Source organism: Paraliomyxa miuraensis, assembly GCF_026337845.1.
Lineage (GTDB): Bacteria > Myxococcota_A > Polyangia > Nannocystales > Nannocystaceae > Paraliomyxa > Paraliomyxa miuraensis.
This window is the reverse complement of the sequence record NZ_JAOVZF010000146.1, coordinates 113,795-171,465: the sequence shown is the minus strand read 5'-3', so window position 1 is coordinate 171,465 and position 57,671 is coordinate 113,795. Positions and strand designations below refer to the sequence as shown.

The window sequence follows — 57,671 nt, the reverse complement described above, 5'->3', positions numbered from 1 at the left end:
TCGTGGCCGCCGGGTCGGCGGTATCGGGGATCTCCACTGGATCACAGGCGTCGGCCGGAGCGCCGCCGGGCATGTCTTCGAAGTCGAGGATCGAGTGCGGCCCCGGGTCGTTGCGGCGGTAGACCACCCCGGGGATCGCGGCCAGGCCGGTCGTGTCGCCGACCTTCGAGCCGTCGACGGCCCGTTGCGACGAGATCTGGTGGTGCCACCCGATCATCGTGTCGAACGTCCACTTCTTGTCATCGGTGGTCGCCGACCACTTGAAGTTCACGTCGGCCGAGTCGTCGCGGTAGGTGTTGCCGAGCGCCTCGTAGTGGCCCAGCGGAGTGTTGCCGACCTCGGGCTGCCCGCTGCGGGCGTCGACGCCGTAGGTGCCGTTGCCGCCCGCGAGCACGGGGCTGTAGATCCCGAGCAGGTCGAAGGTGTGGTTGTCGTTGGCGCGGAACGTCAGCTTGCCCAGCACCTGGAACGTGGTGGCCTGGGCCTTGCGACGCAGGGTGGTGCCGGGGATCCGCTCGGTGACCGAGTAGCCGGTGGCCTCGTCCACCTCCACCTCGGCCGTGTCGGGATCGACCACCAGGCGGTGCCACGAGGTGTCGATGTTGGTGACCGCGCGAGCGGCCTGGAAGCCGCCGTAGAACCACAGCCGGTCCTCGATGATCGGCCCGCCGATGTCGAAGCCGGCGTCGCCGATCCAGCCGAGCGTGGGCTCGCCCACGATCGCCGAGCCCTCGCGCTGGACGACCTTGCGCTGCCCCTCCAGCCGGCCCGGCGTGTAGAAGCCCCACACGCTGCCGTGGAGCTCGTTGCCGCCGCTCTGGGTGACCGCGTTGACGATGCCGCCCGTGGAGCGCCCGAACTCCGGCATGTAGCCGCCGCTCTCGACGTTGACCTCCTGCAGGAACTCCACCGACAGCGAGCTGCCGTTGATGCCGTAAGCCGGGTTGTTGACCGAGATTCCGTCGATGACGTAATTGTTCTCGGGCGAGGTGGTGCCCGCGATCGACGTGCCGTAGAGGTCGTTGCGCGCGCCCGGGGTGGCCTCGGCCACCGCCTCGAAGCTACGGGTGGCACCGCCCTTGGCGCCCGGAGTGGCCACCGGCACGCGCTTGGAGAACTCGCTCGAGATGTTCATCCCGGTGGCGGCGCTGCCCACGTCGATGGTGGGCGCGGGCACCACGAGGGTCCGCGTGGTCTCGGTGTCCACCCTTCGCAGCCGGGTGTCGATGCGGACGGTGGCATTGGCCTGCAGCACCACCCCGGTGCGGGACACCAGCTCGTAGCCGTCGCGGGCGACCTCGATCGTGTACTCGCCGGGTGGGAGGTTCGGCAGCCGGAAGATGCCGCTGTCGTCGGTGACCACGGCCTGCTCACCGATCAAGTTGTCGCCGGTCACCGAGACCGAGGCCTCGACGATGGGATCGTCGGTGTCGGCGTCCTTGACGACGCCGACGATCACCGCATCTCCCTGGTCCGCCTTGGCGGATCGAACCACCGCCGCTTGTGCGGCGAGGGCACCGATGGCCCAGATCCAAGCCTTCGTTCGCATGATGGGGTTTCGCGCTCAGCATGTGGGATCGAACGCGGGTGGCCACTCTGAATTCGGCACATTTCTCCCAATCCGCCGGGCATGTGGACCGGCCAACCGCGACGCCGTCCACCCCTTGCTACCGTGCGCCTCGTGGACGAGTTCCTTCGCGCAATCCGACAGGCCTGCTCCCCCCGCACCTGGTCGCGAGGCGTGGAGCTGGCGCGAAGCGGCGCCGTGGTGGGCGTGGACGATCGCGGCGACGAGGTGGAGCTGCGGGTCACCATGGGCAGCGGCGTGGTCTCACCGCTGGTGAGCCTCTATCCCGACGAGCACGAGTGGGATTGCGAGTGCAACGGTCGCGAGGACGCGTGCATGCACGTGGCGGCCGGAGCCATCGCGATCAAGCAGCTGCGCGAGCACGGCGAGCAGGCGCCCACGGCCTCGGCCCGAGCGGCGGCACCGATGGCGGTGACGCCCGCGATGGTGGCCTACCGCCTGTTCTCCCACGAGCGCAGCCTCGCCCTGCGCCGCGTGATCGCGCGCGAGGGCGAGCCCGATCGACCGATCCGCGGCTCGCTCAAGCAAGCCGCCCAGGGACTGCCGTGCCCGCTGGTCACCACCGAGGCCGACCTCGCGTTCGAGAAGCGCTTTGGCACGGTGGGCGGGGGACTCATCGCGGCCGACCAAGTGCCCGACGTGCTGCATGCGCTCTCCAAGGTGGAGCAGCTCACCCTCGACGGTGATCCGGTGACGATCGGCCCCAAGAGCGCAGGCCTTTGCGTGCGCATCTGGGACGTGGGCAACGAGCTCCAGGTCCAGCTCGAGCAGGATCCGGCGATCGAGAAGACCTTCAAGAACGGAGCGCTGCTGCGGTCGGGCAAGCTGGCGCCGCTCTCGGGGCATGGGCTGTCCGAGCCGCACTTCCGTCGCCTGCGCAAGGGCTGGGTGTTCGAGTCCGACGAGCGCGGCACCCTGGCGGGCGACCTGTTGCCGCGCTGGCGACGGCGGCTGCCCGTGATCGTGGAGACCGATCGCCTCCCGCAGGCCCGCACCCTGCGACCGCGGCTGCACCTGGCCACGGCGCGGATGGGCGACGAGCTCGAGGTGCTGGCCACGGTGGTCTATGGCGATCCGCCCGTGGCACGGGTCGATGGCGATCGGCTCACGCTGCTGTCGCAGGGCGAGGGCGAGGCGGCGCCGATCCGCAACTTCGGCCTGGAGAAGGAGGTACTGCGGCAGCTTCGAGCTCTCGAGCTCGAGCCGGGGGTGCGGCGGCGGCTGTCGGCGAGCGAGGCGGTCACGTGGCGCTCGCGGGCCGAGCGGCTCGAGGATCAGGCACCAACGGGTGCCGGGTTCGGCTGGGAAGGAGGAGCTCATCGCGCCTTCTTCGAGGTGGGGGTGCTGCAGCCGCGGGTACGGATGGACGAGGGATCGCTCGACGTGTGGTTCCAGGCCGCCGACGAGGGCGGTCGGCCACGAGGCGAGGGCCGCGGCACGGCGCGGGCCGACGCGACCGCGGTGCTGCGGGCCTGGGACGAGGGCGCCGAGCTGGTCCCGCTGCTCGACGGCGGCTTCGGCCGGGTGCCCGTGGCGTGGCTGTCCGAGCACGGACCGCGCGTGCTGGCGATCCTCCGCGCCAAGGAGCAACGCGACGACGAGCTGCCGCCATGGGCGTTGCCCGACGTGGCCGCGCTGTGCGAGGCGCTCGAGCAGCCCCCTCCCCCCGCGTTCGAACAGCTGCGTGCCCTGGTCGAGGGCCTCGACGGCAAGGGCCTGCCCCCCGCGACGCTGCCCGACGACCTTCGGGCCACCCTGCGCGACTATCAAGCCGATGGCGTGCGCTGGCTGAGCTTCTTGCGGCGCGCGGGCCTGGGCGGAATCCTGGCCGACGACATGGGCCTGGGCAAGACGCTACAGGCCCTGTGTGCGGTGGAAGGTCGAACGCTGGTGGTGGCCCCCACCAGCGTGCTTCCCAACTGGGCCGCCGAGGCGCGCCGCTTTCGACCGAGCCTGCGCGTGTGCACGTATCACGGGCCGGGCCGGGCGCTCGATCCGAAGGCCGAGCTCACGCTCACCACCTATGCCCTCTTGCGGCTCGATCTCGACGCGCTCGCGGAGGTGGAGTGGCACACGGTGGTGCTCGACGAGGCGCAGGCGATCAAGAACCCCGACAGCCAGGTGGCGCGCGCGGCCTTCCGCATGCCCGGACGCTTTCGCGTGGCGATGACCGGCACCCCGGTGGAGAACCGCCTCGAGGATCTGTGGAGCCAGATGCAGTTCGCCAACCCGGGGCTCCTGGGTGGTCGCAGCGAATTCCACGAGCGCTACGTCAAGCCGATCGCCGCCGGTGACGACGCCGCGGCCGCCTCGCGGGCGGCGCTGCTGCGCCAGCGCATTCGCCCGTTCCTGCTGCGTCGCCGCAAGCAAGCGGTCGCGCGCGAGCTGCCGCCGCGCACCGACGTGGTGCTCCACTGCGAGCTCTCCAAGCCCGAGCGCGAGCTCTACGACGCCGTGCGGGCGGCCACCCAGGACGACGTGGCCAGGCGCCTGGGTGCCGGCGACAACATGCTGGCCGTGCTCGAGGCGCTCCTGCGCCTGCGTCAGGCCGCCTGCCACCCCGCGCTCGTGCCGGGCCACCGCGCCCCGACGGACGCGACGGTGGAGGAGAGCACCTCGTCCAAGCTGGCGCTGCTGCGCGAGACCCTCGAGGAGTGCGTGGCCGAGGAGCACAAGGCGCTGGTGTTCTCGCAGTGGACCAGCCTGCTCGATCTGTGCGAGCCCGTGCTCGAGGACGCGGGCCTGCCATACGTGCGGCTCGACGGCAGCACCCGCGATCGCGGTGCCGTGGTCGAGCGCTTCCAGGACGAGGCGGGTCCCCCGGTGATGCTGATCTCGCTGCGGGCGGGCGGCACGGGCCTGAACCTCACCGCGGCCGACCACGTGTTCCTGCTCGACCCGTGGTGGAACCCGGCCGTGGAGGATCAGGCCGCCGACCGGGCCCATCGCATCGGGCAGGACAAGCCCGTGCTGGTTCACCGCCTGGTGGCCCGCGACACGGTGGAGGAGCGGATCCTCGCGCTGCAGGAGCACAAGCGAGCGGTCGCCGAGTCGGCGGTGGGTGGAGGCGGTGGGGCCAGCGCGATCACTCGCGAGGAGCTGCTGGCGCTGCTCGAGTGATCGCGTCGCCGTGGGATGCTTGCGCGGCGGTGGGCGGCGGCAGCGGACGCATCACGATCACCCCCTTGCGATCGCTGCGCTTGGCCATGCACGTGGCCAGATCGCACCGCGACAGCGAGACCCGCTCGTTGAGGTCGGTGGCATGCAGCACGTGCGGGCGTCCTTCGTCGTCGAGGCTCACCAGACCCGTGTGGGTCACGCCCAGCCCCGGGGTGCCCTTGATGAAGCCGAGGATGTCTCCGTCTTGGAGCAGGTGCTGGATCTCGGCGACCCGCTCCCGCGGCACGACCCGCTGCGGCATCTCGGAGAGCCGCAGCTCCACCGTCCGTATGGCTTCGCGGTTCTCCGGCTCCCGCAGCGGCGGGTAGAGCCGGCGATGCTTGGTCATGTAGTCGAACGGGCGGGTCGTGGTGTCGGCCCCGAGCTCGTCCGCGAGCGAGCGCAGGCGGTCGCGTCGCTCGTTGTCGGCCATCCAGTCCTCGAAGTAGTGCAGCCGCGAGGCATAGCCGTCGATGTGGCCGTCGCGATAGCGGGTCTGGCGTAGCTCTTCGAGGAAGCAGGGCACATCGGGTCGCTGCTGCCAGCTGCAGCGGGCGATCGCGGTGGCGGTCTCGATGAGGGTCACGCAGTCGAGCGCGTCGACATCGACGGACAGCGCCTCGGGACCCTTGCGCGTCGACGTCTTGGCCTTGGGATAGGGGGTGCCGAGCTTGAGCTTGGCGGCGCGCACGAGCAGGCCCCCGAAGCTCTCGTCGGGGCGGGGCTCGCCCAGCTTCTGGAACCAGGCCTCGATGTGCATGTGCTGCCGCTTGGAGAGCGATACGGCCGGCCCGGACGAGGCGATGGACGACGGCTCCGGATCGCGAGGGAGCTCGGCGTTCGTGGGCGCCGGGCTCGGTACGCTCGCGGGCGCCGGCGCCGGGCTCGACACGCTCGCGACCTCCGCCGCGGGCGAGGCGGAACGCGACTGCGAGCCCGCGGGCGTCGTGCGGGGAATCTCCTCGAAACCGCCGCGACCGGCCGTGCACGAGCCCGCGGCGAGGATCAACCCCGCGAGCCAGCGACGGCCGAGGGGCCGAGTCGAGTCGGGCATACCCCGATGAGGCTACCGTCGGCGGCGCGCCTGGTCGAGGCTGCGCGCGCGGTGGTCGGCCTCGCGCTGTCGTGCCTGCTGCTGCCGCGACAGGAAGCGCCGCGCGCCCTGTCGCATGAGCAGTCCCTGCTCGATCGTGAACTCGGTGTCCCCCTGCCGACAGCTGCACATGATGTTGTCTTCGGCGGTGCTGTGCCGCAGCCCCAAGAGGTGCCCCACTTCGTGGGCGAACGTGGTCTTGGGCGCGCCGAGGGTGACCATCACGAACTCGCGCTGTCGGAGCTGCCGGTTCAGGCCCACGTAGCGCCAGTGCAGGCCTCGCACGCGGCGTCGCACCCCCACGCGCGTGCCCACCGTCTCGGTATCGAGGCTCTGGGCCACGAACACGTGGATGCTGCCGTCGTACTGGGCCATCGTGGCGAGGCGACGACGATCGCGGCGGCTGGTGACCTCGGTGTAGCCCACCATGCTCACCACCTGCCGCAGCTCGACCGCGAGACCATGCGGGCGCAGGGCATCGTTGGCGCGCTCGACCCACTGCGTGAGCTGTCGTCGAGTGGTCAGCGGCACCCCGCCTTCGGTGGGCATGTGCACGGTGACCCCGATGACGGTGAGGCTCTCCCTGGGACCCGTTGGGACCGCACGCGACTCCTCGAGGTTGGGGACCACGCGGCGGCCTCGCGCATGGGCGGCTCCGGGCAGCAGCATGGCGCCGCCCATCACCATGAACGCGGCGAGCACCCCGAACAGCCAGCCACGCCTGGCACGGGCAAAGCGGCCCCTGCGCAGCGGCGAGTCCTCGCGAGCGATCGCGCTTCCGAGCGAGCCCTCGGGGGGGCTCGAGCTCGAGCGAGAAACGCTGTGCGCAGGGTGTGGGATGTCGCTACCTACCGTTCCAACGATACGGGACCGTGCCGTCCTAGTGTGACCTACCCGACGTTCCATGCCAATGGGCCCGTGAATATTCGTACGGGCGCGGGCTCCCGTGGTTCCCGAGCGCCGCGACGCCGACGTGCGAGCGGGGCCCGCCCTCCACGACCGTATCGCCGCGAAGGTACCGCCGCTCGAGATGAAAGCCGCTCGAGATGAAAGGCGCCACCGTCGACGTCGCCGAGGATGGCGAGGCCAGCGGTCGGTCGATATGCTGCCTGCGATGTTGGGCTTCTCCTCCGCTCCGAGCGTCGAGTTCCTGCCCGCCGAAGGCACCCGCGCATGGGTCGCGGATGGCCTGCGCCAACATGTGGCGCGACTGGGTGCCCCTGCGCGAGAGCCTCGGCTCGTCACCAAGACCGCGCTCGACAAGCCCCGCGATCTCGACGATCTGTTCGAGCTCTTGTGTGGGGTGCAGGCGGGTGTGGGACAAGCCGACGTGGAGCTGACCCTGCTCGAGCTCGATCCCGACGATCCCCCCAGCAAGCACGGCTACACGCCGCTCGGCGACCCAGTCGGGCAGATGATGCACACCTTCGTCAAGCGCGACGAGCTGCTGATGGTGACGGTGCCGGCGATCTTCCGCGTGACCGAGCTGGTGCTGGCCTCCGTGGCGCGCGAGCTGGGCCGCATCGCGGTGCATCGGGCGGGCGGGCACCGGGTCGAGCCGACCGACTTCGAGGGCGACGCCGAGCTGGCTGCGATCGCGCTGGGTCTGGGCGTGTGGGTGGCCAACGGCGCCTACGTGTACGAGAGCGCCTGCTGCGGGGGTGGCTGTGGCATCGACCTCAAGTCGCTGCGCGCGGGGCTGTCGATGCCCGAGGCCTGCTTCGGGCTCGCAGTCGACAGCCAACGCAAGGGCATCTCACGGCGCGTGGTGAGCAAGTACCTGCAGGCCACGCAGAAGGCCGCGCTCAAGCGCAGCTGGGGGTTCGTGAGCAAGCAGCCGGCCCTGACGGCAGCGCCCGAGGTGGCGGCGCTCGGGACTTGAGAGACGGCGGCAGGGATCACGGCCGCCGCGGAGGGGCTTGGTGCTGAGTTGCGGCGTGGCGGCGGCGGGCTTCGAGATCGGTGCGGAAGCGGAGCTGCTCGGGCTCGAGATCTTCGGGGCTGGCGGCGAAGAGCTGCTCGAGAGCGCGGCCGAGCAGCGGCGTGCGGTGCATGATCTCGGACAGCGATGTTCCGTTGGCAAAGAGCCGGAGCTCCGCTTGCCTCCACTTCCGCACCAACGGACCTGATTCCAGCTTGAGCACTTGCAGCGTGCGCTCGGCCGTCCCTCGATGCTCGACCGGAATTGCGTCGGTCATGCGGAGGCGAAGCGACGGCAGATGGATGTCGAACCAGCTGTCCTGAACCTCGAATGGATCGAGGATTTCGTGATCACTCTTGAGACTGTTGAGCTCGGGAGCCATCCAACGGAGGTTCTCCCACTCGTAGGCACGATGGTGCTCGTTGCAGCTCTTGCAGCGGCTCCAGCTCACGAAGTGATCGGTGTAGCCGCTCGAGATCCAGGTGGCGGCGTAGCCACAGCGTGACTCGAACTGACGCTCGAGGTCATCGCGGCAGTGCTTCCAGTAGTCGCGGGGTCGAGGCTTGGTGCGGTTGTTGGGATTCTCGAGCCACCGGAGGCCGGGCTCTTGCACATCTCGCTCGAAGTTCTTCGGTGCAGGGTGACGATCGACGCGGATCATTGCGAGGCCTCGTCGACGGGAGCACCCCACTGTAGCCAGAATGGGTCCATCGATGGGAGCAAGCGCCGCAACTGGCGGTCGATCTTCTCACGGGTGTCGAGATCGGAGGGCAGGCCCTCCTCGGCCGCCAGGAACGCCTCGGCGGCCTCGAGCACGCGCTCGAGCTCGGGAGACGTCGCGTACCCGAGCTCGAACACGGGGGATTCCAGCCATGCGCTCGCATCGCCATGATTCGCCCACGGGATCTCCTTGAGCCGGATCTCGTTGCCCTCGTAGCCGAGATGCAGCAGCTGGTCGGCGTCGTGATCGAAGTGCGGCTCGAGGGAGGCAACCACCAGGGGGCTGTGGGTGGTCGCGACGAGCTGGACCGAGAGGCGTTCCTGCGAGAGACCTGCTGCGGCTTCGAGCAGCGCGGGCAAGAGCATGCGCTGCCACTTGGGGTGGAGGTGCGCCTCGACCTCGTCGATGAGCAACACGATCTGACTCGCGGGCGGGGTGCCCTCCAAGCGCGCGGCCTGGACATGCTCGTCCCATGCCCAGATGAGCAGGTAGGCAACGCCGAGGATTCGCTTCATGCCGGCGGAGAGATGCTCGACGGGGACGATCCCGTGGCGAAGGCGAAGCTGGGGTACCCGCGCGGCGCTAAGCTTGCTCAGCTTGACGAAACCACCCGGCTCCGGTTCTTCGTCGGATGGCATCAGCGCTCTGACGACCCCAAAGAACTTCTCGAAGAGGCTCTTGTCGTCTCGCTGGTACCAATCTCGCCAATCGTCGAGGAGGCCGTTGCACAGCACGACACCGACGGCATCGACGAGGCGATCCCAGGGAGACGCGAATTCGAGGGAAGGGGGGGCCCCAGCGCCACGACTGCGGAGGGGATCCCAGAGCGAGAACCTGCCGTCGAGACGCACGTAGAGCACCGGTGACGAGGTGAGGGGCCAGCCCGCGGGACGGGGCCAGAGTTCGTTGACGCGATCGAAGACCGAGGACGACGTCGCACCACTCGTATCCGTCACCCGGATCGTCGGCTCGCGCTGGCGGGCATCGAGCGATGGCCACGCTGCTCGATTGGACCATGTGCCCGTCAGGCACCACCACAGCACGTCGAGCACGAAGGTCTTGCCCACGCCGTTGTCACCCGCAATCAGATTCAGGCGAGGGGCAAGCTCGACCGAAAGGGATTCCGCAGGGCCGACGTCGACGAGTGCGAGCCCTTGAAGCGCAGCCGTGCTCATGACGACGGCTCCCTTCTACCACTCCTGCGCGATCCACACGAGCCATCGCCGCGCGCTCATCGAGCGTGCCGATCGGCTCCTCGTGCGACCAAATCGGCTCCGATGCTCCTCCAATCGCCTCCGACGCCGCCCAATGGTGCTCGGCCGCCGCCGCCCCCGCGTCCGGCCGTGCCTGCCCCCGCCTCCGGCGATGCCTGCCCCCACCTCCGCTGACCCATGCCCCCACCTCTGCGACCCCTGGCCCCAGCTCGGACCACTGACGCCCCCGCCTCGAACCACTGGCGCCCCCCGCTCGCACCACCCATGCCCCCACCTCGAACTGCGCCTGCCCCCGCGGGGCGCTCGCTCCCCGATCGAGGGGCAGGCGCCGTGCGATCGAGGGGCACCAGTGGCTCGATCACCGACCGCCACGCCTCGATCACGACCGTCCTCGGCCCGCGCTCGCCGCTACGGCACCGGCACGCGCAGCAGCACGTAGTGGAAGCTCTCGAACTTCACCTCGATGCCGTCCTGGTACTGCCGTGGCACCTGCGAGCGCAGCCTTCGGGCATGAGGTTCGATGGTGATGAACCACAGCGCTCCACCGCGTCCCTCGTGCTCGATGAACAGCTCGCCGAGCGCCTTGCGGTCCACGTCCTTCATGACCCACACGTCCCCCTTGGAGAACCAGGTCTCGCCGCGATAGTAGAACCACCAGCTCACGAGGCGATCCTCGGGACCGCGCTCGTCGAAGTAGATGCGCAGGGCGCTGCGTTGCGACCAGTTCTCGGAGGCCGCAGGGAGGTAGTCCACCACCACCCAGCCCGCGGTGAGCAGCGCCGAGAGCACGAAGCCGGCCAGCGCCTCACGACGTCGCGCGAGCATCCACGCCAGTAGGCCCAGCGAGAACGGTACCAGCAGCCACGGCAGCACCGTGACCTCGGGGCCGCCCTGACGCCACATGCCGGTATAGAGGTACGTGGTGAGGTGGGCCAGCCAGGCGGTGGTGTGGAAGGCGTCGCGCGTGACTGCCACGAGGATCGCCAGGCCCACGGCCGCCCCGATCACCACCGCGGTGCGGGAGCGAGCGGGACGACGCATCGCCTGGTCGAGCCACAGGCCCACGAGCAACGCCAGCGGCGGCAGGCAAGGCAAGAGGTAGTGGTAGTACTTGGTGACGGAGAAGCCGATCGCGAACAGCGAAACCCCGAACCACGTGAGCGCAAAGCGGTGCAGCGTGACGCGGATCTCCTCGGGATCACGGGCCAGCGCATGGTCCTCGAACGCGGGCGCGGCCGCGGCCTCGCTCTCCACCTCGCTCTGCTCCTCGCTCCCCTCCTCGCTCTGCTCCTCGCTCCCCTCCTTGCGGCCAAAGGTGCGGAACGCAGCCGCGAGCGCCAGCGGCACCACGGCCGACCAGGGCAGCGCGGCCAAGCCCAGCGTCTCGAGGTAGAAGGCAAACGAGCCAACCGCCTGCTCCTGCTCGCCGGTGCCGAACCGCGCCAGGTTGTTCTGAATGATGAGCTCGTTGACCCACCGCTCGCCGCGGTAGAGGATCATCGCGTGGTGCCACGGAAAGCTCGCCAGCGCGAACAGGCCGATGCCCGTGGGTAGCCCGCAGCGGCGCAGCAGATCCCAGCGTCCCGTCACCACCAGGTGGGCCAGCACCACCGCGCCGACCAGGCCGGGACCGATGAGGCCCTTGCCCACGAGCGACAGGCCGGCCGCCAGGTAGAGCACGCCCATCCACGCCTCGCTGCGTCGTTTCCAGCGCAAGCTTCGCAGCAGCACGACGAGCGCCAGGCCCCAGTACACGAACATGTGGGTCTGGATCTGCTTGAGGGCCGCCAGCATCTTGGCGTCCCGACCCAGAGCGGCGATCGTACGAGGATCCCACGTGAAGGGGTCGAACGCGTGCTGGTGGATCACCGCGAGCGGGGCCACGGCCGACAGCAGCAGGAACCCCAGGAAGGCCAGGTAGGCGCGGTCCCACGGTGGCTCGGGCAGGCGGCGCACCCCCGGGAACCTACGGGCCAAGCGCTGCGGCCAGTGCCTGCGCAGCGGCCGGTCGGGCTGGCCCCACGCCATGATCCACGCGACCGCGGCCAGCACCACGGGCGCCACGAAGATCATGTCGGTGAGCGCCTGCCGGGTGGCGATGGCCCACTGGGGCATGGTCGCCAGCACCACCGCCGCGAGGATGCCGGCCCGCGGCGAGACCATGCGCCAGGCGGCGTGGCCCAGCAGCGCCGCGCTGCCCAGACCGGCGATCAGGCTGGGGAGGCGAATCGCGAATTCCGGCCAGAAGGGGCGCACCATCTCGGCCGGATCGGCCGACGTGCCCACCCCCATGACCTTCATCGACAGGGCCATCAGCCAGTACGGCAGCGCGGGTTTGGACCAGAACGCCTTCTCCGCAGTGGCGTCGGGTCCACCGTTGCCGGCCTGCCACCACAGGTCGATGGGGTCGTGCCGTACCAAGATGTTGCGGGCGACCTCGCCGTAGTGGGTCTCCCAGGGATCCCAGGCCCCGGTCGAGGCCATGCTGGCCAGGTTGATGGCCACGACCACGATCGCGAGCAGCACGGCCCAGATCCAGGGACGGCTCCAGGGGGTGGAGGACGTGGCGGTCACGGAACGGGCGCAACGGTACCGCAGGCGGGGTCGGGCCGCGATGCCGGGCCAAGGGGCCGCCTCCGTGATCCTTTCTCGCCCGGCGAAGAGCCCGTAGGATCCGTAACCGGACCGCCGCGTGTGGCGATCGGTCCCCATCGTGGAGGTATCCATGGTCAGCCCCTCGACCCACGACTCGCTGGATCTCGACGCCACGCTGGCAGCGTCCACCGCCATGACCTCGGCTGCGACCAAGGCGCCCGAGGTCCCTTCGGCGGTGGAGACCGTCGCTGCGACCGGCGCACCCCGTCGCGTGGACCAGTCGGCCCGCACCCTCGCGGTGGCATCGGACCTCGAGACCGATGTCGCCACCGGCGGCGACGGCCGCATCACCGTGCTGCCCCGGGTGATCACGCAGGGCGACGGCCTCGTCCTCGAGCACGACGCGCGTCCTCGCTACACGATGGAGCGCACCCTCGGCGCGGGCGCGATGGGCGAGGTGGAGCTCGGCGAGGACCACGACATCGGCCGACGCGTGGCGCTCAAGCGGCTGGCTTCGGGCCTGCAGTCCCCATCCGCGGTCGCGCGCTTCGTCGACGAGGTGCGCACCATGGGCGCGCTCGATCATCCCAACATCACGCCCATCTACGACGTGGGCCGCGACGAGCGGGGCCGGTTGTTCTTCACCATGAAGTACGTCGAGGGCCAGAGCCTCGAGGACCTCATCGACAAGCTGCGCAAAGGCGATGCCCTCACCCACGCGCAGTACCCCATCGCGCGGCGCCTCGACATCTTCGTCGGCATCCTCAACGCGCTCGACTACGCCCACGCGCAGGGCATCCTGCACCGCGACATCAAGCCCGCCAACGTGATGCTGGGCACCCATGGCGAGGTGCGGCTGATGGACTGGGGCATCGCTCGCCGCGATCCCAACGCGCTGAGCGGAGCCACCCTCACCCAGAGCGAGCGCCCCGACATGACCCACGACGGCGCGCTGCTCGGCACGCCGCTCTACATGTCGCCCGAGCAGGCCCGCGGCCATCGAGATGCGATCGATGCTCGCTCCGATCTCTACAGCGCGTTCGTGGTGCTCTACGAGCTGCTGACGCTGCGCCGCTACGTCCGACGGGACGCGGACGTCTATGCCACCCTGCTCGAGGTGGCCGAGGGCGAGGAGCTCGACATGCACGAGAGCGATTGCTCGAGGTGGCTGCACCCCGCCCAGCCGGCCGTGCCCGTGGAGCTGCGCTACTTCCTCCACCACGGGCTGCATCGCGGAGCCGACGAGCGCTTCCAGAGCGCGGCCGAAGCCTTGCTGATGCTCGAGCGGATCCGCTCGGGCGAGATCCGGGTCGAGTGCGCGATCACGGCCTTCAAGGCCACCCAGAGCCGCCTCGGCCACTTCGTCGACCAGAACCCGCGCCGGTTCCTGTGGGTGATGGTCGCGACGGCGGCCGGGCTGGCCGGGCTGTTGACCCTGGCCGGGGTGGGCGTCGCCTCGTTGGTCTGAGCGAAGATCGCGGGCCTCGCGCAGCGCCGGCTACGATTGCAGCCAGTTTCACGGGTCGCTCTCCACCCCGGGCCACGGTGTTCGTCCCGGGAGCGACGCGACTGGCCACGAGCGTCGTAGCCGTTGCCGGCCACCGCCGACCCCCTACGCTGCCGCCGTGCGAACCGCCCCCCTTCGCCCGTTCACCCTCCTGTTGCTCTCGTCGCCGCTCGGCTGCTTCAGCGATCCACTCATCGTCGACCCCACCGAGTCCACCGCTGCCACCGCTTCCACCGACGAGGAAGGCTCGACCTCCAACGGCTCGGACGCAGGCGCCAGCGGCACGGTCACACCCGGCTCATCCACTGGCTCCTCCACCGGAGCGGCCGACGAGGGCACGACCACCACTGCGCCCGCCGACGCGTCCACCGGCGATCCTCCTGGCCCGCGCACCGTATTCGTCACCGAGGGGGTGTTCTTCGCCAACCTCGGCGGAGTCGCGGGTGCCGATGCCCGATGCAGCGCCGAGGCCGAGGCCGCGGGCTCGACCGGGGAGTTCCTGGCCTGGATCAGCGACGGCGCTCGGTCACCCGCGGACCGCTTCGATCGCGAGGGTGGCCCGTGGGTGCTGGCCGACGGCACGCCCATCGCCGACGACTGGGACGATCTCACCGACGGCACGCTCGATCATGCAATCGACCTCGATGCCGCCGGTCAGCCGCTCGACGACCAGCTCGCCGTGTGGACCAACACCGCCTGGGACGGCAGCGGACTCTCCGCCGACTGCCAGGCCTGGACCAGCATGGCCTTCGAGGACGGGGGGATCTTCGGCGACTTCATGGCCAGCGGCGAATTCGGCGAGTGGACGCAGTGGGGCAACCCCACCCCGTTCCCATGCGAGAACACGTTCCATCTGTACTGCTTCGAGCAGTAGCCGGGGTCACACATCGACGAGCGGAATACTCGGGCCACGCACCGTCCGCTCGGTCGGCTCGCTTACGCGATGCACGAGGCGTGGCCACGCGGCCACACGCGAACCGGCACGAGGTGGCACCAATGTGCATCTGGTCCAGGGCCGGCCCGCAGCGTACGCTCGAAGCGAGTGACCGGCGACTACCAGGGGATCGACACCATCGTCGACGATCCCTCGCCTCCTTCGGCCGATTTCGAGCTCGGCGACTCGTTCGCGAGCCGTTACCGCGTGGAACGCTGTCTCGGGCGCGGCTCGATGGGCACCGTGTACGCGGTGTTCGACCAGGTGGTGGGTGAGCGGGTCGCCCTCAAGCTGCTCGCGCTGCCCAAGGACGATTCCATCGAGGGCTTTCGGCGCGAGGTACGGCTGGCTCGACGCGTCACCCACCGCAACGCGGCCCGCACCTTCGACCTGGGCGCCCACGCGGGGGTTCACTTCATCACGATGGAGCTGATCGAGGGCGAGAGCCTGCGCGTGCTGCTGGCGCGGCGGGTACGCCTGCCCGAGCCCGAGGCCGTGAGCATCGCGTGGCAGCTGTGCCTGGGCTTGCAGGCCGCCCACGCAGTCGAGGTGGTCCACCGCGATCTCAAGCCCGCCAACATCCTCGTGGAAGAGGGCGGCCGTGCCGTGATCACCGACTTCGGCGTGGCCGGCACGCTGTCCGAGGGAGCCGACAGCACCGAGGAGCGTGCGCGCGGCATGGGCACCCCCATGTACATGGCCCCCGAGCAGGTGCTCGGCTCCCCCTTCGACGGTCGGGTCGACATCTACGCGCTGGGCCTGGTGCTCTACGAGATGCTCACGGGCAAGCCCGCGTTCAGTGGCGGCTCGAAGATCGAGATCGCCATGGCGCGGCTGTCTCGACCGCCGCCCGATCCGCGCGAGCACGCCGAGGTCTCCGATCTGCTCGCCGAGCTCGTGCTGCGCTGCCTCGCGCAATCCCCCGACGATCGCCCCGCCACCCCCGGCGAGCTGGCCAAGCGACTGGCAGCCCTGGGAGCGAACGCCAAGGATCCTCCGGCCTCCGTCGCGACCGAACCCGAGACCACGTCGGGCTCCGGCACGGGGCCGTTCGCGCCCACGTCGGTGGGCGACCGCAAGCTGGCGGTGATGTCGTTTCGCTACCGTGGCAACAAGGAGCACGCCTACCTGGCCGAGGTGCTCACCGACGAGCTGGTGGATCTGCTGGCCATGACCCGCGGCCTGCGGGTCTCGGCCAGCGGTGCGGCCAACCGGTTTCGGGACGAGCGAGACGCTCGTACGGTGGGACGAGCGCTCGGGGTCGATGCGATCGTCGATGGCTCGGTGCTCTACACCGGCGACCAGATCCGCATCGTCACCCGGCTCATCGACGTGGAGACCGGCTTCCAGTCCTGGACCGAGCGCTTCGCTGGTCGCATGGACGATGTGCTCGACCTGCAGGACCTGATGGCCAAGCGCGTGGCCGAGGCGCTGCGGGTGGAGCTCGCGGTGCTCGATCAGGGACGCACGGTGCCCGGCGAGGCGATCGAGCTGTATCTGCAAGGCCGCCAGCGCTCGCGCGAGCCCGATGTCAGCGGCCGTAGCCTCGAGGGTGCCATCGCGCTCTACGATCGCGCGCTCGAGCGCGCTCCCTCGTTCGCGCTGGCGCTGGCCGCCCGGGCCGAGGCCGCCGTGCAGCGCTGGTTCCTGCCCTCGGCGCGCGAAGCCGACGGCTGGGACCGCATCTCGACCAATGCGGTCCACGCCGCGCTCGAGGGGGCCGCACACCTGGCCGAGAGCCGCATCGCCGCCGCACGCCTCGACGTGAGCCACGGCGAGTTCGCCTCGGCGGCGCGACACCTGAGCACGGCCCTCGAGATCGCCCCCACGTGCGCTCCGGCCCACGAGTACCTGGGGCTCTTGCAGTGCGACGCAGGGCGCTCACGCGAGGGCGTGCGTCACATCGAGCTGGCCCACGAGCTCGATCCCTCGCTGTTCCAGGGTGCGTTCTCCGTGCTGCGCCACCATGCGCTCCGGGGCGAGCGGGAGCGGTGGAAGCAGCGGCTGGAGCAGATGCGGCTGTCACCGCGGTTTCCCGGCTTCGCCCTGGCGCTGTTCGAGTACCGCCTGGCGCTGTGGGATGGCGACGTGCAGTGGGCCCGCGACGTGCGGTGGCGCGCGGATTCCGATCCCAACAGCTCGACCGCTCGCCTGGCCTCGCTGCTGCAAGACGCCCTCGATCACTCCGCGTTCGAGCTCGGCCGGCGCTTCGATGCCCTGATCGAGCCGCAGTCGAGCCCCCGCCTGCGCACGCACTGGCGCCAGATGGCGGTCGAGGTGCTGGCGTGGCGAGGCGAGCGCGACCTCGCCCTCGACCAGCTCCAGAAGGCCGAGGCGCTCGGGGTGCTGCTCGATGCCGACTGGTTCGACGCCTGCCCCGTGCTCGAGCCGCTGCGCTCGACCTCCACGTTCGCGGAGATCCACGAGCGCGTCCACGAGCGCGCCGAGGCCATCTGGCGCACGGCCGGGGCGTAGCAGGTCCTCGGGCTATGCGTCGCCGTCGGCGTCGGCGTCGCCGTCGCCGACCGCGGCGAGGACCTTGGCGAGCTTGGTGCCCTGCAGCAGACGCGACAGCACCTGCGCCACGCTCTCGCCGCCCAGGATCGCCAGCGGGGCCATGCTCTGGGCCATGCGCTCGGCCAGCGCCTTGTCGCCGAAGGCGGTGAGCGCCGCCACCAGATCGGGCGAGACGGCCTGGGCCTTGTGCGCCACCGCGTCGACCTGCGCCTGCAGCTCGCGCAGGCGCTGGGCGAGCTGCTCGTTGGCGATCTCGTGGTCGAGCGTGCTCTGGCTGCGCCGCCGCGCCAGGCCGGCCGCGTGCACCGCGTCGACCGTCTGCTGGTCGGCCAGCTCGGCGTCGAGCCGCGCCTTGCGGGTGTCGGCCTCGGCCTCGATCTTGGCGCGATCGAGCTGCAACCTCGCCGCCACCTCCGAGCGCTGCAGCGCCACCACCTGCTCGCGGGTCCCCGACTGGATCGTCTGGATCTCCCGCTCGATGCGCTCGCGCTCGCGCGTCAGCTCGAGCCGCCGGCGCTCCTCCTCCAGGGTCAGCGTCTGCTCGACCACCGCGTGCTGGGCCCCGACCAGCAGGGTCTCGATGCCCTCGTCGCCGATCTCGACGTCGAGCACCTCCACGTCGTACACGTGCATGCCGTTCTCGTCGAAGCGCCGGCCGGGGCGAGTGCCCCCGTCGCCCTGGGCGCCGAGCAGTACGTCGCGCACGATCGCCACCGCCTGCGGGTAGAACTCTTGCACCGCTTGCTGCTTGATCGCCCCACGCAGCAGCGACCGCAGGTGCTCGGTGAGGAACTTGACGTAGTTCTCCACGTTGAACCACCGCTGCGGTTCGCCCTCGAAGTTGACCCGATACGAAAGCCGCACCCGCACGTCCACCAGGTCGCGGGTCTCGGCCGCCACCACGTCGCTGACCTTGTTGTAGAGCACCCGCAGGTACACGGTGCGGTCGAGCACCTCGTCGGTCTTGGGCGTGCCGGTCGAGAGGTCCATGGCCTGCAGCACCTCGTCGTACTCGAGCAGGTACGTGGCGGGACCCACGATCACCTTGCGCTCGCCGGTCTTGCTGACCACGAGCACCGCGTAGCCCGTCCACACCGAGATGCTCACCGCGCCGTCGTAGCGGGTGTCGAGCACGATCGTTCGCGGCTGCGTGAAGGTCTGGCTGCGCTTGAAGTCATCGCCCGCGAACGCGGCCTGGGCCGGCGCGGCCGCGGGTGGAGCCACCTCGTCGGCCGCCTCGCGGCGCGACGTCATCACGGGCGCCCCCGCGTCCCCCGACCGGGCCAGCCGCTCGTTGTGGGCCAGCGCGCTGGCGTTGCCGGGGAACCATAGCTCCACCTGGCGCCGGTCGAGCACGCGGCGCACGATCACCTCGCGGCGCGGATCGGGCAAGAAGATGCACGGGCCCTTCTCGAGGCGAATGCGACCCGTGTTGCGATCGAGCACGTAGCGCGCCTCGCCGGCCGGGATCGCCACCGCATAGTGGATGGCCTGATCGCCGTACTTGATCGCCGCGTGCTCGGGCCGCGGGAAGTAGATCATCTGGTCCTTGCCGGTGATGAACAGCTCGTCGCCGACCGCGTGCTCCTTGCCGCTCCCATCGCCGCCATCATCACGGTACGGAGCGATGACCTTGAGGTAGATGCCGCTGTTCTCGGACAGCTCGATCGCCCGGAACTTGCGAGCACCGTTGCGCTGCACGAACACCTCCGTGGGGCGCGGGAACACCACCGCGGGCCCCTGCAGGTAGGTCTTGTTGCCGGTCTCGTCCAGCAAGATGCAGTACTCGAGCCGCTCGAGCGTGACCGCGTCGCGCACGTACTCGCCGCCCGTGTCCGGCACCACCTCGACCCCGGTGGGCGGGATGTAGAACGAGACCTCGGTGCCCTTGATCACCAGGAGCTTGCCCATCGTCAGCTCGGGGATCTCGGGCACCTCCGCGTCCTCGCCCGGCGTCTGCGGCTTGATCACCGCGTTCTTCCAGTTGGCCTTGGCGGCTTCTTCGTCGTAGACGCGGACCACCAGGTATTGGTTGGATCGCAGGTGGTGGCCCTGGATCACCCGCACCATCTGGCCGGGCCACAGCGCGAACGCGACCGGCCCTGGCAGGTTGACCTTGCGGCCGACCTCGAGCTCCACCAGGTTGTTGATGGCGCCGGTCTTGGGGTGGGCGCCGTCGTCGGTGGGATTCTTGAGCACGAGGTACCAGCCCACCGGGGCCACCGCGAAGCTCAGGATCGCTTGCTCGAGCGAGCAGTGCTCGAAGCGCTTGGTCTCGACGTTGAACAGGACCGGCTGATCGGTGTTGGCCAGGCTCGACTTGTACGGCCCGATGTACGCGTTGATGTTGCCCTTGGTCTCGTCCGCAATGAACGCGTACTCGTTGGGCGCCAGCACCAGGTCCCGCTCGCGGGCACGATCTCGATCCGACATGGGGGGTTCGCTCCTCGGTCCCCGGGGGTTTCCGGGGGATCAGGGTAGGGCCTGGGGGGGCCGCGGATCCAGCGTTGCGGCGCTTTGGTGCGTGGGCCCCGGGGGGCCGGCGTTCCGTGGACCGACGAGGGCGATTGCGAGATGGTCGGAGGCGGCCCCAAGCTGGACCCCCCGAAGCGAAGCAAGAGCACCATGACCGACGACACCAACCCCGTCCACGAGCAGAACCGCCGCTCCTGGAATGCCGTCACGCCGGCCCACAACAGCCACAAGCACGATCAGGCCGGCTTCCTGCGCAGCGGCGGCACCACGCTGTTTCCCGAGGAGCTCGAGCTGCTCGGCGACGTCGCGGGCACGCGCCTGCTGCACCTCCAGTGCAATTGCGGCCAGGACAGCCTCAGCCTCGCGGCGCTCGGAGCCGAGGTCACGGGCGTGGACATCTCCGACGCGGCGATCGATTTCGCCCGCACGCTGTCGGCCGACTCGAGCCTGCCCGCCACGTTCCACCGCAGCGACGTGCTGCCCTGGCTCGAAGACGCGGCGGCCCGCGGTGAGCGCTTCGATCGCGTGTTCTCCTCGTACGGCACCATCACCTGGCTCGAGGATCTCCCCCGCTGGGCCCGCGGGGTGGCCTCGGTGCTCGCCCCCGGCGGCCGCCTGGTGCTGCTCGAGTTCCATCCGCTGGCGTGGAGCTTCGACCGCGAGGGCAAGGTCATCGAGCACTACTTCATCGACGGACCCATCGAGGAAGGCGGCGTGAGCGACTACGTGGGCCGCTCCCAGGAGGGACTCTCGCCCATGGGCCGGGCCGAGGGCACACGGGAGTTCGCGAACCCCGAGAAGGCGATCTGCTACCAGCACACCGTGGCGCAGACGGTCCAGGCCATCGCCGACGCCGGCCTGTTCGTCGAGCAGCTGCGCGAGTACCCCCATGCCAACGGCTGCTTGATCTTCGAGGGCATGCAGCCCCTGCCCGGGCGACGCTTCGGCATGCCGCAGGGCGTGCCCTCGATGCCGCTGATGCTCGGGCTCGTGGCCACGCCGCGCTGAGGCGGATCCGCCGATCACGTCAGCTGCCGGCGCGCCAGCTCGCGGAACGGTCCCTCGCGCTCGAGCAGCTCCTCGTAGCGCCCCTCGTCCACGATCCTTCCCCGATCCATCACGAGGATCCGGTCGGCGTTCTGAATCGTCGAGAGCCGATGCGCGATCACGATGCGGGTGACCTGGAGCGACTCCAGGCTCCGCGAGACCACCGCCTGGGTGCGGTTGTCGAGCGCGCTGGTGGCCTCGTCGAACAGCAGGATCTTGGGCTCGTCGACGATCGCTCGCGCGATCATCAGGCGCTGGCGCTGCCCGCCGGACAAGCTGGTTCCGCCATGGCTGACGATCGTGTGCAGGCCCATCGGCATCGCCTCCACGTCGTCCTCGAGGCCCGCGCGCCGAAGCGCCCGCCACACCTGCTCCTCGTCGTACACGTGGGCGCCGCAGATGTTGTCGCGGATGCTGCCCGAGAGCACGCGGCTGTCCTGCAGCACCACGCCGAGCTGGCGCCGAACCTCCGACACGTCGAGACCGGACAGCGGCTGCCCCGAGTAGAGCACCGTGCCCGTCACCGGCTGCTCGAAGCCCAGCAGGAGCCGCAGCAGCGTGGACTTGCCGCACCCCGAGGGTCCCACCACGGCCACGAACTGACCGGCCTCCACCCGAAAGCTCACCTGGTCGAGCACCATCGGCTGATCGGGCGTGTAGCGAAACGAGAGCTGCGTGACCTCGACGTCCCCCGTGAGCCGACCGGGATGCTCCTTGTGGGAATCGGCCTCGACCTCCGCCGCGAGGATCGGCCGCGCCCGCTCCCACTGCGGAATCGTGGAGATCAGCACCAGACCGTTCTCCAGCAGCCCCAGCAGCGAGCCCATGAAGATCGTGAACGCGGCAAAGAAGGCGAGGAAGTCCCCGGTCGTGAGCCGCTCTCCCAGGCCCACGCTCGCGAGGTAGAAGATGGTGGAGGTGGTCACGGCCGGATAGACGCTGCGCAATCCTCCCACCCAGATGTCCAGCAACGTGGACCGGTAGCGGAGCTGTCGCAGCATGCGAAACTCCCGAGCCCAGAGCTGGAAGGCCGCCGTCTCGAGGCCCGCCACGCGGATCTTGGCGATTCCGTCGAACAGCTGCAGCAACACCCCGGAGAGCCGCCCCCGCAGGGTCGCCGCCTCGCGCTGAAAACGGAGCTGCAGCAGCGACGAGCCGAGACTCAGCGCCAGGGGCACGACCAACAGCCCCACCGCCACGAGCGCCAGCCTCACGTCGTAGACGAACAGCAATAGCAGGTACCACGTGCCGAACAACGCCGAGAACACGCTCGAGATCACGCTCCCCGACAGCGCGCGATGGATGCGGTCGATCCCCGTGGCGCGCTCCGCCAGGTCGCCCGCGGTGTAGTCGCGAAAGAAGCTCACCGGGAGGCTCAGCAGTCGGTCCCACGTGGCCGCCTGGACGCCGATGCTCATCTTGGTCCCCACGCGAATCATTGCGACCGACCGCACCAGCCCGAGCACCGTGCTCCCGATCGCGAGCCCCACCAGCAACAGCACGACCTGCAGCAGCAGGCCGCGCTCCGCCCCCGGGATGATCGCGTCGAAGATCCGGCCCATGACCAGCGGAAACACCGTGCCGAACAGCCCGATGAGAGCGCCGAGCACCAAGCCCGTGGACAGATCTCGCCGCACGTCGAAGAACGCGAAGCGCAGCAGATCGCGCCTCCGGAGCGCGCGGCCGGGCAGCGTGCGAAAGAAGCCGTAGCCGAACGGCTGGAGCGCCTGGATGTGGGCCTGGGACAGCCGGGTGGTGGTGCGGGACTGGGGATCATGGAGCTCGTACCCTCGCCCTCGACCACGAAGCAGCGCCACGGGTCGCTGGTCGTCGCCCAAGAACCCGAGCATGGGACCGCCGTCTCGTGTCCACCACTCGTGCTCGAGCAGGATGCGACGGACGCGGAGCCGCAGGCCGCGAGCGAGGTGGCGCACCCGATCCTGCTGTGCCGCGCCCTCGATCGGCACCAGCACCGGGGGATCGGGCTGGCCGAGGGCACGGGAGATCTCGAGGAACGCGGCGACGAGAGCATCGCGATGGTGGGCTGGCGCGGGCCGAGCCGCGGCCACGTCGGAGAGCGACGCCAGGGTCTCCTGGAGCCGCTGTGCTTCAGCCTCCTCCTTGAGCCGCATGCGCTCGCGCTCGGCGAGCCCCTCGACGCGCACGCGCTCCTGCAGGGCGATCATCACGCTGCGGTGGAAGGGCTCGAGCGCGGCCTGGATCCACGCCATCGCATCCGTCGGACGCGCGGCGCGATGGGCCACGTCCCCCGAGCTCGCGACCGGCCCCGGCGTACGCGACAAGAGCTCCACCCAGTGCTCCACATGGGCCGTGACCTCGTCGCGGAAGTCGTCGCCTCGCGACAGCTCACCCAGCCGCGACACGTCGAGTCGACGCAGCACCGTGTCGGCGTCGACCACGGCGAGGAAGCCGATCGAGTCGCCCACGGACTCGTGCGGGACGCCGAACAGCACCTGTCCCTCACCGAGCCCTCCGGCGTAGCGACGCAGACCGACCGGCAAGCCGTCGCGGGTGGGCACCCAGAACAGCTCCACGCGTCCCGATTCCACGTACCACGCGCTGTCGCAGTCCGACAGCAGCAGCGGCGCCTGGGTCGACACCCGCGCCCGCCGGGCCTCGCCGAGCATGATCCGCCGCAGCGGCGACTCTGATCGATCGTGCACGCTCATTCCACCGAGCGGATCAACCCCACGTACGGGCCCGCCTGCCGCACCAGCTGTTCATGGGTCCCTCGCTCGACCGCCACGCCCCGATCGAGCACGATGATCTCGTTGCAATCGCGGATCGTGCTGAGCCGGTGGGCCACGACCACACACGTACAGCCCCTGCGCCGCAGGTTGTCGTCGACCAGCTTCTCCGTGGCGGGGTCGAGCGCGCTGGTGGCCTCGTCGAGCACCAGCAGGCTGGGTGACTGGGCCAGGACTCGCGCGATCTCGAGGCGCTGCCGCTGCCCACCACTGAAGTTGCGACCGCCCTCCTCCACCCGGCTGTCGTAGCCGCCGACCCGCGACATGATCTCGTCGTGGATCGCGGCGTCGCGAGCCGCGTCCATCATCACCTGCTCGGGGACCGTGGGATCCCACATCGTGATGTTCTCGCGCACGGTGCCCTCGAAGAGGCTGATGTCCTGGCTGACCAGGCCGATCGTGCGATTGACGACCGAGCGAGGCAGCCGTCGTCGATCGAAGCCCCCGAGCAGCATGCGCCCCTCCCAGGGCTCGTAGAGCCCGCACAGCAGCTTGACGAGGGTCGACTTGCCGCTGCCCGAGGACCCCACCACCGCCACGCGGTGGCCAGGCTCGAGCACGAGGCTCAGGTCCGAGAGCACCGGAGCCGCGAGACGACTGTAGCCGAACGAGAGGTCTTCGAGCACGAGCCGGCCCGTCAATCGTCCCGCTGGCACCACCTCGCTCGTCGCCGAGTGCCCGTTCGCGGCCTCGAGCCGCGGATCCTCGAGCCGCGGATCCTCGAGCACCGGGTCTTCGAGCAACGGATCGGGAGGGTGGGAGAGCACGTCGTCGAGCCGAGAGAGGCCGCTGTCGAGGGTCTGTAGCTCGGTCGCGAACCCGGCGACTCCCCGCACGGGCTCCATGAAGCTGCTGGCGATCGACTGGAACGCCACCAGCGTGCCCAGCGTGAGATCGCCGTCCATGACGCGCAGCGCTCCGATGCCGAGGACGAGGTAGCGCTCGAGCAGCGACAGCAACGACGGCACGGCATCGTAGACGAGGTTGGCCTCGCGATACTGCTGCTGCACCGAGACGCTGCGCGCGTAGTGGCCCGACCAGCGCGAGAAGAAGTCGGGCTCCGAGCCGCTCGCCTTGATGCTCTCGATGAGCTGCAGCCCGCCCATCGAGACCCCCGCCAGCGCGGCGATCTCCTTCTCCATGCGCCGCGCATGATTGACGCGCCGCCGCACGAGCAGCTTGAGCGTAATGAGGTGCAGCGCGGCGAACACGAACACCACGGCCGCCAGCAACCCGTCGTAGTAGGCCAGCATCGCGCCGAAGAACGCGGCCAGCAGCAGGTTGAGCACGGCCTCGGCCAGTCGCCCGGAGATCACGGTGGCGAGCGTGTCGTTGACCCGCAGGCGGCTCGCGATGTCTCCGGCGAGCCGCGCGTCGAAGAACCGCACGGGTAGTCGAAGCACGTGCCACATGAACCGGCTCGAGCCGGTAACCTCGATGCGCAGCGAGAGCTTGAGCAGCGCGAGGCGCCGCAGCATCGAGATCGTGGTGCGGGCGCCGTAGGCGACGATCACCGCGACGACGAGCGGAATGATCCACTCGGTCTTGCCCGCCACGAGGATCTCGTCGATGAACACCTTGGAGAACACCGGGATCAGCAGACCGGGTGCCACCAGCAACGCGCCCAGCAGGATCACATAGGCGATGCCCAGGCGGGCGCCGGGGAGCCGCTCGCGGAGGCTCCGCACCACCGAGCTCCGGACGCCCCCGCGCTCGAAGCCAGGCCCGGGCCGAAACGCGAGCACCACCCCTGTGAACGACTCGTCGAGCTCGTCCAGACCGATGGTGCGGGGACCCGTGGCTGGATCGTTGAGGTAGGCTCGATCGTTCCCGACCGCCTCGACCACCACGAAGTGGTTGAAGTTCCAGTGGGCGATGAGCGGAAAGTGAAGCTCGTGCAGGGCCCCGGGCTCTCCGCTGAACGCCTCGACCTCGAGACCATACGAGCGTGCAGCCTTGGCGATGTTGCTGGCCGAGCTGCCGTCGCGTGATACCCCGCAATCCTCCCTCAGCTGCTCGAGGGGCACGTAGCGACCGAAGTGCGCGAGGATGATGCCGAGGCACGCGGCACCGCACTCGGTCGACTCCATCTGGAGCACCGTGGGAGTGCTCCCGATCCCGAACCACGTGCGGAGGAAGGCGCTCGTCACGGCCAGCTCAGCTCCCGAGCGCCTTGCGCAGCGCGGGCAGGACCAGGGTGATCGGCGCTTGCTCGCGCACGGTGATCGTGGCCGTGCACGGCGTCCCCGAGGTCAGCGGTTCATCGGGGCCCTCGCCCGACGACCACTCGAACCCGCTGGACGTGGTGGGGTCTTGCGACAGCGTGGCGATGACGGCGAGCGCCGGTCCGCCCGCGAGGAACTGTACCACCAGCTCCTCGTTGCCGAGCATCCGCAGCATGCCGCGTCGCGACGCGGGGAACTGCGAGACCGACGAGACCTCGCCCTCGATGAAGCCGAATTCCTCGCGCTTGGCCGTCGATGGCGAGATCCTCACGCGCATGCCCGACCGGATCTTCTTGCCCTCGGTGGCTCGCACGTAGAGCAGCACCTCGAGCTCCGCGGGATCGACGTCGACCGTCGTGGGATCGATGCTGAGGATCGGGGACCCGGGCGCCACGAGATCCCCGGGGTTGACGCGCTGCTCGATCACGCGTCCCGCATGGGGGCTCGTCACCGTGGAGTTCTGCTGCAGGCGGTCTTGTAGGGCGCGCAGCGCTCGCTCGGCCTCGTGGATCCTCATCTCGCTGGTCTGGATGTCGACGAGGCGCTGCTCTTGCTGCTCCTCGCCCGCCACGCTGGTCTCCCCGAGCAGGGCTTGCCACGCCCGAACGTCGGCCTCCTCATCGGCGATCTCGAGCCGCGTCTGCTGGACCTCGTCCTCGAGCACGATGCCTTGCGCATGGAGTGCCTGTTGGTTGACGAGCTTCTTCTTCAACCACTCGAGCCTCCGCCGCGCCGAGTCGATATCGCGACGCAGGTTGTCGCGCTCGATCTTCGTCTGCCGGGCACGCTTGGCGATGTTCGCGGTGCCAAAGGCCAGGAGCTCCTGATGCCTGATCCTCAGCTCGCTGAGCTGGGCCTGCTTGTTGTCGATCTCCGTGATCAGCTCGGTCTGCGCGAGCTCGGCGATGGCCTCGCCCTCGGCCACGAAGTCACCGACCTTGGGGTGCACCACCGTGACCTGACCCATCGCCAACGAGACCACCTCCTGCATGCCTCCCTGACGAATGATGATGCCCTCGGCCTCCACGTTGGTGGGCAGCGATCCCGCGATCGACCAGGCGATCACGCAGCCGGTGAGCACGGCGAGGACGACCGCAGCGAGCCACTCCCTGGGCCGAATCAAGACGAGCTGACGATCGAGGTGCTCGGGCGACGAGATGCGCTCGAGCGCGATCTTGCGAAACACATGGCTGGACTTGCTGGCCACGGAAACATCACGACGACGTCGACCGTCGGTGGAAGTGCTCGAGGCGGCATCGTATAGTATTCGGGTGCTCGGGTGCGCTCGGGTACGCCCCAACCATCCTCTTTGGTGAGCCATCTTGGTGAAGGCTTGGCCCGTGATCGAGTCCCCGCTGATCGGACGGCTTGCGCTACGCGAAGGGTTGATCTCGGTCGCGCAGCTCGAGGCCGCCGTGCGCGTGCAGGGGCGCTCGGATGGCGCGCGGCGCCTCGGTGACATCCTCGTCGAGCTCGGTCACCTCGACTCGGCGGGCCTGGCCCGGCTGCTCCAATTGCAGCAAGAGACACCGCTCGGATCCGCCCGAGCTCGCGACGCCGACCGACCGCTCCCCACTCCCGTGCGCCTGCAGCTCGACGCGGGGCTGCGGCCGATGCTCGGCGCATGCGCGCAGGCGGGCGTCAACGATCTGTTCCTGACGAGCGGTGAGCCGGCGCGAGCTCGCGCCCACGGGCGCTATCACGACGCCAGCGACGAGGCGCTCTCGGGAGCGGTCCTGCGCTCGTTGGTCGCCGACCTGCTCACCGACGAGCGCCGTCGCGCGCTCGACCAAAGCGGCTGCGTCCGCTTCATGATCGAGCATGCGGGCGAAGCACGCTTCCGCGCGATGATCCATGCCGGTGAGGGCGGCCTGGCGGCCACCTTCCGGGTGCTCCCGGCCCAACCTCCCACGCTCTCGTCGCTCGCTCTGCCCGCCGCCCTCGCTCGCCTCGCCACCTTCGAGCGCGGGCTCGTGCTGATCGGGGGCGCGCTCACCAGCGGCAAGTCCTCGACTGCGGCCGCGCTCATCGATCTCGTCAACGAGGATCGCTCCGAGCTGGTCCTCACCGCCGAGCGCCTCGTGGAGCACGAGCACCGCTCCAAGCGCTCGGTCGTGCAGCAGCGACAGCGCTTGCCCTCCGAGGGGCTGGAGCAGGTGTTCCGCCCCGCCGCGCATCGGCCCAGCCTGCTGCTGGTCGATCCTCTGCATGGTGAGGCGGACCTGCGGGCCGCGCTCCACCTGGCCACCATCGGTCACCTGGTCTATGGAGTGGTTCGTGCCACCGACGTCGCGTCCACGCTGTGCTGGGCAACCGAGCGGGTCGGCAGCGAGGAGCGCGAGTGGCTGCGTGGCGAGCTCGGCCGAACCCTCCGCGCCGTCGTGTGTCAGCGACTGCTCGCGCGGACCGGCGGGGGCCTGGTACCGGCGGTCGAGCTGATGCTCGTCAACGATCATCTCTCCGGCGTCATCCGGCAGGGACGCTTCCACGAGGTCCGCTCGGTGCTGCAGGCCGGCGAGTCACAGGGGATGCTCGACATTGAACGCTCGGTACGGTCCCTCCGCGAGCGTGGGTGGACGCCATGACCGTGGGACGAGTCCACGAGCTCTTGCTCGAGCACGTGCGCAGCGGCGGCTCGGATCTCTACATCACGGGCGAGCAAGAGCCGCGCACCACCACCACCACGGGCCATGGGGTCGTCGGCCCGCCGGTCCCGAGCAACGCCGTGCTCGAGCTACTGGACGCAGAAGCCACCCCGACCCAGCGCAGCCGCTTCGACCGCAGCGGCTGCGTCGCGCTCACGCTCGCGCTCGGCGGCGCCCGCCTGCGCGCGGTGTTCTTCCGCACCGCGACCGGCGTGGCCGCCAACATCCATCGTCTCCCCGACCGGCTGCCCGATCCCGTCGCCCTTGGCCTCCCCGGTGCGCTGCTCGAGCTGACCGAGCAGCCGCGTGGCCTGGTGCTCGTGACGGGCCCCCAGCGCTCGGGCAAGTCCACCACCCTGGCGGCCATGATCGGCCACATCGTACGCTCGCGAGACGAGCACGTCGTCACCGTAGAAGAGCCCACCAAGTTCGTGCTCCGCTCCGAGCACGGACCCTGCACCCAGCTCGAGATCGGGCGCGACGTGGCATCCCACGAGGAGGGGCTCGACCTCGCGATCGATCTCGGCCCGTCGGTGCTCGTCGCTCGCGATCCACCGCAGTCCGCCATCGAGCGGGTGCTCGCCGCCGCCGAGGCCGGCGTGCTCGTGCTCGCGTCCATCGCAGCCCACGACGTCGGTGCCCTCGTCGACGAGCTCACCCATGCGCTGTCGCCATCGTGCGTGGCAGCTGCGCTGCCGACCCTGGAGCGGCTGCTGCGAGGCGTGGTGCTCCAGCGCCTGCTCCCCGATGCGCACGGCCGCGGCTGGCACGCCGCACACGAGGTCCATGGCCCCGTCGCGATCCGAGACCGGGACCGCGATGCGCCCCTGCCCTGGCTCCACCGGCTCACCCCGAGCATGCAGGCACAGCTGCTCCAGCTGGTCGGCGATGGTCGAGTCGCGGCCGAGGATGCCCTACGCGTCGCCCCCGATCGCATCGCCTTCCTCGACGAGCTCGAGGCGCTCGGGCACCCACGCGGGCCGTCCACATGAGCGCCCTCTGATCGGATTGGCCGCGCTCAGCCGCGCCGCAGCAGCAGCGACCTGCGCTCGATGTGCTCGATCGCCGAGCGACGCCCACCCAGGCCCAGCATGGAGGCGGTCACGCTCAGCTCGGGCTCCACGCTGCGACCGTGGCGAGCCCTGAGCACGTGCCGCATCGACCAGCGGCGCTCGTGCTTGGCCCGCATGACCGCGCGCCAGCGTGCCGTGAGCTCGTCGACCTGCTCCACCACGAAGCCGCTGCGCTCCGCCAGCGCCTCCCAGGGCGTGGACACCGAGCTATAGGTCGTGAAGGCGAGCACCCCCGCGGGGCGGAGCACGCGGTGAGCCTCGGCCAGCGCGGCGGCGGGCTCCTCGGCCATGTAGAGCGCGTCATGGGAGAACGCGGCCGCAACCGAGCCCGCCGCGAGCCCCGTGGCCGCGAAGTCTCCCACCACGAAGCGCTCGTGCCCCTCCGGGCTCGCGCTCGACCTCGCCTGGGCGATCGCGACCTCGGAGCCATCCACGCCCACGAGCCGGGCTCCCAGCCGCGTGGCCAGCCATCGTCCGATCCCGCCACGCCCGCAGCCGAGGTCGAGGAGCAGCGGATGCTCGCGCTCCCCCGCCGCCAGCGCGCCGCGGAGCTGCTCGAGCACGCGGGTGAGATCCTCGAAGACGAGGAACCCGTTGCTGAGGCCGAGGACCCTGGGATCGGTCAGCTCCTCGGGCCCCAGGGTGGCCAGCTCCGCGTGGATGGCGTTGCCGTAGATCCGGTCGTACGCCGCGGCCTTCACAAGGGCTTCCGCATGAGCAGGGCCGCATGGGCTCCATAGCCGAGGTGCTCGTAGAAGCCGATCACCTCCTGGCGGCTGTCCAGGAACAGCGCCACCAGCCCGCGCTCGCGGGCATCCTGCTCGGCAAAGCCCAGCAGCTGCTTGCCGATCCCCCGGCCCCGGTGGGAGCTTCGCACCACGAGATCATCGACATGCAGGTGGGGTCCCCGCGCGAGGGTGTCGACCCTGCGCATGCCGAGCACGCCCACGATGCGATCGCCCTCGAACGCCCCCACCAGCTCGTAGCCGGCCGCCCGCTGCAGCGCGAGCCGCCGCGCGTACTCGCCCTGGTCGAGGTGCGTGCGAAGCTCGACCACCACCTCGAATGCATCGGTGGCTTGCTCGGGGGTGAGACGCTCGATCCGCAGCTCGTTGGTCATGGCTCAGCTACCCTCGAATTCTTCTTCGCTGCCCACTTCGTTGTGTGTGATGTCGTTGAACTGGGACAGTCGCTTCTTCATGGTATCACGAACGAAAGCGCCCTTGCCCGCACTCATGGCCTCCTCGAGCAACCGGGCCGTGTACGCGATGTGCGCGGTCTCGTCGGCGAGCAGTCGGTCCATGACCTTGCCGACCGGCTCGTGGTGCTCCTCCACCGCGTACCCGAGCAGCGCGGGCCGAAACAGGGTCTGATTCACCCGCGTGCGGATCTCGCCGATGTTCATCTGGATGAGCTCGTCGAGCGTCCGCCACTCCGACTGGGTCTCGACCGCGCGCTCGGGTCGATCCTTCTTGCCGAACCGCGGGGAGTGCTCTTGCAGCCGAGACTTGATCTCCGGAGTGATGGCGAAGGTCATGTCGAGCAAGGACACATAGAGGAGTGCGTGTCGAGACTCGTCGATCGCGTGCAACCGCACGAGATCCGCAATGCGCTCGTCGGCGGCACACCCAGCGAGGCGCCAGAGGCTGCGCGAGCCGATCCCCTCCTTGTTCGAATTGCCCACCAGGCTCTCGGCGAGCCACTGCTTGTTCTTGGCGAGCCGAAAGAACTTCTTGCCGTACCACGGCCGCTCGAACGGCGGAGGTGCCGCGGCGAAGGCGTCGCGGAGGCAAGCGGCATACTGGGGGAGGGGCTCGACCCCACCGTCCTTCATGGCATCGAGGATCGTCTCTGCGAGCGACATTGGTGCATTCCTTCGTGGCAAGAGGCGCTGGGGGCGAGCCCCGCAGCGCGCAGGGTCGTTGGTCTAGGGGCGATAGGCCGCATTGCAGGCGTCGTACGCCGCATTGCAGGCGTCATACGCCGCATTGCAGGCGTCGTATGCCGCGTTGCAGGCGTCGTACGCCGCGTTGCACGGATTGTACGCCGCATTGCAGGCGTCGTACGCCGCGTTGCAGGCGTCGTACGCCGCATTGCACGGATCGTAGGCCACGCCGCCCGTCACCTTCTCGAGGTGCTCGAGGTCGATCTTGGTCAACTTCTCGCTCCCCGTGGCGAGCTTCCTCAGCTTCTTCGATTCATCACTCATATCTACTCTCCCAGTCACGCTGGCGCATTCCACCAGCACGAGGCTCCGAACTATATCATCGCCGCTCCATCCCACAACAACACATTCACCGCCGCCCGTTACATCGATCGATGGCTCGATATCAATCGGCTCGAAATTACCACATGCGATCGAAGTCGGCTCGATATCGTGACACGACGGATCGCATTCGCACGCTCCTGGCAAGGGCCGGCCGCGTGTCGCGGCCTCGAGGCGACAGTGTCACTTTCGCACGCACGCGGATCCGAGCGACCTCAGGCCTCGCCCGCCGTGACGAACCCGAACTTCATCAGCCACAGCAAGTGTCGCAAGACGCGACCGCGAGGGCCGTGGGTTTGCGCGAGCACCGCCACCGTGCGTGGACCGGCCTCGAGCGCCCCGAGCAGCTCCGCGAGCAGCTCCTCGTCGTGGATCTCGAAGCGCCCCGAGAACGGCAAGACCTCGCGCCCCTCCAGCAGATCCCGCCCGGCCGAGGTGAGCGCGAGCGCATCGTCGTCGCTCAGCACGCGCGACGCATAGTGACCCACGGTGCCGAACAGCGGTGGATCGTAGGGTGAAGGTCGGCGATCGGCATCGAGTCCCCTGGACGCATCCTCGAGCTCGGCCCACAGCGACTCGTAGGCCGCCACGATGGTCGGCCAACCAAAGCACGACGTGGCCCGGCGCCTGGACTCCTCGGCCATGCGCCCGCGGAGATCGGCATTGTGCACGAGACCGGCGAGCGCCGCCCCCAAGGCGCGAAGGTCGATCACGATCGATTGCCCCGCGCGCATGTCCCGAAGCACGTCCTTGGTCATGGCGATCGGTACGTCCGAGGAGCAATCGGCCCAGAGCGTGGGCACGAGGATCCCCGTTCGATCGTGCTCCACCGTGTCGCGATAGCCGTCCCAGTCGGAGACCACCTGTGGAATGCCCGATGCCATCGCCTCGAGCGGCGTCAGCCCGAAGCCCTCGTCGATCCAGTCGGTGGGAGCCACGAAGACGTCGCCGCAGTTGTAGACGAGGTGCCGCTCGTCGGGTCGAACGTGGCCCAGGAACCGAATGCGATCGGTGATCCCGAGGTGCGCCGCATAGGAACGGATCAGCTCCTCGTATCCCGCAACCTCCACCCGGCCGGCGATGACCAGCAACAGCTCGGGCGTGGTGGGGGCGAGCTCGGCCAGGACACGCAGCAGCGGCAAGAGGTCGCCCTTCTGCACGGGGCTGACTCGGCCCACGTAGAGGAGGATCGTGGCCTCGATGGGCAGGCCGAACCGACGCCGGTGCTCTGCGCGATCGCGAGGCTTGAACGTCTCGGTGTCGAGCCCCCATGGGATCACCTCGACTCGACCCCGGTAGCTCGGCGAAGGGCCCAGCGACGACGCGGCCATGTGGGCGAACAGTCGATCGAACACCCCGGCGAGCGATCGCGAAGGACACACGAGCGCATCGCAGGGATGGGTGGGCCCCAGCAGGAGGGGGAGCACGATCGTGCTCAGGTGTCGATTGGGGTGGCCGTTGTGGACCGCGAACGTCAGGGGGTAGGGAGCTCTCTCCGAGCGCTGTCGGACGGTGATCACTCGGCTCATGTCGTGGACCAGGTCATGCCAAACATGGATGGCTCCGTCGCGAGCACGGTCCTCGGCCTCGAACACTCCGCGGGTCGAGCACCGGCCGCGCATTCGAGCCATGAGCTCGGTCCGGGGCTCCATGAACACCTCGAGCTCGCTGTGCTGCCCGTGGTCCATCATCGCCTCCATGAACTCGTTGCAGATGATGGTCAGGCCCGAGTCCCGCTTGGCTTCCGGCGGATGGAAGATGCCCACGGTACGTCGAGACTCGCTCATGGTGCAGGTGTCCACTGGCGACCGAATGGTAGCAGCATGCGAGCGAGTGAGATCGCGCGGGGGTCTCGCGCTCGTTCGTGCGCCAGCTCGAGCTCAGTCGATCGGCCCGCAGTCGTCGAGCTGATCGCACGAGAGCACGTCGCTCTCCACGATCACCGATCCCGCGCACAGGGCCGGGATCATCGTCTTGGTGCTGTAGGCGTCGAGCGGGTTGTCGGTCACCCACAAGCGGCCGCACGAGACGTCGAAGATCGGCGCGTTCTCGATCGCGCCCAGATCCATGATCTCGTTGCTCGACAGATCGAGCTCCTCGAGCAGGGTCAGGTCGACGATCGGCGAGACGTCGGTGAGCCCGTTGTCGGGCACGTGGAGCCACTCGATCGCCAGCGACATGCCGTCGAGGCTGGTCAGCCCGATGCCGGCTGCCGACACCGTGCGCAGGCCGGGCAGCGCCCATAGCTGCTGGGGGTCGAGCAGCGGCGCGCGATCGAGCTCGATCGACTCGATCGGCAGAGCCACCAGCGGAGCCAGATCGGTGACCTGGGTGTCGGAGATGGTCAGGTACGAGAGCGGGGCGAGGCTCGCGAGCGGCGAGAGATCGCCCAGCGGGTTGTCATCGATCCACAGCCACGCCACCTGCGTGGTGCCGAGCGGCGCGATGTCGGTGATCTGGTTGCGACGCAGCGCGAGCGTGTGGATCGTGCCGTTGGCGAACAGCGGCGACAGCTCGGTGATCCCGCAGCCATCGAGCTCCACGTGGCTCAGCTCAGGAGCCGAAGCAATCGGCGACAGGTCGGTCACCAGCGTGTCGTTGGCCACGAGCTCCCACAGCAGCGGCATGCTGGTCACGACCGCCAGATCGGACACCGGGCTGCCCTCGACGTGCAGCTGCCTCAGGAACGAGCCCGCCAGCGACGAGACGTCCTCCACCTCGGTGCGGTTGAGCCAGATCTGAGTTGGCTGGGACGCGGCCAGCGGTGGGAGCTGTGCCACCGGAACGTCCTCGATGATGAGGTCTTCGAGCGCCTCCAGCCCGGCGATCGGAGTGAGGTCGGTGAACGAGTCCACGCGGAACACGATGGTCTCGAGGTTGGGGAAGCACTCCAGGCCCCCCAGGCTCCCCACGTCGGTCTCCGCATCGTCGAGCACGAACGGGAGCGAGGCGGCGAGCTCGGGCGTGATCACGTCGGCGGGCCCGAGCCCGAGGAACTCGCGCACCCATGCATCGAGCACCGGATCTTCGAGGCAGATCGGATCGCACGACCCGGGCTGATACGTGCACGCGACGGGGGGCTCGTGCGTGTCGCTGCTCGAGCCGTCGACCGGCCCCTGCGTGGCGTCGACCGTACCCGAGCCCATGGTCTGGCCCGTGGAGCCGCCCGTGCCGTCGGTGGCCTCGGTGCCGCCCGTGCTCCCGTCACCCGACGTCGCCGGACCGCACGCCCCGAGGCCCAGGCAGAGCACCGCCGTCCCCATCGATCTCGTCACACCACCCATCGCGCCACCCATCATGCCACCCGCGACGCACGCTCACCTCGAGAAAGTGGTTGCATCGCATCGCTTGCCGGTCATACTGCCCCCTCGCGAGGGATTGCTGGCTGCTGCCCTCGGGACCCGACCATCCTTGCCCCCCGCCACCGGCGTGGAGCAAGCGACTGCGCGAGGCTCGTCCTCGCCCTTCCCCCGAGCGCGATGGCGCGCCTCTGGCCCCGAAGGCCATGCGGCGTGCCATCTGGAGCAGCCGTCATGTCCACTCGACTCCATCGCGTCTTCGCGGCCCTGGCTCGCGAGGGCCTGCACCTGTCCACCACCGATCATGGCTACCGGATCCGTCGCCCCGATCGCGACGACATCCCGCCGGCCGAGCTGGTGCTGCCGCCCGACTTCCCGCTGGAGTCCAAGGCGCTGCACCAGCTGATGGGCTTCGCGGGCGTGCGCCACCCGGCGGGCGGCCACGTGTGCCAGGTCTGCGCCACGCCCGACTTCCATGCCGGCCACCTCGTGCCGGTGGGTGCGGTGGTGGCCACCACCACCGATCTGGTCGTGCCGCAGGCGATCGGCACCGACATCAATTGCGGCATGCGCCTGCACGTCACCGACCTCGACATCGACGCATTCGCAGCGGGCAAGGAGGCGCTGGTCGAGCGCCTGCGCGGCGATCTCTTGCTGGGCACCCGCGACCTGCCCATGACCCCGGGCTCGATGGCCGCGATGTTCGACGAGGGCTGCGTGGGCTGGCTCGAGGCGGTGGCCGAGCGCCCGCTGGGCGCCCTCGCGCGCAGCGAGACCAGCCAGCTCTGGCGCGATCTCTGCCGAGTCTACGAGGGCGGCAGCTTCCCCGGCGCGTCCCGCCATGCTCCCGAGGCGCTGTGCGACCCCTCCCGCGACTCGCTGCGCGACCCCACCCTGGCCACGCTGGGCAGCGGCAATCACTTCTGCGAGCTGCAGGTGGTCGAGGAGATCCTCGACGCGCGTCTCGCCTTCGAGTGGGGCGTGCGACCGGGCCAGGTGGCGTTCATGATCCACACCGGCTCGCGCGGCGTGGGCCGCCACGTGGGCAACACGTGGATCGACCGCGCGCGCAAGCGCTGGCCCACCGGGGTGCGTCATCCCGAGACGGGCATCTTCGCGCTGCACGGTGACGACGCGGCCGAGTACCTCGAGGCGATCCACACCGCGGCCAACTACGGCTTCGCCAACCGCCTGCTCCTGGCCGAGCTGGTGCGGCTGCGCATGCGAGAGGTCTACCGCGCCGACCTCGAGGCTCCGCTGGTGTTCGACGTGCCGCACAACATCGTGCTGCGCGAAGGCGACCGCTTCGTGCACCGCAAGGGCGCCACTCCGGCCCACGCGGGACAGCCGGTGCTGATCCCGGGCTCCATGGGCCACTCGTCGTACCTGGCCGTCGGGCGCGGCTGCCCCCTCACGCTCAGCTCGGCCTCGCACGGGGCCGGACGCGCGCTCAGCCGCTTCGAGGTCGGCCGCCGCGGGCCCGCCGATCCCACCGCCCTGGGCCTCGATGGCGTGGAGTGCATCACCCTCAAGGCCGAGCGGCTGATCGAGGAAGCGCCCGCCGCCTACAAGCCGATCACGCCCGTGGTCGACATCCAGGTGCAGGCGGGCGTGGTGTCGAAGGTGGCGCGACTGCGACCACTGCTGACCTTCAAGGGGTGAGCTCGTACCGTGCTCGAGCGGAACGAAAATTGAAATCGACTGAAATCGTGAGCACTGCAATTCGTGTTGCCCGTGCTCGCCGGATTCAGCTAGTACATACACTCATCACAACCAGGATCCAGGTGGCGATCGATGGAACTCGGCTTGTGCATGGTCGTCAAGAACGAAGTCGGTCACCTGACGGATTGCCTCGAGAGCATCCACGACCTCTTCGATGACATCATCGTGGTCGACACGGGCTCGACCGACGGAACCCAGGATCTCCTGGAGTCCCGGTTCGGTGTCACACCGATCTCGTACCATCGAACGACCCATGCTGGACTCCTGGACTTCAGCGCCGCGAGGAACCTCGGAATCTCTGCCATCGGCGCCCCCTGGGTGCTGGTCCTCGATGCCGACGAGCGCGTCGCCAGGCAGGAGCTGAAGCAGCTGCTCGAGCTGGACCCGGATGCGAAGGACACGCACGATCGAGATGCCCCTCGTCGTCGATCTCCGCCACGAGTTCGGCGACGGCTATCACATCTGCCTGTTCTTCAACCGGTTCGAGGCCTTCGCGAGGGAGCTGACCCCTTCGCCGACTTGATCCCCGACGGCCCTGGCGAGTGATGGGGCCGGGCCCCGCCAGCATCGCGGCCGACGGCTCGTCGCGTGAAGCGGCTGAGAGAGCCTCCCCGGCGTCGCCGGAGCAGCCGCGACCGCCGCCGTGCGCACTGCGGGCGGAAAGCGCCTATGCTCCGGTCCGTGGACGTACCCACCCCCGCTCCCGCCCCCGATCGCCCGCGCACCCGCCGGCTGGTCCTGGGCGTGATCGCGGTGATCGTGCTGCTGTGCGTGGTGTTCGGGATCACGGTCCGGCGACAGCAGGCCCGCTACCAGGAGTACCGCGCCGCCACCCTCGAGGCCGGCCCGCTGCCCTGGACCGAGCGCACGATGAGCCCGCAGGAGTGCGTGGCCTTCACCGTGGACTGGGCCATGGCCTGCCCCGGCGTGGAGAGCTGGTGCGCCAACGAGGCGCCTCGGCTCACCCGCGAGTGCCTGAGCAGCACCGATCGCAGTGAGTATTGCGAGTCGCTGGGCGACGAGGTGGCGAGCACCCACTTCGGCTACGCCGAGTGCGAGACCATGCGGCAGAGCGTCGAGGGCCGCTACACCAAGCGCAACCACAAGAAGTTCTGCGCGAGCAGCTACCGCGCGGTGGCCGAGTACTGTCGCTCGAGTCCAACGCCGTAGGCCGGGCCCGGCGCTACGGACACGCCACGAAGAACTCGATCGGCAGGTTGCCCACGTCGCTGATCACGTTCATGCCGTGGGACGAGCCGTCGAGCGACAGCTCGACCGGCATGAGCACGGTGCCCCCCGCCGCGCCACAGTAGGCCGGGGTCCCGGCCGGCACCGCGTTGAGCTGGATCGACGCAACCACGTCGGCCCCGGTGATCGGATTGGCCGCCCCCGGAATCAGGATGATCCCCGTGTCCCAGTAGAACGTGCCCGTGGCCGCATCGACTGGCACCCCCGCGTAGGCGTAGACGTCACCCACCGGCTGCCGCGGCGCCGTGGTGCTGCCGATGTCGAGGCTCAGCCACTGCAGCGTGAGATCGACGGTGCCCGAGCCCGGCGTGGCGGTGACCACGGCCTGGAACGGCAGCCCCGGCTGCCATGAGGAGTTGTAGGCCATCAGGTAGGTCTGCGGGCCCATCGGCATGCCCGTGTCGGACACCGTCGTGTCCCCGGTGCCATCCATCGTGTCGCTGGTCGAGTCGTTGCCGCTGCCGTCTCCCGGATCGGGATCGGTCTCGAGCTGAACCGTGTTGCTGAAGCAGCCCAGGCCCAGAACGGAGACGAGCAGCGGGAGCGTGCGAAGCCAAGACATGACCGGCGAAGCGTAGCAGAGGGTCCTGGGAGCGGCTAAGATCTCGCAGGAACCCACCATTAGTCACGGGCGGGCGCCTGCCGGATCGCGTGACGGGGGACAGGCGGGATCTCGGCCGAGCGCCTTGGCCTCGAGGGCGGCTTGGTCGGACCGACCCGCCGCGCACAGGGCATCCAGCTGCACGAGTCGACGCTCGTCGGCCAGCTGCCCGTCCGGGAAGCGACGCGCGTGCTCGGCCAGCCGCTCGAGCGCATCCTGTGGCCGACCGTTGCGCAGTGCCTGCCGGGCGCGTCGCACGAGCGCGAGCTCGGCGGTGAGCGCATCGGTATGTGGCTCCTCGACCGCGTTGGTCTGGGCGGGGGCGGCTGGGGCCTGCGGACGGACCACCGGCCGCCGCGTGGGCTCGGACGTGGGGACGGGCACACGCGGCGCCGGCACGGCCGCCTCCGCCAACGGCTCGACCTCTCCCGCGGCCACGGGCCGCTCGTCTCGGGTTTTGTGGTGCGTCGAGCCGGAGGGCTCCGCATGGCTCTCCAACCGCGCAGGTGCCGAGCCGCTCGCCGCAACCATGGCCGCCCGCGCCCCCAAGAGCCCGACCCCGAGCGCGGACCCCACGGCCAACCACTTGGCTTGCGCCCACCATCCTCCGCCCGTGGCCACGGCTCCCCCGCTGCCCCGGCTGGGCACCAGGCCGCCCGCCACCAGCCCCCACATGCGCCGGCGTTGCTCGGACGACGGCTCGGGAGGTCGCAGCCGCGACAGCTCGCGCCGGGTCTCGCGGCCCGCCTCGCGATCGAGCCCCTGCCACGCCGCACGCAGCCGCGAATACACGGTCCCGAGCGGCAACCCCAGCGCATCGGCGACCTCGGGAGCGGTCATGCCCTCGAGCTCGGCGAGCACGAACACCGCACGCTTGTCGTCGTCGAGCCGCTGCAGCAGGGCGGCGAGGCTGTGGGCCGCCTGCACGCGGTCGAACGGCTCGTGCACGCCCTCGGGGGTCTCGGCGTCGGCGAGCACGAAGCGCCGCGCCCGGGCGTCGGCCGAGCGGCGGTAGCGAAATGCGATGCGCCGCGCGATGCCGAACAACCAGCTCCGCGCGCTGCTGCGCCCCTCGAACGTCGACCAGCGGCGATGCGCGGTGACGAACACGTCCTGCACCGCGTCGTCGAGCGCGGCCTCCTGCACGCCATGGTGCCGCAGCGCCCGGCACACGAAGCCGCAGTGCTCGTCGAACAACGCGGCGATCCGGGCCGCGGGATCGTCTCCGGCCCCGTGCGGCTCGATGGCATGCGACGCGGTCATGATGCCTCGCTCAGGGTAGCCGTAGCTCGACGCTCAGGCCCACGCGCACCGCCACGGGATCCACCGCGTGCACCAGGCCCGCTTCGGCGATCGCGAAGCGATGGCGCCGCAGCGGCGCCACCAGGTCGAGCCGAGCCCCCACCGAGAGCCGCGACGTGGGCACCCACTGCGGGCGAGCGCTGGCCACGGCGGCCACCCACAGCGCGTTCACGGTCCTCGGGTGGAGCAAGCCGATCCCGCTGCCCCTCAGATCGCCGACCTCGACGCCCCCGCACAGCGGCAGCGCCATCCGATCGCGCCGGGGCACGCCGCACCCCCGCACCCCTCCCGTGAACAGACCGAAGCGTCCCCCCACCGCGGGCAGCCGCTCGCTCACCCCACCCGGCCCCACCGACGCCAACCCCGAGAGCTCGAGCCGAGCCCGCCGACCACCCACCCCACCGGAGAGTTCGAACGCCCCGGCGCCTCGGGGCAGCACCCCCAGCTCGCCCATCATCGCCGCGGCCAGCACGGCGTGCGGGCGGGGCCGCGACGGCGGGCGATCGGTCGCCGATGGCCCGCTCGCTCGCGAACGCTCGATGCGCCGCTCCGCCGATGCCTCGGGCTCGCCCACCGCCTCCGTCGAGGGCGGCGGGTCGATCCGGGGCAGAGGCGGGAGCCGGGGCTCGGGCTCCCGCTCGACCACCGGCGAGGACTCGAAGTCGCCCGTCGACGCGCCGGCCACCGCCAGCGGATCGAGCTGCACCGCCACCACCAACGCAACCGCGTCGGTCAGCGTGGCGCAGTCGCGTCCCTCCAGGGTGCGGCGCACCGCCGGCCCAGCCGACGCGAGCTCGAGCGCGACCCGCCAGCCCTCGCCCACGGGCTCCGCCGCGAGGGCGAGCCTCGCCTCCGGCGGCGCGCGACCCAGCAACGACGTCACGCGACCCGGCAAGCCCTCGGCCTCCACGCATGCCGGCTCGGTCTGCCACCGCAGCTCGAGCCCGGCCGGGGCCGGATCGAGCAAGAGCATCGAGAGGAGCGGTGCCAGCACGCGTGGGTCGATTATCGGAGTGCGCGCGGGGCCGGGCAACGCCGGCCCCGGCCCCCGGTGTCACGGAGTCACCGCCCACGCCGCCATGGCATAGCTCGCCAGCGGCGTATCCGTGCACGTGGGCATGGGCGTGGCGTGGGCCGAGGTCACGCTCACTCGCATCTGCTGCTCGGGGAAGGGCGTTCCGATCATGCCTTCCTGGTAGGGATGCAGCACCAGCGGCGATTCCTCGATCCAGCCCGCCGTGATCGCCATCGGCTCGTCGTTGCACTTGGTGATCGGGCCACCGCACTGGGAGTCGGTGGTCCCCACCCCCATGCCCTTGTGCCAGGGCGCCCCGCCCAGCATGTCCGAGACCTCGAGGCCCCAGGACGAGTCGATCGGATCGACGTACTCGGCATCGAACAGATCGAGCACGGGTGCGCCCTGCCCGTCCTCCAGCATCACCCAGCCGTTCCAGCCCATGCCCCACCACTCGAGCACCACCGACAGCCACACCTGGTCGCCGATCGAGTCGACCACCTCCGCCGCCGGTACGGTGCCCGTCATCTCGATCACGGGCGAGGCATCGCCCTCGAACATGACATCGGCGTCGAGCCGACCGCTCAGGGTGCACTGCAGCGGAATCGTCCACGTGGGATCGCCCTCCTGACCGGGCGTCTCCACCACCTCGCCCACCGTGCAGGGACCGGTGAGGATGGCCGCGAACTGGGGGTCGATGCCCTGCAGCGGCGCGATGCCCTGGCCGTTGAACAGCCAGCGGGCGTACTCCGGATCCTGCTCGCACCCGGGGTCGCCCGTGTCGCCCGTGGTGGGGTCACCGTCGGTCCCGTCGGTCCCATCGCTTCCGACCGAGGGATCGGGCGGCTCGTCGGCCTCTCCGGAGGTCGCGCTGGTGGGCACTCCGCTGGTGGCGCTGGGATCGGGCGGCATCTCGGTGCCCCCGGTGTCCTCGCTCGCCCCGCCGGTGTCCTCGGCCGTCTCGCCGAGGTCGTGGGTCACGATGCAGGCAGGCAGCGCCAACGCGGCGCCCAAGCAGGTCATCAAGCCAATTCGATTCATGGGTCCTCTGGCGGCCCCGCCGGGGGCCTCACCAGGGTTGGTCTCGGCCGTGGCCCGCGCCCATTAACCGATCTTCGAAAATTCCTCCGGCCCGCGGTCGCCCGTCGATTCACGGGGATTGCGCACTGCTGGGCGCGGGCGTCGGAGGGGTCTCCACGTGCGGCTTGGACCACGGCCATGGGATCTCGATCCCGCGCTGCCGCATCACCACCGACGCGATCCCGGCCCCGAGCAGCAGGCTCAAGAGCACGATGGTGATGATCGTGTTCCAGTCCCGGGGAGGCCTGGGCACGTCATCCTCGTCCACGCGCACGTCGAGCCCGTCGATCGACTCGCCCATCCGCCAGCTCGCCTGCACGTCGACCGCGGGCGCTTCGTTCGGTGGCGTGCCATTGGGCGGCGACCGCCCAGCGGCGGTTGGTGGTGCCTTCGCCTCGGCCTTCACCTCGCCCGCGGGGCTTCGCGCCACGGGCGGAGCCGCCGACAACAGCCCGCTCTTGTGCTGGCGCACCAGCGCCGGCCCGCTGCTCTCCCGACTCCCACGGGGCACCACGATCGGCCCCTCCGAGCCATCGGCGGGAATGGCCAGCAGCGCCTGCTCGACGTCGGCCATGGTCTCGAAGCGCAGCTCGGGCTTCTTGGCCAGCAGCGTCAGCACCACCGACTCGGCCGCCTCGGACAGCGTGGCCACCAGCGCCCGCGGTCGCACGGGCGGCTCGCTCAGGTGCCGCGCCAGCACCTGGAACTCGTTGCGGCCGGTGAACGGCACGTTCCCCGTGATGAGCTCGTAGGCCATGATCCCCAGCGCATACATGTCCGTGTGCACGCTGGCCGGCAGCCCCTCGGCAAACTCCGGGGCCATGTAGGCCAGCGTGCCCACCAGCTCGCCGGTCTGGGTGAGGCGCTTGCCCACGTTGCCGGTGGAGCTGGCGCTCGGATCCTCGCCGAGCTTGGCGATTCCGAAGTCGAGCAGCTTCATGCGCTCGGGCAGCTGGGGCTCCACGGAGGTGCACACGAAGCAGTTGGCCGGCTTGATGTCGCGATGGATGATCCCATGGCGATGGGCCTCGCGGAGCGCGGCCACGGCCTGCAGCAGGTAGTGGCGGGCCCGCGCCCAGGGCAGCGGTCCGTCGCGGCGCAGGAGCGCCTTGAGGTCCTGACCATCGAGCAGCTCCATCACCAGGTAGACCTGGTCCTCGGACGAGGTCCCGAAATCGACGATCTCCACCACGTTGGGGTGCTTGATGCGCGAGGCCGCTCGCGCCTCGCGCATGAAGCGCTCGCGGTGCTTGGGCTGGGCCGCCAGCCACGGGTGCAGGACCTTCACCGCCACCGGGCGATCGAGCGCGAGGTGGTGCGCCACGTAGACCTGCCCCATTGCACCCTCGCCCAGCGCACGAGTCAGCCGGAAGCGGCCGTCGAGTGTGGTTCCTGACAGATCGCTGCCGACGACCGAGGGCATGGCGGGATTGGGCAATGGGGGCAGGCCCCGTGGGTCGGTTTGCGATCCTAGCACGACCCCCCATGGTTCCTGGCCGAACGAGCCCTCGACCGGAGATTCGGCGGTTTGGCCTGCTAGTGCTTACGGGCCTGGAAGTTGATCGCGGCGTTGCCGTGGGCCTGGCGGAGCAACAGTCGCTGCTTGGGTGCCGCCTTGGCCCGGGGGCTCGGCGAGGGACTCTCGGCGCCTTCGGGCTCGGCTGCAAACACTTCGGCCAGCGCTTCCATGTCCTTGGCCTGCTCGCGCAAGCGCTCGTCATCGAGGCGCGCGGCTGCCTCGGCGGCCGCGGGGGCGGCCTGCTCGATCATGGACAGCGCATCGACGTCGTTGCCTTGCCGAGACAGCGCCACCGCCTGCAGCGTGAGCGCGGCTGCCTTGGCGCTCTCGATCTCCCGCTCCAGCGCCGGATCGATGTCCTCCGCCAGCAAGGCCGAGTCGTCCTCGGCCCGCGCCGACAGGAACACCGCGTGATGATCCACGGCCAGGCCGGTGCTCGGATCGCGAAACGTGAGCGCGGCGTCGAGCAGCTCGACGGTGGCCCCCGCCCGGTGTGGACCCACCGCCAGCCGCACCACCACCACCCGCTCCTCGCCCCGGCTCAGGTCGCCCAGCACCATCCCCAGCCGCGGCTGGGGCAGCGCGAACGCCTGGCCCACCACCTCTCGCAGCTCCACGTTGGGGCCGGTGGTCAGCGCCAGCACCAGGTCCTTGGCCGCGATGCCCTGCAGCCGCAGGTTCTCCTCGCGGAAGATCGGCACGAGGTCGGCGGGGGCCTCGAGGAAGTGGAAGGCGCCCCCGGTCTGCTGCGCGATCGAGGACAACAGCGTCTCGTCGTAGTCGAGCCCAAAGCCCAGCGCCGTCACGGTGATCCCGGCCGAGGCGGCCTGGGCCACCGCCGACGGGATCGCCAGGGCATCGTTGGGCACCCCGTCGCTCAGCAGGACCAGCCGGGTCACGCGCCCCTCGCTGGTGTGCGGCAGCAGGTCCGAGAGGGCCAGGTGGAGCCCTCCGGCCAGGTCGGTGGTGCCACGCGCCTCGATGGCGGCGATCCTCTCCAGGCTCTCCTCGCGAGCGTCGTCGTCGAGCTCCACGCTGGGCACCACCAGCACCGGCTTGGAGTCGAAGGTGACCAGGGTGAGGCGATCTCCATCTTGGAGTGCGCCGACCAGCTCGGCCGCCGCCGCGCGGGCCGCCACGATCGCCTCCCCCTCCATGGAGCCCGAAGTGTCGATCACCAGGCCCACGTGGACCGGCGGACGCTCCTCGGCGGGCCCCTGGTCGACCACGATGCGCAACACCGCCCACAGCTCGGTGCCGACGTCGGCGGGCACCGTGCGGCGACTCTGCTGGCTGTGAAGGCTCACCAGGTCGAGCGGCTCGGGCGGGGCAGACTGCCACCATGAGCAGGTGGCTGCCCCCACCACACCGAGAATTCCCATGCCTACGAACGCCCTGCGCTTCATGGTTGCCCCTGCGTCACCGCCGCATATGGCGGACGCCGGCGGTCCAACGCACGACCCCGTGATCGGGTTTGGGCGGCCGCACCGCTATGCCATGCTCCCCAGGGCAAGCCATGAACATCTCGGCCACGATGCGCGAGCTCGGTATCGACAAGGAGAATTTCCGCACGCTCGGCCTGCTGCCGCTGGTGTTCGTGGCCTGGGCCGACGGCACCGTGCAGCGAGCCGAGGGCGCGCTCATCCGGCGCGTGGCCCGGGACAAGGGGTGGTTGGTGGGCAAGGGCGAGAGCTTGCTCGACCGATGGCTCGAGGAGGAGCCCGACACCGAGTACGTCCGCAAGGGACTCGGCCTGCTCAAGGTGCTCACGGAGGCTCGCCACGGCCTCGGCAACGCGATCACGGCGGAGACGCTCTCCAACCTGTTGGTGCTCTGCAAGGACGTGGCCGAGTCGGCGGGTGGGCTGTGGGGACTGACCGAGTCGGTCAGCCCCGAAGAGGAGCAAGCGCTCGCGGTCATCGCCGAGGAGTTCGGGATCGGCGATGCCAAGACGTGGCGCAGGATCGTCGACGACCTCGAAGCGGCGCCCGCTCGCAGCGCCCCGGGGCCCAAGGGCAGCGCGCTGGTGGGCGAGCTACGGGCGGTCGTCAACGACCCCATCGGCCTGCTGATGCGATGCCTCAACGAGCACGGCGACGTGGTGCGCATCCGCATGCCCGGGATCGAGTGGTTTCTGATCTCGCACCCCGACCACGTCAAGCACGTGCTGATCGATCATGCCCGCAACTACGTCCGCGGCAGGAGCTCCGACCGCGCTCGGGTGCTCGTGGGCGACAGCATCGTCACCACCGACGGCGAGGAATGGCGCCCGCTGCGACGGATCGCCCAGCCCGCGTTCCACCGCCAGTCGATCGCGAGCATGGGCGAGATGATGACCCGGTACACCACCGACATGGTCGACCAGTGGGCGCGCCGCGTGGAGCCGAGCGGCACCTTCGACCTGGCGACCGAGATCCAACAAGTCACCCTGCGCATCATCGGCCAGGCCCTGTTCAGCGTGGATCTCCAGGACGATGCCAACGCGATCGGAGACGCGGTGCCCGTGGCCCTCGAGTGGGCCGCCGGCTTGACCAATCCGTTCCGCCTGCCCTCGTCGATCCCCACCCCCTCCAATCGTCGCTTCGCCCGCGCGATGAAGGTGTTCGAGACCTTCGTGTTCGAAACGCTGGCCGCGCGTCAGGAGTCGGAGGAGCATCCGCACGATCTGATGTCGATGCTGCTCGACGCCGTCGACCCCGACACCGGCGAGGGCCTCAGCCACGTGCAGATCCGCAACGAGATGCTCACGTACCTGCTCGCGGGGCACGAGACCTCGGCGAACACGCTCGTGTGGCTCTTCTATCTGCTGTCGCGGCACCCCGGGATCGCGCGTCGGATCGACGACGAGCTGCGGCGCGAGCTGGGTGGAGCGGTCCCCACGGCGGGCCAGCTCGATCGGCTCGTCTACCTCGAGCAGGTGCTGCTCGAGACCATGCGGCTCTATCCCGTCGCCTACATGGTCCTCCGCGAGGTGGTCTCCGAGGATCGCATCGGTGGCTTCACCATCCCCGCCAAGGCCTGGGTCATGGTGGCGCCCTACGTGACCCACCGGCGACCCGATGTCTGGGAGAACCCGGAGGGCTTCGACCCCGATCGCTTCGCTCCCGACGCCCCGGACCCCTCGCCCTGCGCCTACTTTCCGTTCCTGGCGGGCCTGCACAAGTGCGTAGGCCAGTCGCTGGCGATGATGGAGATGAAGCTCATCGCAGCGACCATGATGCAGCGCTGCTGGCTCGATCTGACACCGGGATTCGACCCCGAGCTCGAAGCCGGGCTGACCATCAGACCCAAGAATGGAATGATGGTGCGGCCGCGATGGCGAGACGCGACCACCTGATCACGAGCGTACTGGTGCTCGGGCTCGCCGTGGGCGGCACCACCACCGCATGGCTCGCGATGCCCATGTCCGACCAGACCGGTCGAGTGGTGCAGGCCGCGAGCATGAGCTCGCCACCCGCCCCGGCCCACGAGAGCCTCGTGCTCTCCACCACGCAGGTCGATGCGAGCGGGGACCACACCACGTTGGAGAGGACGGTGCCGCAGGACCCTGCGAGCGAGCACGCTGCGCCCGAGTCGCTCGATGCCGAGCTCGTCCTCGACGCCAAGCCTCCGCAGGCAGCCGAAGAGGCCGAGGAGACCGAGGAGACCGAGGAGACCGAGTCCGACCCTCCGCTGCGGTTCGACGACGTGGACATCGAGTACATCGAGGGCACCCGCCCCTGGGTGATCCATCGCATCCTGCGGGTCGAGACCCTCGAGCAGGTCGCCCATCGCTACGACGCAACGCCGCAGGCCGTGCGCAACTGGAACGGCCTGGCGCCCGACGCCACGCCGCCCGCGGGCCTGCGCGTCAAGCTCAAGGCCAAGCGAGTGCCACCGACGCGCAAGCGGGTGGGGTACACGGTGAAGCCGGGGGATACCTGGTGGAGCATCGGGACCGCGCATGGCATCGACTCCCGAGACCTTCGTACCGCCAACTGGACCGCACCCAACCGACTGGCCGGAGGAGAGCGCATCACGCTGTGGATCGATCCGGTCGTACATCACTGGATCCACGAAGGGGAGAGCGCGACGGAGGCCGAGGGCGGGGCGGTCGGCATTCGGCGCGGTGCGGTGGGCGTGGGGCCGCCATGGGAGGGTCGGCTGATCAACGGGGTTCGGATCCCCGAGGGAGCAGGCTGGCGCCGCAAGATGATGCCGTCGTCGTACGGAACCACCCACGCGGTGACCAACCTGGTGAAGGCCTTGCAGAAGTTCCACGCCGAGGGCGGCTACGAGCGCGACGTGCTGCTGGGCTCGATGAGCTGGCCCCACGGCGGGCCGATGAAGGGACATCGCTCGCACCAGACCGGCCGCGATCTCGACATCTGGCTGCCGCTGTTGGCGAGGTATCCCTCGTGGACCAAGCTCGAGCCGCGACGGATCGACTACGAGGCGCTGTGGAAGCTCGTGGCTGCGCTGCTCGACACGGGCGAGGTGGAGATGCTGTTCCTGGACCACGAGCTACAGCGACGGCTGCACAAGGCGGCCACCAAGCTCGGGGTCGATCGAGCCACGCTGCGCGAGGTGATCCAGTGGCCCCGTGGAGCCACCGCCCATGCGGGCTCGATGCGTCACGAGAGCGGGCACGAAGACCACATCCACGTTCGCTTTCGCTGCGGGCCCCACGAGACCGAGTGCGCGGCCGGCCGGGCCCCCGGACGCGACGGGGGATGAGCGCTCGACCAACGACGCGAGCGCCATCGAAGTCGCTGCATGCTCGGCGCTCACCCCTCGGGGACCGCGTCGCGCACGTCCACCCAGCCCGCGCCCGCGTCGGGGAACGCGTCGGCATAGGGCACGTAGGGCTTGACGTCGAGGATCGGCGTGCCGTCGAGCAGGTCGCAGCGCTCCACGTGCAGGCACAGGCCGTCCACGGCAAGCAGGCGCACGGCCGACAGCGCGATCGGGTTGGGCCGATGCGGCGCTCGCGTGGCCAACAGCCCTCGCTTGACCTCGCCGTGCTCCCCCGGCACGGCCACCCGGTTGCGCCAGCCATGGTTCAGGTGCATCCACGCGATCACCCAGATGTAGTCGAAGCCCGGGAGATCCTGCACCGCATGCGGTGAGAGCACCTGCGGAAACAGCTCGAGCACGGCGCGCTCGTCGGGGCGCAGCGCGGGATCGGCCGGGAGCACCGCCTGGCGCGGAGTGCCGTGGCGCTCCTTGTGAGGCGAGCGCACCACGCCGATGGGCCGCAGCTCGATGCGCGTGGGGAAGACGGCGTCTTCGGCGTAGTGCTTGGGCGGGATGGGCCGAGCCATCGGGGTGGGTGGTCTAGCATGATCGGCTTCGACGGGGCGATCTCGTGATGGATGCCCTGGATCCTGCTGTGCTGCGCTCACGCTCACGCCGCACGAGGCTGCACCGACCCGGGCGGCCAGGCGGGTGACGCGATGTGATAGCGGCGCCGTAGCTCGTCGACGTCCTCGGCCGCGTGCTCCCACAGGTCCCATGTGCCATCGGTCAGGTCGCGGTTCATGCCGGCACCGCGGCAGATGGCATCGAGCGCCCGGAACGGATCCCACTGGCCCTCCTCGGCCTGCGCGATGGGAGTGAGGCGAATGCCGAGGTGGAACTGGCACAGGGTGAAGAACACCAGCATGAAGCCATCGCTGTGCTGGTAGCCGCCCTGGAAGCAGCCCGCCTGCACCTCGCTCGCGGGATCGGTGCCATAGCCCGCCAGCACGTGCGACACGTCGTGGTAGTAGACGATGTAGAACGGGGCGCCGCGCGAGCCGGGCAGCGAGAAGCCGGCGTTGCGCCAGAACGCCAGCAGCGTCGGTCCGAGCGTGTGCGCGGGCAGCTCGTCGAGGGCCCGGAACCTGGCCTGGATCCCACGGTCGACCCTCAGCCGCATCATGACGGCGAGCATCTTCACCAGCGACCACCAGCCGTGCTCGCGAACGTGCTTGCGGAGGATCGAGAACACCCACGCGCGTGGCATGAGGTGCCGACGCAGCCGCATGAGGCGACCGTGGGCGAGCAGCCGCAGGTCCTCGAGCTCGAGCGAGTCGACGCCCAGAGCGCCCGCGAGCGCGTCGACGCGGCCGGCGATCGCCGGGCTCGGGCGACCGTCGATCATCGCGCCGACGATCGCCAGGCGCACGAGCTGGGTGCGCAGCGGAAGGCCCGGCACCGCCGCCGCAGTCTCGGCCGGCGCAGCGGGAGCGATCGCCTCGGGCTCGAGGTCGTAGCCGGTCTTCCACACCACGGCATCGGCGAGCCGCCGTGCGCCCTTCGGCCACGGGCCGGACGGCGCCACGATGGCGCGCAGAGCCGCGAGCGCGGCACGAACGAGGTCGATGGAGAGGCCGTGCTCGAAGCCGGCCGAGAGGGCGATGGGCGGTTGCATGGCGAGGTCCTTTCCGTTCGGGAGGGAGCTGACGATCGCGTATTAGCAAGTGGTTGCTTGCAATCAATCTCCGGCCGGCTCCTTTCTGACAAGCAGAGCAATTCCAAAGGATTACCGACGCCATCGCAGCACCCGGACCCCATGGTACGGACCTGGTCCGCAAATCACGCCGCCGAAGAAGTCCTATCATGCCCGCCACCGTGACCCCGGCGACCCAAACGGTGGAGCTGACGGTGGCCGACGAGCACGCCTGGCTGCGGGTCGATGCCTACCTCGCGCAGCAGCTCCACTGGCGCTCGCGTCGCTCGCTGGCCGAGCTGCTCGCGGCGGGCCAGGTGATCGTCAACGGGCATCGCGTGAAGAAGGCCCATCGCCTGGCCGCCGGCGACGTGGTGATGCTCCGGCTGCCTCGCAAGCCCGAGGCCGACCTCGACCTCGCGGAGATTCCGCTGCGCATCGTCTACGAAGACGACGACCTGGTGGTGGTGGACAAGCCCGGCAACCTGGCCGTGCACCCCGCCTCGACGTGCCAGTACCGCAACCTGCTGCGACGACTCCAGCACCACTACGCGGTCGAGCGACCCGACCCCGGCGTCGAGCCCTCGGTGCTACATCGGCTCGACCGCACCACCAGCGGGGTGGTGGCGCTGGCCAAGCGACGGACGCTCATCGACTTCTACACGCGACAGTTCGCCGCGCGCACCACCAACAAGCACTACGTGGCCGTCGTGCACGGCTGCATGGAGGGCGAGGGCTCGATCGAGCTGCCGATCCATACCCCCGCCGACAGGCCGGTGGTCGTGGGCGAGGGCGGCAGACCGTCGCGCACCGACTGGCGCGTACTCGTGAGCACCGACCACGCCTGCCGCCTGGCGATCACCCTGCACACGGGACGCAAGCACCAGATCCGCGCGCACCTGGCCGCGGTGGGACACCCGCTCTACTACGACGGCGTCTACGGGCCCCCACGCCGATCCACGTGGCCGGAGCAGGCGCGGCCCCTGCTGCATGCGGCGCGCCTCGAGCTCGACCACCGCGACGGTCGACGCCTTTGCTTCTCGGCACCCGTGCCCGAGGACATGGAACGCGCGTGGGCTCGGCTCACCACGGATAGCTGATCGTCACTTGCAGATCCCACTCGTGGGACGCCCGGCCAAGCCGGGCCCTACTGCTCCACGAACACGCAGCTGCGCTCCGACGGCACGGTGCCCCCGGAGCAGTTCCCCAGGGCGTCCACGTAGCCCCCGGGCGGCTCCCACGACTTGTCGCTGTCGCGGTTGATCGCCACGTAGACCACGTCGCCCTGATGCTCGACTCGATACACCCAGAAGTAGGGCTCGACGTACTCGGTCTGCCGCGTGCCACGGCGCAGCGCCGGATGCTCCTCGCGCAGCAGGCCCACCATGCGGGCGTTCTCCAGCGAGTCCTGCTCGTCCCCGGACAGCCCCGTGAACCGGTGCATGGCACGGTTGTCGGGATCCTGCCCGCCGAAGGTTCCGATGTCGTCACCCTGGTAGAGCATGGGGATGTTGCTCGGCGAGGTGAACAGGAACGTCTGCGCCAGCCGCAGGCGATTGTGAGCGCCGCCGGCCTCGGTCAGCGCCCGTACCTGGTCGTGGTTGCCGAAGAAGTTGCCCATGATCGCTCCGGCGTATCCCCCCACCCCGCCCGCCACCGTGGGCTGCGGAGTGAGATAGGCGGTGTCGTTGGGGATCGCGAAATTCGCCAGGTCCTGCACGCTCTGGCTGTAGGTGAGCAGCGAATTCTTGGTGCGCTGATAGTAGTCCTCGTCGACCTGCCCCTGCACCATGTCGGCGCGCACGTGGTAGCGCGCCCAGCCGCCGAGCGACTCGCCCACCATGTAGAACACGGTGGCTTCCTCGGACAGATCGTGGTTCTCCACCGTGGTCTCGATCTCGGCGACCACCGCGGTCTTGAGCGCCCGCACGAACGCATCGTCCATGTGCTTGAGCGCGTCGGCCCGAAAGCCGTCGAAGTTGAACTCCTGGATCATCCACAGCGCGTGATCGACCACCGTCTGGATCGCCTGCGGATTGCCGCCGTAGTCGAAGTCGGGCATCTGGGTGGTGAACCAGCAATCGATGCGGTGCGCGTCCCAGTTGCCGTCGCAGGGGTTGTAGGTGAAGAACCACTCGGGGTGGTCGGCGTAGATCTGGGCCTCGCTCTGCACGTGGTTGGTCACGAAGTCCGGGACCACCCGGATCCCACGCGCATGAGCCTTGCGGACCAGCTCGTGCAGCTCCGCGGGGGTGCCGAACGCGGTCTCGATCGGGTTCTCGTAGCCGAAGTCGTCGAGGTGCGTGTAGCCGGTGACGATGGGGTGGTACGAGTGATAGCTGGAGAAGCGACGGTCGTCGCCCAGGCCCACCGCGGGCTGCGAGTTGTGCGAGTTGAGCAGCGGCGAGCTGATCCACAGCGCGTTGATGCCCATGTCCTCGAAGTAGCCGTCCTCGATCTTCTGGATGATCCCGCGGAAGTCACCGCCCTGCCACTGGCTCCGCACGTCGTTGACCTCGGCCAGCGTGCCCTGCGAGTTGTCGATGTCGTTCGATGGATCCCCGTTCAGGAAGCGGTCGGTCATGATCTGGTACATGATCCCGTCCTTCCACGAGAAGTCGGCGTAGCGCATGCCCTGCCCCAGCCACTGCGGCACGAACAGCGGGCGCACGTCCTGACCGCCGTCGGTGCGCATGCGCAGCAAGAAGCTGTACTTGCTCGGCGCCAGACCCGTGGCCGAGATCGCCATGTCGCCCGAGCCCGGATCGACCTCCACGGCCTCGGCCGGCAGCTCGTCGTCGTTGAGACGAATGGTGCTGGCCCCCAGGTCGAGCGAGCCCGCGCCTTGATAGCGCACGATGATCCCCACCGCGGTGCTGGTCTTCTGCGCGCAGAACTCGAAGTCGCCCACCGTGCGGTCGGGCGAGCACGCGGCCTGACACGAGCCATCGGCGCCCTCGCACAGCTCGCCAAAGCCACACTCGACCCCCGCGCACGCATCGACCACGCAGGTCTGAGCCATGGGATCGTAGACGTAGCCCTCGCTGCAATCGCAGGTCTGCTCGGCCTCGTTGCAGGTACCTCCCTCGCCGCAGTCGACCTTCTCGCAGAACGGCGTGTCGGTGGTCTCGACCCCGGTGTCCCCGGTGGCGGCCGTGCCCCCCTGCGGGCCGTCGTCCTGCCCGTAGGTCGTGGTGGCATCGGGATTGCCGTACTCGTGGCTGAGCAGGTTGTCGCTGCCACACCCGAGCGTCGGGATGGCGGCGAGCAGCAATGACCAGCGGGACCGAAGGAGCGTCATCATGGCGACCGAGCACCTCGTACTCTACGCGCGGGGCCCGTGCGGGGACAAGCGCGCGCAGGGCACCCGGTCGACCGCTCGCGTGGGGGCTCAGGCGGAGGTCAGGAGCAGCTGTCGCGCCTTCTCCAGCGCCTCCACCTCGGTCCGGTCGCCGCCGGCCATCGCGGCCCCCAGCTCGCAGGCGTTGTCGATGAGCGCGGTGACCAACGACTTGGACAGGCCCAGCTGCTCGCCGAGCTCCCGCGCCTGCTCTCGCTCGAGCACCGACAGACCGTCGAACGAGGCCACGGTGGTGGCCCCCGAGAGCACGTAGGCCGCCTTGCGGCTGCCCCGCTCGAACAGCTCGCTCACGTGGTCGAGGGTGACGCCCTCGGGATCGAAGTCGAGCACGCTGCGCTGGATCTGGTTGGGGATGCCCGACATGATCATCAGGAACTGCAGCGCGCCGCGCTCCTGCTTGGACAGGCCGTCGGCCGACGCGATGAGCAGGACCGCCTTGGCCAGGTTGAGCTCCTCCTCGAGCGTCAGCTGCATGCCCGACACGCGCAGCGAGTTGTTGCTCACCGACTCCTCGGCCGTCTCGCGGACCGTGACGTTGAGCCCGGCGAGGAAGTCCTGAGTGCTGGCGGCGATCGGATTGCCCATGTCGGATGACTTTGCCAAAGCCTCGCCGCGCTCGCCAGGCGGCTCGGGTCTAGAGCCGCTCCGCCACCGCGGCCAGGGTCTGGCTCGCAGCCTCGTCGATCACCACGCCGTGGCCGGGGACCAGGCGCACGAGCCCCTCGGTGCCCGAGAGCTGCTGCATGAAGCCTCGCAGCGCCTCCTTGTCGCGCAGCGCCACCTTGCGAAACAGCCACGTGACCTTGGGCCCGCCGGTGGAGCCCATCAGGCGGATCACCAGCCCCATCAGGCCCCGCTGGTGCGGCACGTTGAACAATAGATCGGTGAACACCATGGTCTTGCCGTCCTCGGCGGTCACCGTCATCACGCCTTCCTTCTCGTCGATGCCCGCGGCGTGCCGCAGCGAGACCACGCCGTCGCCCTCGAAGCGATCGTAGGTGAGATCGACCGGGACGACCTCCTCGACCTTGGGCCGGGCCCCGACCGGAGCGACCACCTTGGCGTTGGGGTAGCGGTCGGCGAATGCCTTGGCATCCATGCGATGGAAGCCGTTGGGCACCACGAGGTAGGCCACCTCGCCCCAGTCCTCGAGGCGCTTCATGTCGGCCTCGGGCAGCGCCACCGCGTTGTGGACGAGCAAGCGGCCGTCCTCCATGCGAACGACCACCATGTAGCGCCCCAGCGGCATCCGGGGCACGTGTCCGCGGACGATCCACATGTGCTCGTTGGTCTCTTCGATGGTGGGCTCGCCCACCACGGTCCAGGGCGAAGGCGAGCTTCCGCGCGCATCGGGCATGGCGGGACGGGACCATGGATCGCAGGGCACGACAAGCCCCCCGCCGTCGGCTCGGGCATGCGATACTCCGAACACCGCTCATGTCGAGCCCCCGCACCATCCGTCCTCAGGACCAAGATCGCCCGCGACCCATCTACGCGGTCTGGGAGATCACCTTGCGCTGCGACCATGCCTGCGATCACTGCGGCTCGCGAGCCGGCCCCGTGCGCGACGACGAGCTGTCCACCGCCGAGCTGCTCGAAGTGGCCGATGCGCTGGTGAGGCTGGGCACGCGCGAGGTCACGCTGATCGGCGGCGAGGCCTACCTGCGCAGCGACGTGTACGAGCTGGTCGAGCACCTGGCCAAGCAAGGGGTGCGCGTGACCATGCAGACCGGCGGACGCGGGCTCACGGCCGACCGGGCCAGGCGCCTGCGCAAGGCGGGGCTGGCGGCGATCGGGGTGTCGATCGACGGCACCGAGGCGGTGCACGACACCCTGCGGGCCAGCCCCGGCAGCCACGCGGCCGCGTTGCGAGCGGTGGAGAACGGGCGCGCGGCGGGGATGGTCGTGACCAGCAACACCCAGGTCAACCGGCTCAACATGGGGCAGCTGCGGGAGATCGCGGCGGAGCTCGAGGCGGCCGGGGTCGCGGTGTGGCGGGCGCAGCTCACCGCACCCATGGGGAGGGCGGCCGATCGTCCCGAGTGGATCGTGCAGCCCTACATGATCATGGGGATCATCGACACGCTGGCCGAGATCGAGGCCGATGCGGTGGCGCGAGCGCAGCAGAGCGGCACGCCGCCGCACAAGGCGTTCCACGTGACGCTGGGCAACAACATGGGCTACTACGGGCCGCACGAGCACATGCTGCGCTCGCGGCCCGATCGCGCCGATCGCTTCTTCTCGGGCTGCCAGGCGGGCCAGTACGTGATGGGCATCGAGTCCGACGGAGTGATCAAGGGCTGCCCCTCGCTGCCCACCGCGCCCTATGTGGGCGGCAACGTACGCGAGCTGAGCCTCGAGGAGATCTGGGAGTCGGGCGAGGCGATGAAGTTCACCCGCGACCGCACCCGCGAGGAGCTGTGGGGCTTTTGTGCCGGCTGCTACTACGCCGACGTGTGCCGAGCCGGGTGCTCGTTCACCAGCCACAGCACGCTGGGGCGACGGGGGAACAACCCGTTTTGCTACCACCGCGCCAGCACGCTGCGAAAGCAGGGCGTGCGCGAGGTGCTGGTGCATGCGGTGCGGGCACCGGGGGATCCGTACGACTTCGGGAGGTTCGAGCTGCGCGAGGAACCGTGGTCGACGGAGGCGCCGCCGGAGCCCTCGCGGCGGTCGTTGCCCGTGCTGGGGTAGTAGCGCGGGAGCCACGGCGGCCCGACCGTGATAGCCTGGGTGACGATCATGAAGCTCGACCAGCTCATCATCGAGAGCAGAAAGCTTCCGCGGAAGGAGCGGGCGCTCTTTGCCCTCGAGCTCGTCCGCGGGCTCGAGGACGACGACGACCCCGACGACGACCCCGACGTCCACGGCGCGTGGACGGCAGAGATCCAACGACGGCATGACGAGGTTCGCTCTGGCGCCGTGGTCCCCCTTACGCTGAGCCAAGTCCACGAGGTCGTCGCGCAGCGCCGCAAGGCCCGGTCGGAGTGACGGGGCCTGCCGTCTTCCACCCGGAGGCCGCAGACGAGTTCGCCGATGCCGTCGCGTGGTACGAGCGCCAACAGCTCGGCCTCGGTGACGGATTCGAGGACGCCGTCTACGGCGGTGTGGATCGCATCGTCGAGCGTCCCCTGGCGTGGCCCGTGTGGGTCGGATACGCCCCGGCGCGTGTGTTCAACCTTCAGCGCTTCCCCTTTCGCCTGGTCTACACACATGGGGATGGCGTGCTGGTGATCGCCGTCGCACACATGAAACGCAGGCCTGGGTACTGGGCCTCTCGACTCTGAGCTGCGCTGACCGCTGCGATGGTGGCGGGCGACGAGCCACTCTCCCGAGCATCGTGCGAGCGCGCTGACTCGGCCTTCAGCCCGAGCCGGTGCTGGTCTCGGGCACGCCGTACTCCGGCTCGCCGACCGAGTCGGTGCCCGAGCCCGAGGTGGTGCTGGTCTCGGGCACGCCGTACTCCGGCTCGCCGAGCGTGTCCGATCCCGAGGTCCCCGACGCCGTCGCATCGTCGATGCCGGTGTCGGGCGTCCCGTACTCCACGTCGCCGCTGCCGCTGATCGAGTCGGCGGTGGTCGAGCCGGTGTCGCTGCCCATGGTCGTGCCGTGGGTGCCGGAGCCGTCGTGCGACTCGTGGGTGGTCGCGCCCGTGTCGTCCTCCTTGTCACCCGGGCAGCCGGCGAGCATCAAGCCGAGCAGCATCGAGGTGACGACGGGCGCGGTGGTGGTGTGCAGCGCCGCGCCGCAGCTGTGGCAGCGACGGTCGTCGACGAACACGTGGGCGTGGCACGAGGGACAAGGGGTCAAGCGAGCCATGTGCACATCATGCCCCAGGGACGGGCGGGCGGGCCAGCCCAACGTGAACACCGCAGGTGATACGGTCGCCCGCCCGCTCCCGTGCCGTCTCCGATCCACCTGATCCCTCGCGACGAGCAGCTCGATCCCTTGTCGCTCACGTCGATCCTCGAGTGGGTCGAGCGCGCCAAGCCGCACCGCCGGTCGCTCAAGCACCCGCGGGCTCGCGCCCGCGCGCTGGCCGACCTCGTCCAATGCCTTTGGCCCGGCATCGACCAGACCGACGACCCGCATGCGATCACCATGCAAGCTCCCGATGCGCCGTTCTCGCTGAGCCTCGGCGAGGATCGGGCCACGGTGTCGGTGCTGCGAGAAGCCGACCACGGCGAGCCGCGATTCGTCGACACCATCGTTCGGGCGCTCTGCGGGCAGAGCGGCTGGGTCGCCTACGATCCAGAACTACGGGACATCGTGGGCGGGGTACAGTGGCGCTGTACAGGATGTGAGCGCTGGCTCGAGGTGCGATCGAGTTGCCACTCTTGCTCGACCCTCCCCACGAGCGCAGC

The 57,671-nt window shown here is 69.8% G+C and carries 45 protein-coding genes and 3 pseudogenes (2 of these 48 running past the window's edge); 19 read left to right on the top strand and 29 right to left on the bottom strand.

Annotation, left to right across the window (positions count from 1 at the left end; genetic code table 11):
* Nucleotides 1–1,549 carry the start of a TonB-dependent receptor gene (locus OEB96_RS13370; protein WP_266215998.1) on the bottom strand. 1,607 nt of this gene lie to the left of the window's left edge, so the window shows 1,549 of its 3,156 coding nt (coding positions 1–1,549); its start codon is at nt 1,547–1,549; its stop codon lies off the left edge, out of view.
* Between the two features lie 132 nt (nt 1,550–1,681).
* Here OEB96_RS13370 and OEB96_RS13365 point away from each other — a divergent pair, with 132 nt between their 5' ends.
* A complete protein-coding gene (locus OEB96_RS13365) occupies nt 1,682–4,708 on the top strand; it encodes a DEAD/DEAH box helicase (RefSeq protein ID WP_323137374.1) in 3,027 nt (1,008 codons plus the stop codon).
* Here the strand turns inward: OEB96_RS13365 and OEB96_RS13360 are convergent.
* A complete protein-coding gene (locus tag OEB96_RS13360; protein WP_266215995.1) occupies nt 4,674–5,801 on the bottom strand; it encodes an N-acetylmuramoyl-L-alanine amidase-like domain-containing protein in 1,128 nt (375 codons plus the stop codon). The genes OEB96_RS13365 and OEB96_RS13360 overlap by 35 nt on opposite strands.
* Before the next feature lie 12 nt (nt 5,802–5,813).
* Nucleotides 5,814–6,542 carry a matrixin family metalloprotease gene (locus OEB96_RS13355; protein WP_266215994.1) on the bottom strand — a complete coding sequence of 243 codons (729 nt, stop codon included), beginning with the start codon at nt 6,540–6,542 and terminating at the stop codon, nt 5,814–5,816.
* A 412-nt stretch (nt 6,543–6,954) separates the two neighbouring features.
* Between OEB96_RS13355 and OEB96_RS13350 the strand changes: the two genes are divergently transcribed.
* Nucleotides 6,955–7,722, top strand: a complete 768-nt coding sequence (locus tag OEB96_RS13350; protein ID WP_266215993.1) for a hypothetical protein — start codon at nt 6,955–6,957, stop codon at nt 7,720–7,722.
* A 16-nt stretch (nt 7,723–7,738) separates the two neighbouring features.
* On the opposite strand, the gene OEB96_RS13345 is transcribed toward OEB96_RS13350, so the two are convergent.
* Both OEB96_RS13345 and OEB96_RS13340 read right to left on the bottom strand, forming a co-directional pair.
* Nucleotides 7,739–8,422 carry a hypothetical protein gene (locus tag OEB96_RS13345; RefSeq protein WP_266215992.1) on the bottom strand — a complete coding sequence of 228 codons (684 nt, stop codon included), beginning with the start codon at nt 8,420–8,422 and terminating at the stop codon, nt 7,739–7,741.
* Nucleotides 8,419–9,018, bottom strand: a pseudogene (locus tag OEB96_RS13340) (AAA family ATPase); the annotation flags it as partial. The pseudogene OEB96_RS13340 and the gene OEB96_RS13345, both read right to left, overlap by 4 nt.
* A 12-nt stretch (nt 9,019–9,030) precedes the next feature.
* On the opposite strand from OEB96_RS13340, the gene OEB96_RS13335 reads away from it, so the two are divergent.
* Nucleotides 9,031–9,348 (top strand): hypothetical protein, encoded by a 318-nt coding sequence (locus OEB96_RS13335; protein WP_266216072.1) that lies wholly within the window; start codon nt 9,031–9,033, stop codon nt 9,346–9,348.
* A gap of 162 nt (nt 9,349–9,510) precedes the next feature.
* Here the strand turns inward: OEB96_RS13335 and OEB96_RS46640 are convergent.
* Both OEB96_RS46640 and OEB96_RS13330 read right to left on the bottom strand, forming a co-directional pair.
* Nucleotides 9,511–9,657: pseudogene (locus OEB96_RS46640) on the bottom strand (AAA family ATPase); the annotation flags it as partial.
* Between the two features lie 447 nt (nt 9,658–10,104).
* A complete protein-coding gene (locus tag OEB96_RS13330) occupies nt 10,105–12,270 on the bottom strand; it encodes an ArnT family glycosyltransferase (RefSeq protein ID WP_266215991.1) in 2,166 nt (721 codons plus the stop codon).
* Between the two features lie 151 nt (nt 12,271–12,421).
* Between OEB96_RS13330 and OEB96_RS13325 the strand changes: the two genes are divergently transcribed.
* The 3 genes from OEB96_RS13325 (at nt 12,422) to OEB96_RS13315 (ending at nt 17,207) form a co-directional block, all read left to right on the top strand.
* Complete coding sequence (locus OEB96_RS13325) at nt 12,422–13,759, top strand: serine/threonine-protein kinase (RefSeq protein WP_266215990.1); 1,338 nt, start codon at nt 12,422–12,424, stop codon at nt 13,757–13,759.
* A gap of 157 nt (nt 13,760–13,916) precedes the next feature.
* Nucleotides 13,917–14,672: a hypothetical protein gene (locus tag OEB96_RS13320; protein ID WP_266215989.1), complete on the top strand. Its 756-nt coding sequence runs from the start codon at nt 13,917–13,919 to the stop codon at nt 14,670–14,672.
* 168 nt (nt 14,673–14,840) lie between these two features.
* Nucleotides 14,841–17,207 (top strand): serine/threonine-protein kinase, encoded by a 2,367-nt coding sequence (locus OEB96_RS13315; RefSeq protein ID WP_266215988.1) that lies wholly within the window; start codon nt 14,841–14,843, stop codon nt 17,205–17,207.
* Nucleotides 17,208–17,219: 12 nt separating this feature from the next.
* On the opposite strand, the gene OEB96_RS13310 is transcribed toward OEB96_RS13315, so the two are convergent.
* Nucleotides 17,220–19,682 carry a hypothetical protein gene (locus OEB96_RS13310; protein ID WP_266215987.1) on the bottom strand — a complete coding sequence of 821 codons (2,463 nt, stop codon included), beginning with the start codon at nt 19,680–19,682 and terminating at the stop codon, nt 17,220–17,222.
* A 192-nt stretch (nt 19,683–19,874) separates the two neighbouring features.
* Between OEB96_RS13310 and OEB96_RS13305 the strand changes: the two genes are divergently transcribed.
* On the top strand, nt 19,875–20,732 hold the full coding sequence (locus OEB96_RS13305) for a class I SAM-dependent methyltransferase (protein ID WP_266215986.1): 858 nt from the start codon (nt 19,875–19,877) through the stop codon (nt 20,730–20,732).
* A 14-nt stretch (nt 20,733–20,746) separates the two neighbouring features.
* On the opposite strand, the gene OEB96_RS13300 is transcribed toward OEB96_RS13305, so the two are convergent.
* From OEB96_RS13300 to OEB96_RS13290, 3 genes are read right to left on the bottom strand one after another with little or no spacing between them, the layout of a single operon-like run.
* Entirely contained in the window at nt 20,747–23,455 is a 2,709-nt protein-coding gene (locus OEB96_RS13300; protein ID WP_266215985.1) for an NHLP bacteriocin export ABC transporter permease/ATPase subunit, read from the bottom strand.
* A 2-nt stretch (nt 23,456–23,457) separates the two neighbouring features.
* Nucleotides 23,458–25,689 carry an NHLP family bacteriocin export ABC transporter peptidase/permease/ATPase subunit gene (locus OEB96_RS13295; RefSeq protein WP_266215984.1) on the bottom strand — a complete coding sequence of 744 codons (2,232 nt, stop codon included), beginning with the start codon at nt 25,687–25,689 and terminating at the stop codon, nt 23,458–23,460.
* Nucleotides 25,690–25,696: 7 nt separating this feature from the next.
* A complete protein-coding gene (locus tag OEB96_RS13290) occupies nt 25,697–26,971 on the bottom strand; it encodes an NHLP bacteriocin system secretion protein (protein WP_266215983.1) in 1,275 nt (424 codons plus the stop codon).
* A gap of 133 nt (nt 26,972–27,104) precedes the next feature.
* Between OEB96_RS13290 and OEB96_RS13285 the strand changes: the two genes are divergently transcribed.
* Nucleotides 27,105–28,349: an ATPase, T2SS/T4P/T4SS family gene (locus tag OEB96_RS13285; RefSeq protein ID WP_266215981.1), complete on the top strand. Its 1,245-nt coding sequence runs from the start codon at nt 27,105–27,107 to the stop codon at nt 28,347–28,349.
* Complete coding sequence (locus tag OEB96_RS13280) at nt 28,346–29,401, top strand: ATPase, T2SS/T4P/T4SS family (RefSeq protein WP_266215980.1); 1,056 nt, start codon at nt 28,346–28,348, stop codon at nt 29,399–29,401. Before OEB96_RS13285 ends, OEB96_RS13280 begins: the two co-directional genes overlap by 4 nt.
* Before the next feature lie 26 nt (nt 29,402–29,427).
* On the opposite strand, the gene OEB96_RS13275 is transcribed toward OEB96_RS13280, so the two are convergent.
* From OEB96_RS13275 to OEB96_RS13250, 6 genes are all read right to left on the bottom strand, one after another.
* A complete protein-coding gene (locus tag OEB96_RS13275; protein ID WP_266215979.1) occupies nt 29,428–30,183 on the bottom strand; it encodes a class I SAM-dependent methyltransferase in 756 nt (251 codons plus the stop codon).
* Nucleotides 30,180–30,602, bottom strand: a complete 423-nt coding sequence (locus OEB96_RS13270; protein WP_266215978.1) for a GNAT family N-acetyltransferase — start codon at nt 30,600–30,602, stop codon at nt 30,180–30,182. Before OEB96_RS13270 ends, OEB96_RS13275 begins: the two co-directional genes overlap by 4 nt.
* Nucleotides 30,603–30,605: 3 nt before the next feature.
* Nucleotides 30,606–31,346 (bottom strand): hypothetical protein, encoded by a 741-nt coding sequence (locus OEB96_RS13265; RefSeq protein ID WP_266215977.1) that lies wholly within the window; start codon nt 31,344–31,346, stop codon nt 30,606–30,608.
* Between the two features lie 63 nt (nt 31,347–31,409).
* Nucleotides 31,410–31,691 carry a hypothetical protein gene (locus tag OEB96_RS13260; RefSeq protein ID WP_266215976.1) on the bottom strand — a complete coding sequence of 94 codons (282 nt, stop codon included), beginning with the start codon at nt 31,689–31,691 and terminating at the stop codon, nt 31,410–31,412.
* Between the two features lie 272 nt (nt 31,692–31,963).
* On the bottom strand, nt 31,964–33,535 hold the full coding sequence (locus OEB96_RS13255) for a glycosyltransferase family 4 protein (protein WP_266215975.1): 1,572 nt from the start codon (nt 33,533–33,535) through the stop codon (nt 31,964–31,966).
* Nucleotides 33,536–33,628: 93 nt separating this feature from the next.
* On the bottom strand, nt 33,629–35,032 hold the full coding sequence (locus tag OEB96_RS13250) for a leucine-rich repeat domain-containing protein (protein WP_266215974.1): 1,404 nt from the start codon (nt 35,030–35,032) through the stop codon (nt 33,629–33,631).
* 249 nt (nt 35,033–35,281) lie between these two features.
* Here OEB96_RS13250 and OEB96_RS13245 point away from each other — a divergent pair, with 249 nt between their 5' ends.
* The 3 genes and pseudogenes from OEB96_RS13245 to OEB96_RS13240 all read left to right on the top strand — a co-directional run bounded on the left by OEB96_RS13245 (nt 35,282) and on the right by OEB96_RS13240 (nt 37,939).
* Entirely contained in the window at nt 35,282–36,709 is a 1,428-nt protein-coding gene (locus OEB96_RS13245) for an RtcB family protein (protein WP_266215973.1), read from the top strand.
* 132 nt (nt 36,710–36,841) lie between these two features.
* A pseudogene (locus tag OEB96_RS46635) lies at nt 36,842–37,138 on the top strand (glycosyltransferase); the annotation flags it as partial.
* Between the two features lie 312 nt (nt 37,139–37,450).
* The gene (locus OEB96_RS13240) at nt 37,451–37,939 is read left to right on the top strand and encodes a hypothetical protein (RefSeq protein WP_266215972.1); all 489 of its coding nucleotides are present in this window, start codon (nt 37,451–37,453) and stop codon (nt 37,937–37,939) included.
* Between the two features lie 13 nt (nt 37,940–37,952).
* Here the strand turns inward: OEB96_RS13240 and OEB96_RS13235 are convergent, their stop codons facing one another.
* From OEB96_RS13235 to OEB96_RS13210, 6 genes are all read right to left on the bottom strand, one after another.
* Nucleotides 37,953–38,579, bottom strand: coding sequence for a hypothetical protein (locus OEB96_RS13235; protein ID WP_266215971.1), 627 nt, complete (start codon nt 38,577–38,579; stop codon nt 37,953–37,955).
* Between the two features lie 63 nt (nt 38,580–38,642).
* Entirely contained in the window at nt 38,643–39,881 is a 1,239-nt protein-coding gene (locus OEB96_RS13230; protein ID WP_266215970.1) for a sigma-70 family RNA polymerase sigma factor, read from the bottom strand.
* 10 nt (nt 39,882–39,891) lie between these two features.
* A complete protein-coding gene (locus tag OEB96_RS13225) occupies nt 39,892–40,914 on the bottom strand; it encodes a hypothetical protein (RefSeq protein ID WP_266215969.1) in 1,023 nt (340 codons plus the stop codon).
* A gap of 60 nt (nt 40,915–40,974) precedes the next feature.
* Nucleotides 40,975–41,958 (bottom strand): hypothetical protein, encoded by a 984-nt coding sequence (locus OEB96_RS13220; protein WP_266215967.1) that lies wholly within the window; start codon nt 41,956–41,958, stop codon nt 40,975–40,977.
* Between the two features lie 127 nt (nt 41,959–42,085).
* A complete protein-coding gene (locus tag OEB96_RS13215; protein ID WP_266215966.1) occupies nt 42,086–43,438 on the bottom strand; it encodes a serine/threonine-protein kinase in 1,353 nt (450 codons plus the stop codon).
* A 113-nt stretch (nt 43,439–43,551) separates the two neighbouring features.
* Nucleotides 43,552–44,940: a vWA domain-containing protein gene (locus tag OEB96_RS13210; protein WP_266215964.1), complete on the bottom strand. Its 1,389-nt coding sequence runs from the start codon at nt 44,938–44,940 to the stop codon at nt 43,552–43,554.
* 110 nt (nt 44,941–45,050) lie between these two features.
* Between OEB96_RS13210 and OEB96_RS13205 the strand changes: the two genes are divergently transcribed.
* Both OEB96_RS13205 and OEB96_RS13200 read left to right on the top strand, forming a co-directional pair.
* Entirely contained in the window at nt 45,051–46,871 is a 1,821-nt protein-coding gene (locus OEB96_RS13205) for a cytochrome P450 (RefSeq protein WP_266215963.1), read from the top strand.
* Complete coding sequence (locus OEB96_RS13200) at nt 46,850–48,250, top strand: penicillin-insensitive murein endopeptidase (protein ID WP_266215962.1); 1,401 nt, start codon at nt 46,850–46,852, stop codon at nt 48,248–48,250. Before OEB96_RS13205 ends, OEB96_RS13200 begins: the two co-directional genes overlap by 22 nt.
* 50 nt (nt 48,251–48,300) lie before the next feature.
* On the opposite strand, the gene tsaA is transcribed toward OEB96_RS13200, so the two are convergent.
* Both tsaA and OEB96_RS13190 read right to left on the bottom strand, forming a co-directional pair.
* Nucleotides 48,301–48,837, bottom strand: a complete 537-nt coding sequence (tsaA, locus tag OEB96_RS13195) for a tRNA (N6-threonylcarbamoyladenosine(37)-N6)-methyltransferase TrmO (RefSeq protein ID WP_266215961.1) — start codon at nt 48,835–48,837, stop codon at nt 48,301–48,303.
* A gap of 83 nt (nt 48,838–48,920) precedes the next feature.
* Nucleotides 48,921–49,928: a hypothetical protein gene (locus OEB96_RS13190; RefSeq protein WP_266215960.1), complete on the bottom strand. Its 1,008-nt coding sequence runs from the start codon at nt 49,926–49,928 to the stop codon at nt 48,921–48,923.
* A 200-nt stretch (nt 49,929–50,128) separates the two neighbouring features.
* Here OEB96_RS13190 and OEB96_RS13185 point away from each other — a divergent pair, with 200 nt between their 5' ends.
* Complete coding sequence (locus OEB96_RS13185; RefSeq protein WP_266215959.1) at nt 50,129–51,046, top strand: RluA family pseudouridine synthase; 918 nt, start codon at nt 50,129–50,131, stop codon at nt 51,044–51,046.
* Nucleotides 51,047–51,093: 47 nt separating this feature from the next.
* Here OEB96_RS13185 and OEB96_RS13180 read toward each other — a convergent pair whose 3' ends face one another.
* From OEB96_RS13180 to OEB96_RS13170, 3 genes are all read right to left on the bottom strand, one after another.
* Nucleotides 51,094–53,250, bottom strand: coding sequence for an alpha-amylase family glycosyl hydrolase (locus tag OEB96_RS13180; protein WP_266215958.1), 2,157 nt, complete (start codon nt 53,248–53,250; stop codon nt 51,094–51,096).
* An 87-nt stretch (nt 53,251–53,337) separates the two neighbouring features.
* Complete coding sequence (locus OEB96_RS13175) at nt 53,338–53,892, bottom strand: hypothetical protein (protein ID WP_266215957.1); 555 nt, start codon at nt 53,890–53,892, stop codon at nt 53,338–53,340.
* A 49-nt stretch (nt 53,893–53,941) separates the two neighbouring features.
* Nucleotides 53,942–54,664, bottom strand: coding sequence for a hypothetical protein (locus OEB96_RS13170; RefSeq protein ID WP_266215956.1), 723 nt, complete (start codon nt 54,662–54,664; stop codon nt 53,942–53,944).
* Nucleotides 54,665–54,744: 80 nt separating this feature from the next.
* On the opposite strand from OEB96_RS13170, the gene OEB96_RS13165 reads away from it, so the two are divergent.
* From OEB96_RS13165 to OEB96_RS13155, 3 genes are read left to right on the top strand one after another with little or no spacing between them, the layout of a single operon-like run.
* Complete coding sequence (locus OEB96_RS13165) at nt 54,745–56,001, top strand: radical SAM/SPASM domain-containing protein (RefSeq protein ID WP_266215955.1); 1,257 nt, start codon at nt 54,745–54,747, stop codon at nt 55,999–56,001.
* Between the two features lie 48 nt (nt 56,002–56,049).
* On the top strand, nt 56,050–56,298 hold the full coding sequence (locus tag OEB96_RS13160) for an addiction module protein (RefSeq protein WP_266215954.1): 249 nt from the start codon (nt 56,050–56,052) through the stop codon (nt 56,296–56,298).
* A complete protein-coding gene (locus tag OEB96_RS13155) occupies nt 56,295–56,594 on the top strand; it encodes a type II toxin-antitoxin system RelE/ParE family toxin (RefSeq protein ID WP_266215953.1) in 300 nt (99 codons plus the stop codon). The genes OEB96_RS13160 and OEB96_RS13155 overlap by 4 nt, the downstream gene beginning before the upstream one ends.
* A gap of 76 nt (nt 56,595–56,670) precedes the next feature.
* Here the strand turns inward: OEB96_RS13155 and OEB96_RS13150 are convergent, their stop codons facing one another.
* Nucleotides 56,671–57,126, bottom strand: coding sequence for a hypothetical protein (locus tag OEB96_RS13150; protein WP_266215952.1), 456 nt, complete (start codon nt 57,124–57,126; stop codon nt 56,671–56,673).
* 81 nt (nt 57,127–57,207) lie between these two features.
* Between OEB96_RS13150 and OEB96_RS13145 the strand changes: the two genes are divergently transcribed.
* On the top strand, nt 57,208–57,671 hold the beginning of the coding sequence (locus tag OEB96_RS13145) for a hypothetical protein (protein ID WP_266215951.1). 598 nt of this gene lie beyond the right edge of the window; 464 of the gene's 1,062 nt are visible here — the first part of the coding sequence; its start codon is at nt 57,208–57,210; its stop codon lies beyond the right edge, outside the window.

Coding starts and splice junctions, on each gene's coding strand:
- OEB96_RS13345 (WP_266215992.1), bottom strand. CDS start 8,422: ATGATCCGCGTCGATCGTCACCCTGCACCGAAGAACTTCGAGCGAGAT.
- OEB96_RS13165 (WP_266215955.1), top strand. CDS start 54,745: ATGTCGAGCCCCCGCACCATCCGTCCTCAGGACCAAGATCGCCCGCGA.
- OEB96_RS13250 (WP_266215974.1), bottom strand. CDS start 35,032: ATGGGTGGTGTGACGAGATCGATGGGGACGGCGGTGCTCTGCCTGGGC.
- OEB96_RS13200 (WP_266215962.1), top strand. CDS start 46,850: ATGGCGAGACGCGACCACCTGATCACGAGCGTACTGGTGCTCGGGCTC.
- OEB96_RS13310 (WP_266215987.1), bottom strand. CDS start 19,682: ATGTCGGATCGAGATCGTGCCCGCGAGCGGGACCTGGTGCTGGCGCCC.
- OEB96_RS13270 (WP_266215978.1), bottom strand. CDS start 30,602: ATGACCAACGAGCTGCGGATCGAGCGTCTCACCCCCGAGCAAGCCACC.
- OEB96_RS13325 (WP_266215990.1), top strand. CDS start 12,422: ATGGTCAGCCCCTCGACCCACGACTCGCTGGATCTCGACGCCACGCTG.
- OEB96_RS13360 (WP_266215995.1), bottom strand. CDS start 5,801: ATGCCCGACTCGACTCGGCCCCTCGGCCGTCGCTGGCTCGCGGGGTTG.
- OEB96_RS13255 (WP_266215975.1), bottom strand. CDS start 33,535: ATGAGCGAGTCTCGACGTACCGTGGGCATCTTCCATCCGCCGGAAGCC.
- OEB96_RS13265 (WP_266215977.1), bottom strand. CDS start 31,346: ATGTCGCTCGCAGAGACGATCCTCGATGCCATGAAGGACGGTGGGGTC.
- OEB96_RS13215 (WP_266215966.1), bottom strand. CDS start 43,438: ATGCCCTCGGTCGTCGGCAGCGATCTGTCAGGAACCACACTCGACGGC.
- OEB96_RS13245 (WP_266215973.1), top strand. CDS start 35,282: ATGTCCACTCGACTCCATCGCGTCTTCGCGGCCCTGGCTCGCGAGGGC.
- OEB96_RS13175 (WP_266215957.1), bottom strand. CDS start 53,892: ATGGGCAATCCGATCGCCGCCAGCACTCAGGACTTCCTCGCCGGGCTC.
- OEB96_RS13235 (WP_266215971.1), bottom strand. CDS start 38,579: ATGTCTTGGCTTCGCACGCTCCCGCTGCTCGTCTCCGTTCTGGGCCTG.
- OEB96_RS13210 (WP_266215964.1), bottom strand. CDS start 44,940: ATGAAGCGCAGGGCGTTCGTAGGCATGGGAATTCTCGGTGTGGTGGGG.
- OEB96_RS13170 (WP_266215956.1), bottom strand. CDS start 54,664: ATGCCCGATGCGCGCGGAAGCTCGCCTTCGCCCTGGACCGTGGTGGGC.
- OEB96_RS13280 (WP_266215980.1), top strand. CDS start 28,346: ATGACCGTGGGACGAGTCCACGAGCTCTTGCTCGAGCACGTGCGCAGC.
- OEB96_RS13305 (WP_266215986.1), top strand. CDS start 19,875: ATGACCGACGACACCAACCCCGTCCACGAGCAGAACCGCCGCTCCTGG.
- OEB96_RS13180 (WP_266215958.1), bottom strand. CDS start 53,250: ATGATGACGCTCCTTCGGTCCCGCTGGTCATTGCTGCTCGCCGCCATC.
- OEB96_RS13205 (WP_266215963.1), top strand. CDS start 45,051: ATGAACATCTCGGCCACGATGCGCGAGCTCGGTATCGACAAGGAGAAT.
- OEB96_RS13220 (WP_266215967.1), bottom strand. CDS start 41,958: ATGACCTGCTTGGGCGCCGCGTTGGCGCTGCCTGCCTGCATCGTGACC.
- OEB96_RS13230 (WP_266215970.1), bottom strand. CDS start 39,881: ATGACCGCGTCGCATGCCATCGAGCCGCACGGGGCCGGAGACGATCCC.
- OEB96_RS13260 (WP_266215976.1), bottom strand. CDS start 31,691: ATGAGTGATGAATCGAAGAAGCTGAGGAAGCTCGCCACGGGGAGCGAG.
- OEB96_RS13350 (WP_266215993.1), top strand. CDS start 6,955: ATGTTGGGCTTCTCCTCCGCTCCGAGCGTCGAGTTCCTGCCCGCCGAA.
- OEB96_RS13150 (WP_266215952.1), bottom strand. CDS start 57,126: ATGGCTCGCTTGACCCCTTGTCCCTCGTGCCACGCCCACGTGTTCGTC.
- OEB96_RS13190 (WP_266215960.1), bottom strand. CDS start 49,928: ATGCAACCGCCCATCGCCCTCTCGGCCGGCTTCGAGCACGGCCTCTCC.
- tsaA (WP_266215961.1), bottom strand. CDS start 48,837: ATGGCTCGGCCCATCCCGCCCAAGCACTACGCCGAAGACGCCGTCTTC.
- OEB96_RS13160 (WP_266215954.1), top strand. CDS start 56,050: ATGAAGCTCGACCAGCTCATCATCGAGAGCAGAAAGCTTCCGCGGAAG.